Annotated in this window: 51 protein-coding genes and 1 pseudogene (1 of these 52 only partly in view); 15 read left to right on the top strand and 37 right to left on the bottom strand. The window is 62.3% G+C overall.

What is annotated here, in order from left to right; all coding sequences use genetic code 11:
- Positions 1-186: 186 nt before the first annotated feature.
- The 16 genes and pseudogenes from KHO30_RS17745 to KHO30_RS17820 form a co-directional block, all read right to left on the bottom strand.
- The gene (locus tag KHO30_RS17745) at positions 187-2199 is read right to left on the bottom strand and encodes a sigma-54-dependent Fis family transcriptional regulator (protein ID WP_342345966.1); all 2013 of its coding nucleotides are present in this window, start codon (positions 2197-2199) and stop codon (positions 187-189) included.
- Positions 2200-2353: 154 nt separating this feature from the next.
- The gene (locus KHO30_RS17750; RefSeq protein WP_211701697.1) at positions 2354-3673 is read right to left on the bottom strand and encodes an Nramp family divalent metal transporter; all 1320 of its coding nucleotides are present in this window, start codon (positions 3671-3673) and stop codon (positions 2354-2356) included.
- Positions 3674-4034: 361 nt separating this feature from the next.
- Positions 4035-5672, bottom strand: coding sequence for a molecular chaperone GroEL (gene groEL, locus KHO30_RS17755; RefSeq protein WP_211701698.1), 1638 nt, complete (start codon positions 5670-5672; stop codon positions 4035-4037).
- 68 nt (positions 5673-5740) lie between these two features.
- Entirely contained in the window at positions 5741-6580 is an 840-nt protein-coding gene (locus KHO30_RS17760; RefSeq protein ID WP_244864070.1) for a metal-sulfur cluster assembly factor, read from the bottom strand.
- The gene (locus KHO30_RS17765; RefSeq protein WP_093632509.1) at positions 6577-7602 is read right to left on the bottom strand and encodes an amidohydrolase family protein; all 1026 of its coding nucleotides are present in this window, start codon (positions 7600-7602) and stop codon (positions 6577-6579) included. The genes KHO30_RS17760 and KHO30_RS17765 overlap by 4 nt, the downstream gene beginning before the upstream one ends.
- Positions 7603-7683: 81 nt before the next feature.
- Positions 7684-8037 (bottom strand): MmoB/DmpM family protein, encoded by a 354-nt coding sequence (locus KHO30_RS17770; protein ID WP_093632508.1) that lies wholly within the window; start codon positions 8035-8037, stop codon positions 7684-7686.
- 70 nt (positions 8038-8107) lie between these two features.
- Positions 8108-9193 carry an aromatic/alkene monooxygenase hydroxylase subunit beta gene (locus KHO30_RS17775; protein ID WP_093632507.1) on the bottom strand — a complete coding sequence of 362 codons (1086 nt, stop codon included), beginning with the start codon at positions 9191-9193 and terminating at the stop codon, positions 8108-8110.
- Between the two features lie 62 nt (positions 9194-9255).
- Positions 9256-10338, bottom strand: a complete 1083-nt coding sequence (locus KHO30_RS17780) for an NADH:ubiquinone reductase (Na(+)-transporting) subunit F (RefSeq protein ID WP_093632763.1) — start codon at positions 10336-10338, stop codon at positions 9256-9258.
- A 74-nt stretch (positions 10339-10412) separates the two neighbouring features.
- Complete coding sequence (locus tag KHO30_RS17785; RefSeq protein ID WP_211701699.1) at positions 10413-12083, bottom strand: aromatic/alkene/methane monooxygenase hydroxylase/oxygenase subunit alpha; 1671 nt, start codon at positions 12081-12083, stop codon at positions 10413-10415.
- Positions 12084-12550: 467 nt separating this feature from the next.
- Entirely contained in the window at positions 12551-12754 is a 204-nt protein-coding gene (locus KHO30_RS17790) for a hypothetical protein (protein WP_093632505.1), read from the bottom strand.
- Positions 12755-12795: 41 nt separating this feature from the next.
- A complete protein-coding gene (locus tag KHO30_RS17795) occupies positions 12796-13890 on the bottom strand; it encodes a WD40 repeat domain-containing protein (protein WP_211701700.1) in 1095 nt (364 codons plus the stop codon).
- Entirely contained in the window at positions 13887-14921 is a 1035-nt protein-coding gene (locus KHO30_RS17800; protein WP_211701701.1) for a CobW family GTP-binding protein, read from the bottom strand. Before KHO30_RS17800 ends, KHO30_RS17795 begins: the two co-directional genes overlap by 4 nt.
- Positions 14918-15232, bottom strand: a complete 315-nt coding sequence (locus tag KHO30_RS17805) for a hypothetical protein (protein WP_244179206.1) — start codon at positions 15230-15232, stop codon at positions 14918-14920. The genes KHO30_RS17800 and KHO30_RS17805 overlap by 4 nt, the downstream gene beginning before the upstream one ends.
- Positions 15233-15263: 31 nt before the next feature.
- Entirely contained in the window at positions 15264-16307 is a 1044-nt protein-coding gene (locus tag KHO30_RS17810) for an NAD(P)-dependent alcohol dehydrogenase (protein ID WP_093632502.1), read from the bottom strand.
- A 467-nt stretch (positions 16308-16774) separates the two neighbouring features.
- Complete coding sequence (locus KHO30_RS17815) at positions 16775-18106, bottom strand: chloride channel protein (protein ID WP_211701702.1); 1332 nt, start codon at positions 18104-18106, stop codon at positions 16775-16777.
- Positions 18107-18240: 134 nt separating this feature from the next.
- A pseudogene (locus KHO30_RS17820) lies at positions 18241-18525 on the bottom strand (MAPEG family protein); the annotation flags it as partial.
- A 395-nt stretch (positions 18526-18920) separates the two neighbouring features.
- On the opposite strand from KHO30_RS17820, the gene KHO30_RS17825 reads away from it, so the two are divergent.
- From KHO30_RS17825 to KHO30_RS17860, 8 genes are all read left to right on the top strand, one after another.
- Positions 18921-20141 (top strand): MFS transporter, encoded by a 1221-nt coding sequence (locus KHO30_RS17825; RefSeq protein ID WP_093632500.1) that lies wholly within the window; start codon positions 18921-18923, stop codon positions 20139-20141.
- Between the two features lie 438 nt (positions 20142-20579).
- Positions 20580-21446 (top strand): TetR/AcrR family transcriptional regulator, encoded by an 867-nt coding sequence (locus KHO30_RS17830; RefSeq protein ID WP_200652852.1) that lies wholly within the window; start codon positions 20580-20582, stop codon positions 21444-21446.
- 274 nt (positions 21447-21720) lie between these two features.
- Positions 21721-24219 (top strand): acyl-CoA dehydrogenase, encoded by a 2499-nt coding sequence (locus KHO30_RS17835; protein WP_211701703.1) that lies wholly within the window; start codon positions 21721-21723, stop codon positions 24217-24219.
- A 124-nt stretch (positions 24220-24343) separates the two neighbouring features.
- Positions 24344-25756, top strand: coding sequence for a 3-oxoacyl-ACP reductase (locus tag KHO30_RS17840; RefSeq protein WP_211701704.1), 1413 nt, complete (start codon positions 24344-24346; stop codon positions 25754-25756).
- A gap of 2 nt (positions 25757-25758) precedes the next feature.
- Entirely contained in the window at positions 25759-26679 is a 921-nt protein-coding gene (locus KHO30_RS17845; protein WP_211701705.1) for a MaoC family dehydratase, read from the top strand.
- A gap of 101 nt (positions 26680-26780) precedes the next feature.
- Positions 26781-28082 (top strand): acetyl-CoA C-acetyltransferase, encoded by a 1302-nt coding sequence (locus tag KHO30_RS17850; RefSeq protein ID WP_211701706.1) that lies wholly within the window; start codon positions 26781-26783, stop codon positions 28080-28082.
- Positions 28083-28220: 138 nt separating this feature from the next.
- A complete protein-coding gene (locus KHO30_RS17855; protein ID WP_244864071.1) occupies positions 28221-30026 on the top strand; it encodes an AMP-binding protein in 1806 nt (601 codons plus the stop codon).
- Positions 30027-30076: 50 nt separating this feature from the next.
- Positions 30077-31102: a DUF1571 domain-containing protein gene (locus tag KHO30_RS17860; RefSeq protein WP_425312905.1), complete on the top strand. Its 1026-nt coding sequence runs from the start codon at positions 30077-30079 to the stop codon at positions 31100-31102.
- A 4-nt stretch (positions 31103-31106) separates the two neighbouring features.
- On the opposite strand, the gene KHO30_RS17865 is transcribed toward KHO30_RS17860, so the two are convergent.
- The 6 genes from KHO30_RS17865 to KHO30_RS17890 form a co-directional block, all read right to left on the bottom strand.
- Positions 31107-31514 (bottom strand): hypothetical protein, encoded by a 408-nt coding sequence (locus tag KHO30_RS17865; protein WP_093632493.1) that lies wholly within the window; start codon positions 31512-31514, stop codon positions 31107-31109.
- 33 nt (positions 31515-31547) lie between these two features.
- Complete coding sequence (locus KHO30_RS17870) at positions 31548-33125, bottom strand: FAD-binding oxidoreductase (RefSeq protein WP_211701707.1); 1578 nt, start codon at positions 33123-33125, stop codon at positions 31548-31550.
- Positions 33126-33164: 39 nt separating this feature from the next.
- Positions 33165-33659 (bottom strand): hypothetical protein, encoded by a 495-nt coding sequence (locus KHO30_RS17875; RefSeq protein ID WP_200652846.1) that lies wholly within the window; start codon positions 33657-33659, stop codon positions 33165-33167.
- Between the two features lie 249 nt (positions 33660-33908).
- Positions 33909-34763: an anti-sigma factor gene (locus tag KHO30_RS17880; protein WP_093632490.1), complete on the bottom strand. Its 855-nt coding sequence runs from the start codon at positions 34761-34763 to the stop codon at positions 33909-33911.
- The gene (locus KHO30_RS17885) at positions 34763-35305 is read right to left on the bottom strand and encodes an RNA polymerase sigma factor (protein ID WP_054034633.1); all 543 of its coding nucleotides are present in this window, start codon (positions 35303-35305) and stop codon (positions 34763-34765) included. Before KHO30_RS17885 ends, KHO30_RS17880 begins: the two co-directional genes overlap by 1 nt.
- Before the next feature lie 15 nt (positions 35306-35320).
- The gene (locus tag KHO30_RS17890) at positions 35321-35458 is read right to left on the bottom strand and encodes a hypothetical protein (RefSeq protein WP_200621312.1); all 138 of its coding nucleotides are present in this window, start codon (positions 35456-35458) and stop codon (positions 35321-35323) included.
- A 351-nt stretch (positions 35459-35809) separates the two neighbouring features.
- Between KHO30_RS17890 and hfq the strand changes: the two genes are divergently transcribed.
- On the top strand, positions 35810-36319 hold the full coding sequence (gene hfq / locus KHO30_RS17895) for an RNA chaperone Hfq (protein ID WP_093632488.1): 510 nt from the start codon (positions 35810-35812) through the stop codon (positions 36317-36319).
- A 20-nt stretch (positions 36320-36339) separates the two neighbouring features.
- Here hfq and KHO30_RS17900 read toward each other — a convergent pair whose 3' ends face one another.
- Positions 36340-36567: a hypothetical protein gene (locus KHO30_RS17900; RefSeq protein ID WP_093632487.1), complete on the bottom strand. Its 228-nt coding sequence runs from the start codon at positions 36565-36567 to the stop codon at positions 36340-36342.
- A gap of 311 nt (positions 36568-36878) precedes the next feature.
- Here KHO30_RS17900 and KHO30_RS17905 point away from each other — a divergent pair, with 311 nt between their 5' ends.
- Complete coding sequence (locus tag KHO30_RS17905) at positions 36879-37070, top strand: hypothetical protein (RefSeq protein WP_211701708.1); 192 nt, start codon at positions 36879-36881, stop codon at positions 37068-37070.
- Positions 37071-37574: 504 nt separating this feature from the next.
- Here the strand turns inward: KHO30_RS17905 and KHO30_RS17910 are convergent.
- From KHO30_RS17910 to KHO30_RS17975, 14 genes are all read right to left on the bottom strand, one after another.
- Positions 37575-38279: a DUF2968 domain-containing protein gene (locus KHO30_RS17910; protein ID WP_211701709.1), complete on the bottom strand. Its 705-nt coding sequence runs from the start codon at positions 38277-38279 to the stop codon at positions 37575-37577.
- 47 nt (positions 38280-38326) lie between these two features.
- On the bottom strand, positions 38327-39718 hold the full coding sequence (locus tag KHO30_RS17915; RefSeq protein ID WP_093632485.1) for a sigma 54-interacting transcriptional regulator: 1392 nt from the start codon (positions 39716-39718) through the stop codon (positions 38327-38329).
- 15 nt (positions 39719-39733) lie between these two features.
- Complete coding sequence (locus KHO30_RS17920; RefSeq protein ID WP_211701710.1) at positions 39734-41473, bottom strand: TadG family pilus assembly protein; 1740 nt, start codon at positions 41471-41473, stop codon at positions 39734-39736.
- A gap of 82 nt (positions 41474-41555) precedes the next feature.
- Positions 41556-41936: a DUF3613 domain-containing protein gene (locus tag KHO30_RS17925; protein WP_211606091.1), complete on the bottom strand. Its 381-nt coding sequence runs from the start codon at positions 41934-41936 to the stop codon at positions 41556-41558.
- 26 nt (positions 41937-41962) lie between these two features.
- The gene (locus KHO30_RS17930; RefSeq protein WP_211701711.1) at positions 41963-42829 is read right to left on the bottom strand and encodes a tetratricopeptide repeat protein; all 867 of its coding nucleotides are present in this window, start codon (positions 42827-42829) and stop codon (positions 41963-41965) included.
- A 10-nt stretch (positions 42830-42839) separates the two neighbouring features.
- The gene (locus KHO30_RS17935; RefSeq protein ID WP_211701712.1) at positions 42840-43841 is read right to left on the bottom strand and encodes a type II secretion system F family protein; all 1002 of its coding nucleotides are present in this window, start codon (positions 43839-43841) and stop codon (positions 42840-42842) included.
- A gap of 2 nt (positions 43842-43843) precedes the next feature.
- A complete protein-coding gene (locus KHO30_RS17940) occupies positions 43844-44854 on the bottom strand; it encodes a type II secretion system F family protein (RefSeq protein ID WP_211701713.1) in 1011 nt (336 codons plus the stop codon).
- Entirely contained in the window at positions 44847-46232 is a 1386-nt protein-coding gene (locus KHO30_RS17945) for a TadA family conjugal transfer-associated ATPase (RefSeq protein ID WP_200658864.1), read from the bottom strand. Before KHO30_RS17945 ends, KHO30_RS17940 begins: the two co-directional genes overlap by 8 nt.
- 3 nt (positions 46233-46235) lie before the next feature.
- A complete protein-coding gene (locus KHO30_RS17950; RefSeq protein ID WP_211701714.1) occupies positions 46236-47477 on the bottom strand; it encodes a fimbrial protein in 1242 nt (413 codons plus the stop codon).
- A gap of 138 nt (positions 47478-47615) precedes the next feature.
- On the bottom strand, positions 47616-49067 hold the full coding sequence (locus KHO30_RS17955) for a type II and III secretion system protein family protein (protein WP_211701715.1): 1452 nt from the start codon (positions 49065-49067) through the stop codon (positions 47616-47618).
- Between the two features lie 40 nt (positions 49068-49107).
- On the bottom strand, positions 49108-50055 hold the full coding sequence (gene cpaB, locus KHO30_RS17960) for a Flp pilus assembly protein CpaB (RefSeq protein WP_211701716.1): 948 nt from the start codon (positions 50053-50055) through the stop codon (positions 49108-49110).
- Positions 50056-50146: 91 nt separating this feature from the next.
- Positions 50147-50611: a TadE/TadG family type IV pilus assembly protein gene (locus KHO30_RS17965; protein ID WP_211701717.1), complete on the bottom strand. Its 465-nt coding sequence runs from the start codon at positions 50609-50611 to the stop codon at positions 50147-50149.
- 20 nt (positions 50612-50631) lie between these two features.
- Positions 50632-51132 (bottom strand): A24 family peptidase, encoded by a 501-nt coding sequence (locus KHO30_RS17970; RefSeq protein ID WP_211701718.1) that lies wholly within the window; start codon positions 51130-51132, stop codon positions 50632-50634.
- A 153-nt stretch (positions 51133-51285) separates the two neighbouring features.
- Positions 51286-51453: a Flp family type IVb pilin gene (locus KHO30_RS17975; protein ID WP_211701719.1), complete on the bottom strand. Its 168-nt coding sequence runs from the start codon at positions 51451-51453 to the stop codon at positions 51286-51288.
- On the opposite strand from KHO30_RS17975, the gene KHO30_RS17980 reads away from it, so the two are divergent.
- The 5 genes from KHO30_RS17980 to KHO30_RS18000 form a co-directional block, all read left to right on the top strand.
- Positions 51440-51652 carry a hypothetical protein gene (locus KHO30_RS17980; RefSeq protein WP_143131626.1) on the top strand — a complete coding sequence of 71 codons (213 nt, stop codon included), beginning with the start codon at positions 51440-51442 and terminating at the stop codon, positions 51650-51652. The two genes, KHO30_RS17975 and KHO30_RS17980, sit on opposite strands and share 14 nt — an antisense overlap.
- 459 nt (positions 51653-52111) lie before the next feature.
- Positions 52112-53638, top strand: a complete 1527-nt coding sequence (locus KHO30_RS17985) for a collagen-like triple helix repeat-containing protein (protein ID WP_211701720.1) — start codon at positions 52112-52114, stop codon at positions 53636-53638.
- Positions 53639-53805: 167 nt separating this feature from the next.
- Entirely contained in the window at positions 53806-55191 is a 1386-nt protein-coding gene (locus KHO30_RS17990) for a collagen-like triple helix repeat-containing protein (protein WP_093632474.1), read from the top strand.
- 249 nt (positions 55192-55440) lie between these two features.
- Positions 55441-57156, top strand: coding sequence for a ShlB/FhaC/HecB family hemolysin secretion/activation protein (locus KHO30_RS17995; protein WP_093632473.1), 1716 nt, complete (start codon positions 55441-55443; stop codon positions 57154-57156).
- Between the two features lie 251 nt (positions 57157-57407).
- Positions 57408-57671, top strand: the 5' portion of a protein-coding gene (locus tag KHO30_RS18000) for a DUF2147 domain-containing protein (RefSeq protein ID WP_093632472.1). Its footprint extends 222 nt past the window's final position; the window shows 264 of its 486 coding nt (coding positions 1-264); it begins with the start codon at positions 57408-57410; its stop codon lies off the right edge, out of view.

Raw genomic sequence — 57671 nt, forward strand, 5'->3', positions numbered from 1 at the left:
CGGCTCACCGCAGACGATTATTCAGCGTTGCAGGCATCAAATTAATCAAAAGGCCCGATAGATAAAAGTTATGTGTTGCGCACGAGCTGGCGCTGCTGTGCCGCTATCAACTTAAACCAACCCGCCTCCACGATTCCCGCGGCAATTCCGGGGCAATTCAATCGGCAGCAGGTCTGCGGCAAGCGCTCATTCGCCAGCCGGTTTGGCAATGGCTTCCATTTGATAGAGTTCCAGCTTGCGATATAGCGTGCTGCGCGAGACACCCAATGAGCGGGCCGCCTGGGCGAGATTGCCGTGCGCATCCTGCACTGCCCGGACGATGGCCAAACGCTCCGTTTCCTCCAGACTGCCCGATTGCTTGTGCGCAGGCAGTACAACGCCGGCGGTGCCGGTTTCGTCGAGCAGTTCAGCAGGCAGCTCATCGAGCGTCACCGCCTCTTCGTTGGACGTCAGGAGCAGATTTTCGATGACGTTGCGCATCTCCCTGACATTACCGGGCCATGAATAAGCGCGTAGCACCGTCATGATGTCGTCGCTTAGTCGCCGCTCGGGCACCGCGTGGCGTTGCGCGAGTCGCCGGTTGAAAAACGCGACGAGGAGATCGATATCGATGTCCCGTTCGCGCAGCGGCGGAATGCGGATACGCGTCACGCTGATGCGGTAGTAGAGATCACGTCGGAAGTGGCCCGAGTCGACCTCTTCGCGCAGATTGCGATTGGTCATTGCCAGCAGGCGCACGTCGACGCGCCGCGGCTGAGTGTCCCCTAGCCGGTAAATGACGCCCTCCTCCAGGGCACGCAACAGGACCGGTTGAAGTTCGAGCGGCATCTCGCCGATTTCGTCGAGACATAGCGTGCCGCCGTGAGCCAGTTCGAATCGCCCTGGCCGCCCTTCGGCAGTCGCGCCCGTAAAGGCACCACGCACGTGGCCGAACAACTCGCTGGCGATCAGTTCTTTCGACGCGGCTCCGCAGTTGTACGCGACGAAAGGCCCACCTCCTCCTTCTTCGCCATGGATGGCGCGCGCGAAGAGTTCCTTGCCGACCCCGGTTTCGCCCTCGATCAGAACCGGAACACGCCTGCGGGCCAGCTGACGACCGCGGTTGATGGCGGCCAGCATTGCTGCACTTTGCCCCTGGATCTGCGCGAAGCAGCTGCGCTGCGGATCGGCCTCGCCACTGCGCTCGGCGATCCGGGCGTTGATGGGCTGCGACCGCACGGGAACAACGAGCATGGCACCGATCGTGTTGCCATCGACCACAACCGGATTGAGCCAGTCGGCATGCAAACCTTTGGGCAGATGTTGCGCCCAGTCCTCCACCGCGGAAGTCTCATCCATACCGGGGAAGCGTTCTCCGATGCTGACCGGCAATGGCACCCTGCCGGTGGTATGCACAAGCCGCCCGGCCCGATCGATCGCGATCATCCCGGTGGCATCGGATGACGACAGGCGCTGCAGACAGAAGGCCAGCAGGCGCATATGCTCGCGAGCCGCCTGTTCGGCCAGCACCATTTCAATCTGACGCGCGGCCGTTACCGCCAAGGTGAGGTTGTTGATCTGATAGGTGGAAGGCGGCCCGGAAATGTCGAGCACGCCGAGAATCTTGCCGGTGCCAGGTTCGCAAATCGGCGCCGCCGCGCAACTCCACGACTTGATCCCTTCGCAGAAGTGCTCGGAGCCGTGGATATAGCTGGGCTGGCCGGTGGCGAGCGTGGTGCCGATGCCGTTGGTGCCGGCCTGGCCTTCACGCCAGTCGCCACCCATCGTCAAATGAATCTTTTCGCCGGCCGCCAAGGTACGCAAGTCTCCTGCGGCCTTGAGAATCACACCATCCTGATTGGTGAGCAGCAGGATCGAATGCGAATCCGCAAAGAGATCTGCGGTCACCGTGAAAAGACGATCAGACGCCGCCAGCAACTCCCGGTGCCGCCAGCGCAGCGCCTCGACTGCGTCGCCGTGAACCGCGAACGGTGCCGATCCCGCAGTGGGATTGACCCCGGATTGCAGACTGCGTCGCCAGGAGTCGATCAGCGCCGAAGGCGCGGACGTGGACGGCTCGCCCGCGAGAAAACGCTCCCATGCGAGCATCGTGACCCGGTCTGAGTGACGGTCGTTCGCACGCTGCGCGTTAGCCACTACCCGGCGCAGAGCGGCCTGATTGCCAAGACCCGACATGGTGCTGAGCTGCTGTCTCGTCACAACTCTCCTCCTATGCGATGGGTCAGCTCGGAACCTGCTCTGCGGCTGGCTTCGGCGTGACTCGCAAATATGTCGCGGCGTGCTTTTTTGCTCGACTGCCAGTCAAACCCAGCGACGCGATCGCTGATAAGTATATGCCTGCATCGCGATCCATTCAGGCTGGCAAGCCAGGAATCGAAACGCCGAACGTTTGCAGTATCAGCACGACATTGAACAATAAGACCACGAATGCCGCCAGTGTGGCGATCACCGCGATGAACGCGCGATTTCTGTAGATGCCCATCACGTCCTCGCGGCAGGTGAACCATAGCAACGCGGCCATCGGCAGCGGCAACGCGAGGCTTAATACAACCTGACTGAGGACGAGCGCCTGGGTCGCATTGACTCCAAGCGCCACCACGACGAAACTCGGCACCATCGTGACGGCCCGGCGCAACCATAACGGAATGCGAAAACCCACGAAGCCTTGCATGATCATCTGACCCGCCATCGTGCCGACCACGGAACTCGATATGCCCGAAGCGATCAGCGACAACAGAAAAATCCCTGCCGCCCCAATGCCTAATAGCGGCGCCAGTGTGTGATAGGCCGTTTCGATCTCCGCCACCTCGGGATGCCCGTGATGAAATGCACCTGCGGCCATGATCACCATCGCCATATTGATGAGACCGGCGATGGCCAATGCAATGACAACCTCGATATTCGAGAATTTCAGCAACTTTTCCCGCTCGCGCTCCGTTCTCGCGGGTGCTCGCCGTTGCGTTAGTCCGGAGTGCAGGAAAAGCGCGTGCGGCATCACCGTTGCACCCACGATTCCGACCGCAATCGTGAGCGCATTCGCGTCGGGCAATTGAGGGGAAAACGTATGGGCCAGGACACTCGGCCACGCGATCGGCGTGATGAACAATTCGGCAAGGTAGGACAACCCGATGATGCCGACGAGCGCTCCGATCGCCAGTTCAAGAGGACGGAAACCGGCGCTCTCGAACAACAGCAGGCCGTAAGTCACTACCGCCGTGACCGCCATACCGGCGAGCAAGGGCATATGAAACAGTAACGAGAGTCCGATCGCGCCGCCGAGAAATTCGGCCAGATCGGTTGCCATCGCGGCAATTTCGCTTACACCCCACATGATCAGCAAGACGGGTTTCGGAAACCGTTCGCGACATAGCTCCGCGAGGTTTCGCCCCGTGACGATGCCGAGCTTCGCCGAGAGCGCCTGAAACAGCATCGCCACAAGGTTTGCCAACAGCACCACCCAGAGCAACGCGTAACCGTATCTGGCGCCCGCCTGAATATTCGTCGCAAAGTTGCCCGGATCCATATAGGCAACAGAGACCACCACTGCCGGTCCTGCAAACGGCAGAAGCATCAGCGCGCCGCGGCGGCGGCCATCCAATACCTCTCTTACCGCAAGCGTTGTGCGCTCGGTTCTCGTCGCCGGTCTGGCTGCCTTACGAACGCGATCGTCCAAGCTTTGGCTCCTTGCTCATGAAAATGACAGGAGTGCCCGATTTACCGGGCAGGCATGGCATTCACGGCATCGCACTGCCGATTGCACCGACTATGCCTCGCAACAGCGGAGCGACCGCCGTGCCCATATCGGACATAATAATCAATGTACCGCAGAGTGTGATTGTCCACCCCGACGCGAGTTTGAGCAGGCGAATCGGGGACCGTGCACCGAGGTACCGAGCCGTCGTCGCGACGGCATTGAATCGAGGAGCCGCGCCAATACTCATCGTTGTCTCCGTGTCTATTGATGGCCGCCCGAAACACGCCGGCAGCGGCCGTTTTTTTGCCGGTCCTCGACCCGAAGACCGGTTGTAGCGTCACTATTTTCGGCCGAGCAATTCGGCGCCGGCGCCAAGCGCCGGCCCAGCGGTCGGATCGATCGTGTCCGGCTTTTTGGCAATCAGTGTCTGGGTGGTCAGAATCAAGCCGGCGACCGATGCAGCGTTGCGTACCGCGCTATAACTGACCTTGACCGGATCGATAATGCCCGCCTCCATCAGGTTGACAAACTTGCCCGTGCGGGCGTCGAGACCCACGCCCGGTTTCGCACGCACCGCCTCGGACACGATCGCCGCGCCATCAAGGCCGCAATTGGTCGCGATGTGATAGAGCGGTTTCGCCAGCACGCGCTGCAGCAATCTCGCACCCTGTTGCACACTGCCGTGGGTCCGCGCAATCACGCCTTCGAGTTCCGCGGACACGCGCAGCAGCGCCATCCCGCCGCCTGGCACGATGCCCTCGGCAATCGCCGCGCGTGCCGCATTGATTGCATCCTCGATCAGGTGAAGCCGGCGCTTCTGTTCGACCGGCGTGGCGCCGCCGGCGAGGATCATCGCGGTACCGCCGGACAGCTTGGCGAGACGCACCTGAAATTTGTCGCGTTCGACATTCTCCGGGGCCATCTCATACTGCCGCGCGACCTGCTGACGGCGTGCGGCAACAGCAGCCGGATCGCCGCCGCCAGCGGTAATGATGGTCTGGTTAGACGAGATGCGCACCTGCCTTGCGCTGCCAAGATCGCGCAGTTCCGTGGTTTCGAGCTTGCCGCCCAGATCACGGGCGATCACCCGCCCGCCTGTGACGATAGCGATATCCTCGAGCATGGCCTTGCGCCAATGCCCGTACTCCGGCGGATGAATCGCCGCCACCGGCACCCCGCCATTGTCCCGCCACGCCAGCAGGGCCATGACACAGGCGGGGGCGACCTCCTCCGCAATGACCAGCAGCGGGCGTTTGCTGTGTGCGGCAAGCGCCTGTAGCGCCGCCACTTCCTCTGCCGACTGCAGCCGCTGATCGGTCATCAGAATGAGCGGATTGTCGAGCACCACCTGCATTCGTTCGATGTCCGTGACCATATGGTGAGAGAGGTAGCCGCGATCGAACGCCATCCCATCCACCACTTCAAGACGGGTTTCGACCGTCGTGCCGTACTCGACATCGACGATGCCATCCGGACCCACCCGCTCGAGCGCTTCGGCCACCATCGCGCCGGTGACCTCGTCATTGGCGGCGACCACGGCCACGGCGCGCACCTCTTCGCTCCCGCGCAGCGGTGTCGCTGCCCGCCTGAGCGCCGCGATCACCTCGTCTACCGCGATCTCCAGCCCCTGAACCAGTTCAACGGGGTTGGCGCCGTCCGCGAGACTGGCGAGACCCTCCTGGACCAATGCATCGGCCAGCACGGTGGCCGTGGTAGTGCCGTCGCCGGCGACTTCATTGGTCTGCTTCGAGACTTCGCGCACCACCTGCGCGCCGATGTTTTCGAACGGATCTTCCAGCTCGATCTCGTTGGCGATGCTCACACCATCGCGCGAGATGATCGGCGTGCCAATCGGACGGTCGATGATCGCATTCATTCCGCGAGGCCCGAGCGTGCCTCTTACCGCTTTGGCCAGTTTGGCGACACCGCGGCCGAGCGCCATGCGGGCCTCGTCGTCGTGCAGCATGATATTCGGCATGATTCATCTCCTCCTGTTGGAATATTCTGGATTGCTACATTTCAAACCGATTCCGCGGTGTTGCCGAATTACGCGAGCCTGACAGCGCTCTTCCAATCGCCGAGCGGCACGAAATGCACGGGCTTGATCTCGACTTGCGGCACGGCTGCGGCTGCGTCCTCCTCGCCGTACCGCGCCGCCAGCAAGCCGCGACACAACGCACTGTTGAATTCCGCATTGACGCCGACCCGCCGTAAGGCGCGCAAGTAGGCGCCAAGCCCGTCCGCATCGAGCAACGCACCGTGACTGTCGACGAAAGCTGCTTCGTCGGCCTGCGCAGCGTCAATGGCACAGCCTGTGACGACGAAGCGCCGCGCCAGGTAGCGTTCCACGAGTCGCCGGCTTGCGGAATCATCAGGCAAGCCAGCGAGTTCCGCCACGCTCATGCGCACGAGCCGCGCAGGTTCAAGGCCCCGTTCGAGCAGCGACGTCAGGAGCGCTTCCTGCCGCCGCTGAAAAGCCTTGACCATGAAGGTCCGGCGGATGTCCTCGAGTTCACCGCTGGCCTCAGCGCCGAAGGTGTCCTGGAATGACCGCCCGGCCGCCACGCCGCGGTTGATCTCGTCGGCGTACATATGTTCGCCGAGTCCGATCGTCACCTTCGTCACCCACGGTAAGCCCGCGACAGCAATGCGCATGTCGTCGGCCATCAGGAAGGCGAAGTTGGCGGCGCACCAGTACGTCGGCAGCCGGAAGCCAATCTGCACGCCGCCGCCGGCGTCCACCTCCACGCGGGTGACGAAACCCAGCTCGGTCACCGATTCGTCGAGTTCGGGATCGGCGACCGATGCGAGTTGCGCCCACACCTCGGCGGCCCGATCGACGGCGGCCGTTGCAGCTTTCGCGCTCGTGGCGGCCATGGTATTCATGCCCCGACCGCAGCCGGTTGCCGGACATCCTTCAGCAACTTCTTCTGCGCCTCGACATCAATACCGTACAACCGCGCCGCATTGAGCCCGAGAATCTTCTTCTTCGCCGTCAGCGACAGTTGCACGCCGGTTTCCTTGCTGACGGACTCCGGCAATTCGAAAGCCATGAACTTCTCGATCAGCCACTTGGGCGACCAGATACCGTAGTCGCTGCCGTAAAGGATCTTGTCTTCGCCGATCCAGAACAGCAGCTCCGAAATCACATGCGCGAAGTACTCCGGACGCGTGTGAATGAACGGCAACACCACCGCAAGACCGCCGTAGACGTTCGTCTCCTGGGTCGCGATCCAGCAGAAATCGTCCAGACGCGGCAGGCCGCAGTGCTCGACAATGAAGTTCAGGTTCTGGAAACTGGTCGCCACATCGTCGACATCGGCAACGTCGAAAGCGTCGCGATTCAGCGGCAGGATCGTCGGGCCCTTATGGACGTGGATATTCTTGATGCCCAGCTTCTCGCAACGCTCCAGGTACTTCTGCACGCTCGGGTCCGACAGCTTGTAGCCCTTGCTGTCACCGCGCCACTCCGCCGTGTAGAGCTTGACGCCCTTGATCCCATACGTCTCGGACAGCTCGTCCAGATAGTCGAGTCCGGCCTCGCCGTCGCGCGGGTCGAACGCGCCGTTGACGATGAAACGGTGCGGATGCTTTTTCTTCAGCTCATAATTTTTCTCAGTCGTGTTGAATCCGTTCTTGTAAAAGTCCGTCAGGTAAGTCGGCTGGCAGATTGCCATGTCGTCGTAACCTTTGACAAACAGGTCGTCATACATGACTTCCGGGCCGTAGTTGTCGAACTTCTCCTTCGGCCACAAATACTCCTTGGGACTCAGGTTCGAGTGATACGCGTAAAAGCAATCGATGAACTGCTGGCCATGCACGTTCTTCAAGTTGGCCTTGCTGCCGTCCCATAGATGGACGTGTCCGTCGATGATGAAAATGTCTTCACCGTCCGTGGTTCGATACATGGCATGTGTCTCCGTGGTTGTTGCGAGAGGCGGCCACCCGTCAGAGTGGCCGGACGCCTCATCAGATAGCGGGCTGCACGATCACTCGTAGGCCATCGCGTCGTCCATGTTGCCGAACAGCACGACGGTCTCGTCATCGACCATCACCATCCGCCCATAGTGAGTCGAGGTGGATATCTCGAACAGATGCGGGGTCATCTCCCGGCCCAGTGCTTCGCTGATCTCGCCCATTTTGAATTCGATCTTGCCCTGCCCATCGATCCGGATCATGGCGGGCAGATAGGTCACCGTGATGCCGGGCTTATGGGTCATCAGTTCGGCGATAGCACGAGCCTCGACGCTGTCGTTCATCGTGACGCCGCACTGATGGGAAATGGTCTGCTCGAAGCGAACATCTTTCATCGACTTGAAAATGTTGTCGTTGTGCACTGACATTGCGTACTCCTCTTCGCGGTTGGGTTGTGCGGTTGGCTTGCCCGGTTAGATCAACTGGGCAAGCAACCCGTCAGGCCTGGAGTGTCAGCGGAAAGTGGACGCCAATCTCTCTGGCGATCATCTCCGCCCGCTCGATCGAGCTGCTCAGGCAGTCATTGAACTGCGCCGTCTTCACATGCGGAATCGACCAGATCGGCTGCAGGTGCTTCGCGGCCGAAGCAGCAAGCGCACCGTGCTTCTCCAGCCACTCGCCGAACAGCTTCCGATTGGCCTCGCCGTGCCTCGGATCGTTGGCCAGCATGTGAAACAGTTCAACGGCATTGGCCAGATTGCGCTCGTAGTCCCCCTCCGCTGCGGACACGACCGTGGGCGTCAGGAAGTCGTTCTGCGAAGCGGCGACCTGCATGATGAAACCGCTGCGGAACAGGTCCGCCACCATCGGCTCGAACACGACATTCACCGCAAAGTACTTTTCGAGGAAGTCGGTGGCGCCGCCGATAGCCTCGACCGCGCGACGCGTTTCCTGCCAGATAGGATCGTTCAGCCAATGCTCCTTGCCGGCATCAAGATCCATATTCGCCAGGTCTAGTGCGATCTCACCCAGGTAGAGCGTCAGGTCCTGAGCGAAGCGCAGCTTGTAGGAGGCGTTGGTCAGGATCGCGCTATTGATCATCTGCGTGTAGCCGTAGCGCTGAGCGTGCATGGCGGCGGTGCCGAGACCGAACTCCGCATGTTTGTACGCGCCAAGATGCTGCTCCAGCACCTTGACCCAGGTCTTATCGAAGCGCTTCACCGCGCCCGAGCGCCGCGCGTTGTTGACGGCGCCCGTGATCATGCCGACGATCGTCGACTGACGCTGGTAGTGCGTGCGTTCCCACTCCTCGTCGACCGCGCGGAATTTATGCCAGTCCGTGCTTTTCACTGCCGTCCAGGTTTCCGAATAGGTCGGCGTACCATCTGCGAACGCGAGAATCCAGTCCTGAAGCAGATAGCGCTTCGGGTCCGGCTGGACGTCGACGGTCATGTCCTCGTAGTGGGTCGCCTTGCGTCCCTTCGGTTCGAAGTAGTTGTACTTGCGGCTCTCCGAGCCCGCAAACTGGGCCGCGCCGGCTGCGCCTGACTTCGTCGGTGCGACTTCCTGTAGCGACGTGCTCATGTTGCTCCTCCTTCCTCTTTCGGTTATCGGACTTTCGATCTGGCGCGATGCCTTGGCTTCCGTCAGCGAATAGCCTGGGTAAACTTGTCGAAATAGAGCCGCTCGGGCGCAACGCCCGCCATCTGCAGGACCGGCATCACTGCGTCGATCATCGGCGTCGGACCGCATGTATACGCGTCGATCTCACCGTCCAGCGATTCCTCACGCAATGCACGGCCTAGCACTTCGTGAATGAAGCCGGTCGCGCCGGTCCAGTCATCGCCCGGCTCGGCGTCGGAAAGCGCCGGAATAAAGCGGAAATCAGGCAGCCGATCCTCCAGTTCCGCGAAATCGTCGAGATAGAACAGATCGCGACGGCTGCGAGCGCCGTAGAAGAAACGAATCGGTCGTTCTTCGCCGCTTTGCACGTGATCGTTGAGGATCGACCACAGCGGCGACATCCCCGACCCTCCGCCTACCAGCACCAGCGGCCCCGGTTGGTCCTCACGCCGGAAACACGTGCCGTACGGTCCCTTCGCCACCAGCCTGTCGCCCGGCTTCAGACCGCCGTCCAGTTGCGACGAGAAGGCGCCGTTCGGATACTTCTTGATGATGAATTCGAGCTTTCTCTCGCCGTTTGGCGTGCTCGCCATCGAGAACGATCGGGTAATGCCGAGGCCCGGAATCGTCAGGTCCACATACTGACCCGCCCAGAAGCGCAGCGGCCGGGACAACTCCACCTCCAGCAGCCTGATGTCATGCGTCAGCGCGGTGATCTTCGTCAGCGTTGCGTCGTATTCACTCACGGCTATCGAACGGCGCATGAGGTCTTCGTCGTAGTTCAGCAGTTCGACCGTCAGATCGCTGAAGGCGAGTGTCCTGCACAACAGGATGTGATTGGTTTCGCGCTCGTAGTCAGGCAAAGCGAAGGTCGAATACTTCTTCATTTCGACATCGCCCTCGATCAGCAAAGACTTGCAACTGCTGCACTGCCCCTCCTTGCAACCGTGCATCACCGAGATACCCTGGCGAAAAGCGGCATCGAGCACGGTCTCGCCTTCCTCAACCGTCATCTCCACGCCGACCGGTTCGAATCGCACGGTATGAAGTACCTTGTCCTCTTCTGCATCCGGCATGTCGGCCCTCTTCTCTTGCGTGTCACTCATGTCCATGTCGCCCACCTCGCGCTTCTCGTTCGTCCGGGGCAGCCGCGCCGCTGCCGCCGGACGACATGACCTCGTCAGTTCACCGGATTGATCTTGAAACCGGCGCGATATTCGGCGATGTGCTTCTCGCGCTGTTCCGGTGTCATGTTGCGCAGCAGAACGATCGGGCTCTGGATCGTGTGGTCGCGAACATCGTCGAGCGTCCACATGTTCCTGTCGTCGAAACGCAGGTGCGGTTGCGGCACCAGTGTCTTGCCGTCACTGCGCACAAAACCGAGATCCTTGATGCAATCGGCCAGATCCCAGCCGTGGTAGCACTCCTCCCATTCGCGGCGTCCGCTGAAGCGTCCCATTGCCGGAGTCGGCCGCCCCTCGTATTCCGAGGCGAACGCCACCTTGTGAGTCCAGCGGCACAATTCAGAGCAGTACGTGTAGAGCTGACCATCGACCTCGTCGACCACGAAGTCTTCACGGATCAGGCAAGGCACCAGACAGCTCCAGCAGCGGTGCGGATACACATAGCCGTTCTCCTGGTCGAACAGCATGTTGGTCTCGCCGGGCACGCTCTTTTTCGCGTACCACTTCCAGAAGTCGCCGAATTCGGCGTACCAGCCCGGGTACTTGTGCTCGAACCACTCGAAGTCTTTTTCGGTCTGCGCTTCGATGCGCCAGAAGTTGACCGGCCAGCCCACGGCAAAGAACTGCGCGACCTTGTGGACATAGTTCTGTTTGACGATGCGATCCCAGGCGGCGGCAACATCGTCGTGATGGATCTTGATGCCGTACTTTTCAAGCGGCAGCATGTAGGTACGGTAGTAATCCTCATAGATCCACCGGTGCCACAGCTCGGCATACGATTCCTTGTTCTTGTCGCGATCCGCGGTGCCGTATTCGATGAACGTACCGATTGCCGCATCGACGATCGCGTGGTTTTGCCAGAAGGCGTAGCGCAGGTCGCGCTCGAGCAGCAGGTGATTGTCCGGGTCGTTGATGATCGACATCACCAGCGAATGGCCGTTGCCGATGTGCCGGCTTTCATCGGACTGCACCGAAAGAAACACCGTCGGCAGCGCATAGTCGCCGTTGCGTGCCGCTTCCGACGGCATGGCGACGAACAGCGTATTGGTGAATGCCGTTTCAGCGACCACCTGCAGAAACACGTTGGCCGCGGTGACTGCATCGCCGGTGAGGAAGCCTTCCGCAAACTGGCGGCCGATGGTGGTGGCGTAGCATTTGCCGAATGCCGCCTCGGTAATATCGAATCCGGCTGGGTCGATATAGTTCTCCATGTACCACTTCTTCAGATTCATCTGGATCGTCGAGTGCCGGAACTCGTCGACCATCTGCATCGTGAAGCCGGTTCGCAGCTCTTCGCCGGGCGCGAGCCGTCCAAGCATCGCCATCGAACGTGCCGCCGAGATTTCCGGGAACGGGATGATCGCAAGGAACAGCTTCATCCACTCGACCCAGCGCGGCTCGACATTGCGGAACATGTCGCCGCGCAACGCCGCGTCGAGCGCGCCATAGACACGGTTATCCTTTTCCTCCTGCATCGGAAAATAGGAGCGCAGCACCTGCTTCATCGGGTCACGCGGCGCCTTGCTGATCTTGTAGTCGGTCGGGAAGGTCATCGCCTCCTGGACGTAACTGGGTGTCCAGCCGAGATCGGCGACGCGACGGGCCGCCTCGCCGATACTGATCCCTCGCTGCGAGGTGATCTTGTTTAGCGTTAATCCATCAGACATTGGGCTCTCCTTGTTCCATTTCACGATAACCGTCGTACGGCGACGCTTCGGGGCAGGGCTGGCCAGTGCCGCGGCCAGAGTCAACAACGCGGGTGTAGTCGCACACGCTAGCGAAGATTGGCGGGAGCAATGCTGAAGGACGTATGTCCAGATTCGTTCTTCATGAATGTGTCTCCTGCCATTTCTGTTTTGCGCTTTGGGACTGCAACGCTTTCCTTGTGACTTGCCCTAATAGAGCGACAAGCGTGCCAGGCAACGTTGGCTCAGCGTTGATGAGGCTGAGCCGTGCAAACAGGTCTTTGTGAAGCCATCAGCGCAAGTTTTCTGTTGTGTTATGCGACATTCGCGTTTGATGGACCTGTCCGATATTGGGACACACCCCCTGCCGATTAAATAATCTGGTGTACTGATCTAACTTCTTGAATGACGGCATGAGGAACCGCAAAAAACTCAGATGCGAACCGCTACTACAGGCCGATCCCCCCGTGACTCTCGCCCTTATAGATCACGCTGGGAGAGTTATTAGCAGGCGGCTTGCCCTCGGCGACAAAGCGCGCGGCGAGGATCATCGCGCCCATGGCGAAATCTTTGCCATAGGCCGCGATCATCGCGTCTGCGAGCGAGCCTAAGCGCTCGAAGAACTGGTCCTTGGACGGGTATTGCTCATTCATAGCTGCCTCCTTCCTCGCATGTGATGAATCTCGTTACAGGCTCATCCCGGACTTCTGAAGCGGAACAGCAGGTCCGGCAAGAACACGAGCGCAAGCTCGCCAGCCTCCGTGCCCAACGCTAAGCGTGCGCCGTCAGGAGACCATGCAACCGTGCTGACCGGACTGCTGCCGGAATGCTTGACGACCAGGACATCGCCGCTGCCCGGCTGGCACAGCAGCACCGCGCCGCTGTGGTAACCCACCGCGATTAGCGGATGCGTGGGATGGCAGGCGACCTGGCTGACCGGCGTCTTGCCGGCCACGCCGCATTCGTGCGGCTGGTCATCGCCGCCGGGCGGATCGAACCGCCAGCAGACAGGTCGCAGACCACCGCTCGTTGCAAGAAACCGGCTGTCCGCGGAAAAAGATAGCGATCGAGGTTGTGCCGGGTACCCGCCCATTTCGATGTCGCCACCGTCGGAGAGCCGCCAGCCGTGCAGCGCGTTTTCTTCCATACCGCTCACCAGATAGCGGCCGTCAGGGCTCCACGCGACGGTGCGGTGATAACCGGGCCACGCCAGATGGCGTTGGTCAAGGGTGTCAGCGGACCATAGGGCGACTCCGCCTTGATGCGAGATCGCCAATTGCGTGCCGGCAGGGTCGAAAGCGAGGGCAGTCGCCGAACCGGGCAACGTCAGGCTGCCGGGCTTCGTCCCCAGCAAGTGAACCCGGCGGCCGCTTGCATACGCACGGCTGCCTGCAGGACTCGCGGCGACCAGGTCGATCCACTCTCCGGCCAGGTCCGCCAGGACTTCGCTGGCGCCATCGACGTTCAGGTGAACGAGGCGACCGTCGTCACCGCCGCTGAGAAATCCTCCTGCAGGGTCGGCGGCCAGCCCAAGGCAGGTACCCTCGTGGACGCTAAAGCGCGCCAGTGGCGTGGGCGGCGCTTGCGCCTGCACGAACTCGACACCGCCGCTCTCGCGCGGCGTGAGCCGCGGCCCGCCTTCCCATGTGCCGGTTGCGAGCGCCAGCGTGCCGTCACCCAGCGCGAAGCCGGCGTATAGCCCGGTGACGTCCCAGACGGCCGCGACAACGGGCGCCTCCGCCACCCAACGCGCGCCGAGCAATTCGATCAGAGGCGGGGGCGCATTCATGAGTCGATCTCACAGTGTCGGATGCTCTCGCGCAAGCCGCGCCGATCGAGATTGCGCCCGATGAACACCAGCCGGCTATCCCGATGTTCGTCCACTCGCCAGGGTCGGTCGAAGTCCGTGTCCATCGTCATGTGTACGCCCTGGAAGACGAAGCGGCGCTCCGATCCGGCCAGGTCGACGATGCCTTTCGCCCGCAGCAGATCCTGGCCTTGCTCAACCACCAGTTGCTGCAGCCAGGAGAGGAAGCGGGTGCGCTCGAGCGGCTTGTCGACGCGCAACGACACGCTGTCTATGTCGTGACTGTGCCGTCCGCGATGCATGGAAGCGCGAGAATCAGCGCGAGAGTCGAGGGGAACATAGCGATAACTGCGGTCGCCACGCGGCAACGCGCTACCCTCCTCTTGCGACGGGGCGAGACGCATACGCTTGAGATCGAACGCGCCGCGATCGAGCAGCGCAGTGAGTGGCACCGCACATCTGACACTGGGCAGCAGTTCCGCGGTCGGGTTGATGTGCCGGATTTCCTCCTGTATCGCCGCGAGCCCGGCCATGTCGACCAGATCGGTCTTGTTGAGCAGCACGATGTCCGCTTGTGCGAGTTGCTCCGCCGCCTCGCGACTGTCGGAGAGGCGCGCTTGCAGGTGGCAGGCATCGGCGACGCAAATCACGCTGTCGAGGCGCGTGTGCTGCCGGATGAGATCGTCGATAAAGAAAGTCTGTACCACGGGTGCGGGGTCCGCCAAACCGGATGTTTCGATCAGGATTCCATCGAAACCGCCCTTGCGTCTGACGAGTCCAGACACCACGCGAATCAGGTCGCCCCGCACCTTGCAGCAGATACAGCCGTTATTCAGCTCGACGACTTCGTCTTCAGCGCCCACGACGAGATCGCCGTCGATACCGATTGCGCCGAATTCATTGACGATCACCGCATAGCGCCGGCCATGCTGCTCACGCAGAATGCGATTAAGCAGTGTCGTCTTACCCGCGCCGAGAAAACCGGTGAGAACAGTGACCGGGATTCGATTCATTGCCAGCCTCCCCGGTTCGCGCCCGGAAGCATCGCGTCGAGATTGACCAACTCGTCTTCGAGCCGGATGCGCTCGGATTCGATCGCCTGCAACGCGCGTTCGGCGTCACTCAGCCGTTCACGCAATTGCGCGATGTTCCGCGTGCCATCGGGCGAGACGCCGTCGCGCTTCTCACATGCCAGCGCGCACGCCAACTCGATCTCGGCGCCCGCGCGCCGGCTCTCGCCGCGCAAGTGGTGGGAGTTGACCTCAGTCAGTGCGATGACCAGTCGCATGCGCTCAAAGAGCCGCATTGCGTCTTGCTGCGCCACGGTGTTCTCCCTTCAGGCCGAAGCCGATCCGCTACGGAATCAGCACTGCACGGCCCTTGATCTTGCCGTGGTGCAAGTCTTTGAGCGCCTGGTTCGCGTCGCTCAAGCGGTATTCCCGGGTCGCCAGATGAACCAGTCCACGGTCGGCGAGCGCCATCAATTCGACCAGCTCGGGATAGGTGCCGACCAGATTGCCGACAATCGTTTTCTCGCTGGTGATCATGTCGATGGTCGGCAACTCGATCTTCCCGCCATAGCCGACGATGTAATAGAACCCGGCGTTGCGCGTCATGGCGAGTCCCTTGGCGATCGCATCGCCTTCGCCGACAAAATCGATCACTGCCTCCGCGCCGTTGCCGCCAGTCAACTCAAGCACGCTCTCGACTTCGTTTCCATCGCCCTTGACGGTATGGTGCGCGCCGCATTCCTTCGCAAGCTGCAGCGCGGTCTCGGACCGATCGACCACGATGATTTCCGCCGCGCATAGGGCGTTCAATACCTGAATGCCGATGTGACCCAGGCCGCCGGCGCCGATCACGACCGCAAACTGGCCGGGAAGCAGGTGGCGCGACGCCTTTTTCGCAGCGCGATACGCCGTGAGTCCGGCGTCGGTATAAGGTGCGACGTCTTTGGGTGCGAGCGACTTGGGTAGCTGAATCAGCGAGCGTTCACCGGTCAGCAGATACTGGGCATAGCCGCCATTCGCATTGATGCCGGGAAACCGGCTGTCGGTCGCGTGCATATCGTCGCCACGACGGCATGCAAGACAATGACCGCTTGTCACCAGCGGATGACAGATCACCGGATCACCCACCTTCACGCTTTCGACGCCGCGTCCGACCGCTTCGACCCAGCCGGCATTCTCGTGGCCCATGATGTAGGGCAAAGCCACGTCGACCTTGCTGCGCCATATGCCTTCAACAACATGAAGATCGGTGCGGCAGACACCGGCGCCTCCGATACGGACGATCACGTCGGTGGGGCGTTCGATTTTCGGATCCGCGAACTCTTCGTAGCGCACGAATTCGTCGCGGGACAATGACTCGTCGTACTGATGCAGCACTGCGGCTTTCACGTTTCGCCTCCTCCAATCGTTGTGTTTCGAGTTCGAGCAGGTGGCCGGCCACCGCAAGACTCGCCTCGGACGCTTGCGACTTTTTTGTAGTTTTCTGAGCAAGCCCTATGCCAATGATCCTGAATTCACCAGGCGTGGGCGCGGTCTACACGATGGACAAGGCGCGATTGATACGCACGGAACTCAACGCCGGTCCTGGCCGGCCCGTGCTGTCGCAAAATCGGACATATGGTTAGAGACAGACTGCCGGGTCTGTTTCAAAATGGGACATATCGCTTTTGATGAAGTGTGCGATTTTTCGAGGCATAGCGCGGCGAGTATGTTCAGCCACCAGCCGCTCGTCATGAATTCGTCGAAATCCAACTCAGTGTCCGAACATCAGTGAGTAGCGGCGCTCGGTCTGCAGCGACTTGACGTCGGCGTTCGACTTTCGGAGTGCTGATGCTGTCCGGCAAAGGCAAAAAATCCTACCGCGCTTTGCCCGCACTACCCCAATTGAAACCAGAACCGAACTGCAGCGCCGGCGCCCACTTCACGCATGCCTGAAAACTCAACGCAGCGCCACCGACGGCAAACAGAACCGGAATCAGAAAGTCTTGGCTCACACGGGTAAATTCAAAAACGAGCACCACCGCCGTAATCGGCATCTGCATCGAAGCAGCCAGAAACGCCGTCGCGCCAACAACGGCAAACGCGCCTGAAGAAGCGCCCGGCCAGAACAGACTCCAGACACCACCGAGCACGATCGCCAGCAACGCGCCATTCGCAAGCCCGGGCGTCAACAAACCGCCTTCGGCACCCGCACGCAAACTACTCGCGGTGATCACCACCTTCAGCACCAGCAACATCGCCGCGAGCGCCATCGTCAGGTTGCCATCGAACGCCAGTCCCGCAGGCCCTTTGCCATTGCCGAGCAACTGCGGAAAGTGCATCGCCAGCACGCCGATGATGGCGAAGTTCAACAACGACAACACGGGCAAACGCCAATCCTTCGGCGCCTCTGCACGCGCGCGTTTCGTGAGCTCCGTAAAGCCCCACGCCGCAGCACCGAAAATCGGACCGCACACAACAGACCAGACGACGAGCGAGGTACTCACCGTCAACGACGGCACGAGATACTGATGCTCGTTGCCCAGACCGAATTGCGCGACCAGCGCCGCGACGGCCGATGTCACCGCAGCAGGCACCACAGCTTTCCAGCCAAACGTGCCCAACAGCACCTCGAGCACGAACACCGCGCCGCCGAGCGGCACGTTGTACACAGCGGCCAGACCCGCGCCCGCACCGCACGCAACCATGATCCGGCTCTGCTCGACCGATAAGCCCGCGCGGTGCGAAAGCCAGCCGGCCAGCGCCGAACCGATCTCGCGCGGCGCGACTTCGCGTCCGAGCGGCGAGCCGAGCGCCACCGTCACGATCTGCAGCAACGCATGCACGGTGGTGCTCAACACAGGCATACGTGGATCGTCGGATTTGACGGCCTGGCGAATGCTCACGAGCGGCCGCCCGAAGCGATACAGCAACCACCAGCCGAACCCGGCCACCAGTCCGCACATCATCAGGACGAGTACACGCCGCTCAGGCGATGCATCGGTGACACCTTCCAGGAAACTCTCGCTGCTGATTGCGTGCGTCACGCTGTAGCCGTATGCGAGGTGCTGAATACCGTGCAGCAGCAAGGCGAGCAACATGCCGCCGAAACCGGCCCCGATCCCCGTCAGCAACGTGACGACGGCCAGTGCAGCAAGTGGATTGCGCGCGCGGCGCCGTGACTCCGAAGTGATTGATTTGGCTGACATGATGCGTCGACAGAGGCGGAATTAATGGGATAGCGACCATCTTATTCCGCGTCGCAACATGAATCAAATTGCTTTTTCTACTCGACTGATGCGTCATGCGCATAGGTCAAACGCACCCACGTCCTCGTGTGCCCTCAGTTCATCGACACGAAAAACATCGACAGCACGCAAGCGACGCCGACGAACCACACCAGCGAGCGAAGCGGCGCCAGATTCGCCACATACAAAACCCCGTGCAGCACGCGCGCGACGACAAACGTAATCGCCAGCCAGTTGATCCACGGGCTCGAACCCGACCCGCCTGCCTGCCCTGCGACGACGATCGCTGCGGTGAACATCGCCAATGCTTCCCACGCGTTCTGATGCGCAGCGTGAGCACGCGCGCGCCAGCCTTGGAGGCCCGCGAGATAGGTGCGCGGCGCGAATGCCGCGAGCCGCTGTTATACCCGCCAGAATCCGCTGTCGCCAACCTGAATCCCGCGAGCGGCGCCTCTACAGACGCTCGAAACGAGGCAGTCAGATTGACCGGTTTACCCGCCTCGTAAACGCGAAGAAAAGCGCCAAAAAACATTACAAATAACAAACAATTCATCAAACGTGATTAATACAATAATTACATTAAGCCAACATTCGCCATGCGTTGAGATTCGCACCGGAATTCGCTCCAGGGATTAATACGGATAAACGCGGCATCTACCATGCAAGCGTTTAACGCTCGGCGTACACTCGCTCGAAGCCCGCGCTACGGGTCGCACGGGGCTGCAGAGCCGCCCGTCGTCAAACACGGGTTATTGGAGACTCAGGAGAACAATCAATGAGCTGGACACGGGAACAAAGAAACGTCACGATCGCCGCCTATCTGGGCTGGACTCTCGACGCATTCGATTTCTTTCTAATGGTGTTCGTATTGAAAGATATCGCGGCGGAATTCAATACAAAAATCCCGACGGTTGCCTTCGGCATTATGCTGACCCTGATAATGCGTCCAGTCGGCGCATTGATTTTCGGCTGGCTCGCCGACAAGTACGGTCGCCGTCCGACGCTGATGGTCAACATCGCGTGCTTCTCCCTGCTGGAACTGCTGTCCGGCTTTTCGCCTAACCTGACCACCCTGCTCGTGCTGCGCGCGCTGTTCGGTATCGCGATGGGCGGCGAATGGGGCGTGGGTGGCGCGCTGACGATGGAAACCGTGCCGCCCAAGTCGCGCGGCATCGTCTCGGGTCTGCTGCAGGCCGGCTATCCGAGCGGCTACCTGCTCGCCTCGGTCGTGTTCGGCGTCTTCTATCAATACATCGGCTGGCGCGGCATGTTCTTCGTCGGCGTGCTGCCGGCGTTGCTCGTGCTGTACGTGCGAGCACACGTGCCGGAGTCGCCGGCCTTCAAGACGCTCGAGAAGAAAGTGCGCCCGGGTCTCGTCGCCACGTTGAAGCAGAACATCGGCCTGTCGCTCTACGCGATCGTGCTGATGACCGCGTTCAACTTCTTCTCGCACGGTTCACAGGATCTGTATCCGACCTTCCTGCGCGTGCAGCATGGATTCGACGCGCACACAGTGTCGTGGATCACGATCACGCTGAACATCGGCGCGATTTGCGGCGGCCTGTTCTTTGGCTGGTTCTCGGAGAAGATCGGCCGCAAGCGCGCAATCTTCATCGCCGCCCTGATCGCGTTGCCGGTGTTGCCGCTGTGGGCCTTCTCCACCACGCCTGTGCTGCTCGCAGCCGGCGCGTTCCTGATGCAGATCTCCGTACAAGGCGCATGGGGCGTGATTCCGGTGCACCTGAACGAAATCTCGCCCGATGAAATTCGCGCGACGTTCCCGGGTCTCGTGTACCAGCTCGGCAATCTGATCGCATCGGTGAACGGCCCGCTGCAGGCGAGCGCCGCCGAAGCGCATGGCAACAACTACGCGCTGATCATGGCCATTGTGATCGGTATCGTGGCGGTGGTGATCGCCGCGCTGATTCCGTTCAGCCGCGAACGCCGCGGCATCGACATGACACAATCGGCTAAAGAGGTCGCGGCGAGCACCTAGGGAAGCCGCCTCGCGGCACAGCTTTAAGCGTTCGAACTAAACAGCTATTTCGCCGGCGCGTTATCGGGCACAATAGCGACAAAGACGGCTCGAACCGTCATAAAGCAGCATAGGCAGCACTGCAGGCGCCGGGTAAACGCAAAGCAGGATCACGCGAACCCGGCGCCAGAAAACAAACGCAAGGCCAAACACAGGTAGCAAGCAATACGAGGCCGTTCCGATTTCGATCGGAACGGCCTTTTTTATTTCCGCGCGGTTTGACGGGCCCGCGCACATTGGAAAAACGGACCTTCGTCAGGTCTTCTAGAGGAGTTAGTCCACACCGAGCCCTTGATCGCAGTCCCGATCCTTCTTTATCCTGAAAAAAAACGGCTGTTTCAAATAGTCATTTGAATCGCTTGTTTGCGGGCCGGATGCCCGGCAACTGGGAGACGCAAAATGGCAGTTCGCACAACAGGCCGGCATGCCGGCGACACGAAGTCCCGCATCCTCGACGCCGCCGAAACACTTTTCATCGAATGCGGCTATGAGGCCATGTCCCTGCGCCAGATTACTTCGCGGGCCGAAGTGAATCTCGCGGCAGTCAACTACCACTTCGGCAGCAAGGAATCGCTGATTCACTCGATGCTGTCGCGCCGGCTCGACCGGCTCAACCAGGAGCGGCTCAAGCTGCTCGACCGCTTTGACCAGATGCTCGGCGCGCGTCTGACTTGCGAGCACGTGCTTGGCGCCATGTTCATTCCGGCGCTGCGGCTGTCGCGCGATCCGCGCGTCGGCGGCAAGGCGTTTCTGCGTTTGCTGGGGCGCGCCTACACGGATCCATCGTCGTTCATTCGCGACTTTCTGAACGCGCACTACGAATCCGTGGCGATACGCTTTTTCGATGCGTTCCAGCGTGCGCTGCCGCATCTGCCACGTGAAGAACTCGGCTGGCGTCTGCACTTCGCGATCGGCGCGTTGTCCGGGGTGCTGGCCGGCACCGATACCGACAGCCTGATCTCGGAGTTCTCACAGGGCAAGTCGATGAACGACCTGCAACTGATCGCACGTCTTGCTTCGCTCATGGTCGCCGCGTTGAAAGCGCCCTTGCCCGACGGCTCGCAACTGGCCACGTTCGCCGCAGTGCTGGGCGACGCCACGGAAGGCGGCGCCGAAGGTCTGACGGAAGGCGCGAATCCTGCTGCAGGTACGCAGCAGGCGTCGTGCGGGTTTGAATCGTCGGCACCAGCAGTCTCGGACGGTGAGCATCGCGGTGGCAGCGTGGAGGCGAGTTCGTTCCAGCCCGCGTTGCACGGCACGGCTTGAACCGAACGACGCGGGCGGCGCCGCGATGGGCCGTCCGCGTGCAAAAACATGAATGAATACCGCATATCCGAGCAGCACGTCTAAGTCCCGCACCTAAACAACGTCACGCTGTCGAATTGAAAAAACGACACGAAAAACGCAGCAGGGGCGCAATACAAAAGCGTCCTGAGCACGCGACGTAGCAGCAACATCGCCAGTAGAAGATCAATAGAACGCGAGCCGTCCGCGACCCGTGGATGCGTTCGCACGCACCATCGAAACAGGAGGAAACGTCATGCCGTGGTTCATCCTAGTGTTAGTCATTGCCGCTCTCGCGCTCGTCTACGTTCAGGCGCGCGCCTCATGGTGGCTTGCCTTCATGATCGTCTGGGTGGCTGCCGCGCATGTCAGCGGAGCAGCAGGACCAGTGGCGACAACCTTGCTCGCGATCGTTTTCGTCCTCCCCGCCCTCGTCCTTACGATCAAACCGCTGCGCCGTACGTGGCTCACGAAACCCGTGCTCGACATTTTCCGCAAGATCCTGCCGGAAATGTCGCCGACCGAGCGTGACGCCATCGAAGCCGGCACCGTCTGGTGGGACGCCCAACTGTTCTCCGGACGCCCGCATTGGGACACGCTGCTCGGCTACGGGCCAGCCACGCTCTCCGCCGAAGAACAGGCGTTTCTCGATGTCGAATGCGAGCAACTCTGCGATCTCGCGAACGACTGGGAAACCAGCATGGTGTGGCAGGACCTGTCGCCGGAAACCTGGCAGTACATCAAGGAGCGCGGCTTTCTCGGCATGATCATTCCGAAGCAGTACGGCGGCAAGCAGTTCTCCGCTTACGCGCATTCGCAGGTCATCATGAAGCTCTCCACGCGCTGCTCGGCCGCCGCCGTTTCGGTGATGGTGCCGAACTCGCTCGGCCCGGCCGAGTTGCTGATGCACTACGGCACCGAAGAGCAAAAGAACCACTATCTGCCGCGCCTCGCTCGCGGCGACGATATCCCCTGCTTCGCGTTGACGAGCCCTTACGCGGGTTCCGATGCCGCGGCGATTCCCGATGTCGGCATCGTCTGCAAGGGTACGTTCGAAGGTCGCGAAACGCTGGGTTTTCGCGTCACGTGGGACAAGCGCTACATCACGCTCGGACCGATCGCGACCGTGCTCGGCCTCGCGTTCCGCGCGCTCGATCCGGACCATCTGCTCGGCTCGGAAGAAGAGCCCGGCATCACCTGCGCGCTGATTCCGACCGACCATCCGGGCGTCAACATCGGCCGCCGTCACTGGCCGCTGAACGCGGTGTTCCAGAACGGTCCGAACTCGGGCAAAGACGTCTTCATTCCGCTCGACTGGGTGATCGGCGGCCGCGCGCAAGTCGGCAACGGCTGGCGCATGCTGATGGAGTGCCTCGCAGCAGGCCGCGCGATTTCGCTGCCGTCGTCGAATGTGGGCATGGCGAAGATCGCCGTGCGCGGCACCGGTGCCTATGCTGCGATTCGCCGCCAGTTCCGCACGCCCGTCGGCAAGTTCGAGGGCGTGCAGGAAGCGCTCGGCCGTATGGGCGGCAATCTGTACGTGATGGACGCCGCGCGCCGCCTGTCCGCGCACGCGGTGGACCTCGGCGAAAAACCCTCGGTGATTTCGGCGATCGCGAAGTATCACATCACCGAACGCGCCCGTATGGTCATCAACGACGGCATGGACGTCGCCGCCGGCAAGGGCATCTGCATGGGACCGTCGAACTTCCTCGCGCGCGCCTATCAGCAGGTGCCGATCGCGATCACCGTGGAAGGCGCGAACATTCTCACCCGTTGCCTGATCATCTTCGGCCAGGGAGCGATTCGCTGTCATCCGTATGTGCTGAAGGAAATGGAAGCCACGCGTGAAACGGATCGCAGCAAGGCGCTGCGCGATTTCGATGCGGCCTTCTTCGGCCACGTGAGCTTCACGCTCTCTAACGTGGTGCGCAGTTTCGTTTATGGCGTCACGGGCGGCGCCTTCATCACCAAACCGCGCACGGCGTACGCCCCGCTGCTGTCGTACTATCGCGCGGCCACTCGCATCTCCACTGCATTCGCGTTGCTCGCTGATGTCTCCATGTTCGTGCTCGGCGGCGACCTGAAACGGCGCGAACGCATCTCCGGGCGCCTCGGCGACGTGCTCTCACAGCTCTACCTGATCTCCGCAACGCTCAAGCGTTTCGAAGACGAAGGCCGTCAGGAAGAAGATTTGCCGCTGGTGCGCTGGGGCGTCGAAGATTCGCTGTACAAGGCACAGCATGCGCTCGACGGCGTACTCGCGAACTACCCGAACCGCCTCGCCGCGGGTCTCGTGCGCGTGCTGGCGTTTCCGTTCGGACTGCCGCATCGTGAGCCGTCCGATCGCCTCGGCACCGAGATCGCGGAACTGATGCAAACGCCGGGCGCGGCACGCAACCGCCTCGTGTCAGACTCGTACGTGCCGCATCCGGATGTCGACGCGCTCGGCTACGGCGAGCTCGTGTTCGAGCTGAACCCGCGCTTCACGGAGATCGACCAGAAACTGCGCGACGCGGTCAAACAACGCCTGCTCGAACCGATGCCGCAGAGCCTGCCGCAACTGGCCGCGTGGACCGAGACGGCGCAACAGAAAGGCCTGATCGACGCCGACGATCGCCGCGTGCTCGAGGACTATGCGCGGTATGGCGCACAAGTCGTGAAGGTCGATGACTTCCCGGCCGACTTCGACATGCTCGCCAATTTGCAAAAGCGCAAGGACGCGCTCGAAAAAGCGCTGGAGCTCGCGGCCTGAGCACCTTGAAAAAAACATCCAGGCGGGGCACCCCCAGATGCCCCAAACTGGGTGCACACTGACACACGTTTGAAGTCCGCGATGGGACTTCCTTCGGAGCGTGGCCAGCGGAGCAACAAATAATATGAACGACTCTTACCTGAACTTCGTCAATTCGCCATTTGGCGCACGCCTCGCGCGCTCCTTAGGCTTACCGAAGCCCGAGGTGCTGCGCCGCTATCGTGCCGACCGTCCCGAGTTCGACGGACTGATCGCGATCGGCGCGGGCCGCGAACCGCATCTGCTCGACGCGCTCGCGAATCTCGTGGCGAACGTCGGCATGACCAGCGTGGCGCATGAAAGCGCGGGACTATGGGTGCCGCTCGCGAATCGCCATGGTCTGATGACGGGCCGTTTCGAACCGGCGGAGTCCGGTTCGCACGGCAAGCTCACCGCCCTGCTGTTCGATGCGAGCGGCATCGAAGACAGCAGCCAGCTCGAACCGCTGCACGGATTTTTCCACGACACGTTGCGCTCGCTCGGCAAGTGCGGCCGCATCATCGTGCTGGGACGGCCGCCGGAAACCTGCGCGAGCCCACGCCAATGGACCGCGCAACGCGCGCTCGAAGGCCTCACGCGTTCGCTCGGCAAGGAGGCGCGGCGCGGCGTTACCGCAAATCTGGTCTACGTGGAGCAAGGCGCCGAGAACGGCATGGAAGCTACGTTGCGCTTCTTTCTATCGCCACGTTCCGCGTATGTGTCGGGTCAGGTCGTGCGCATCGGCGTGCGCGCGGGCGCCGATGCCTTGCCGGCGTTCGACTGGAATCAGCCGCTCGCGGGCCGGCGTGCTGTCGTGACCGGTGCGGCGCGCGGCATCGGCGCATCGATTGCGAGCGTGCTCGCCGCGGAAGGCGCACACGTGATCGGCATCGACATTCCGTCGGCACGCGAGGCACTCGACTCGACCATGCGCCAGTTGAACGGCACCGCCCTCGCCTTCGACATCGCCGCGCCCGAAGCGCCCGCGCAGATCGCCGCGGCGCTCGACGAACAGGGCGTGGACATCGTCGTGCACAACGCGGGCATCACGAAAGACAAAACCATCGCGAAGATGACCGACGCCGCCTGGCAAAGCGTAATCGACATCAACCTGTCCGCGCAGGAGCGAATCGATGACGCCCTGCTCGCGGCAGGCATTCTGCGCGACGGTGGCCGCATCATCGGCGTGTCGTCAATTAGCGGCATTGCCGGCAATCTCGGCCAGACCAATTACGCCGCGTCGAAAGCCGGCGTGATCGGCCGCGTGCAAAGCATGGCGCCGCATCTGCGCGCACGCGGCATCACGATCAACGCGGTGGCGCCCGGCTTTATCGAAACGCAGATGACCGCGAAGATTCCGTTGACCATCCGCGAAGCCGGCCGCCGGATGAACTCGATGAGCCAGGGCGGTCAGCCAGTGGATGTCGCGCAGACCATCGCCTGGCTCGCGCATCCGGGATCGGCGGGCGTAAGCGGCCAGATCGTGCGCGTGTGCGGACAAAGCCTGATTGGAGCATGAGCATGGGTGAACCGGGTGATCCGTTCCGGGGTGGTCACGCAGCGGGCGCGGCCCGTCCGAAGACCGTCGTCATCGAGCAATTGCCCGCGCCGGCGAAGCTGTATGGCCGTGCGTTGTCCGGCATCGTCAAACGCGGGCGCGACACGCACCTGCCGGCGTTGCGCCTCGTGCGCCCCGCCGTGGCCCTCGACCCCGGACCGATCTGGCGTTATTCGCGGGTTTGCGGCTTCATCCCCGAGCACGGCGTGCCGCTCACGTATCCGCATCTGCTGGCCTTTCCGCTGCATCTGCTGATGCTGACCGATCCGGCGTTTCCCTGGCCGGCGCTCGGCCTCGTGCATCTGGCGAACCATGTGCGGCTGCGCCGTCCGCTCACTTACAAGGACATGTTGCGCGTCGAGGTGGAATTCGGCGCGCTGCTGCGTCATGACAAGGGGCAGGCGTTCGTGCTGCATACCCGCATGTACCGTCGCGGCGAAGCGGTTTGGGATGGCGACAGCGTCTATCTGAAACGCGGCGTGCCCGCGAGCGGCAGTCCGCTCGATCCGCTGGAGCTCGGACCCGATGCGTTGGAACGCATCTCGCGCTGGCAACTGCCGCCGCAACTGGGCCGCGACTATGCACGTGTGTCCGGCGATTACAACCCGATTCACCTCAGCGCGCTATCCGCGAAGGCATTCGGCTTCCCGCGTGCAATTGCACACGGCATGTGGACGTTGGCGCGCGCCGCCGCCGCGCTGCAACCGCCGAAACCGCTCGCCGAGGCTACGTTGAGTGCCGAATTCAAATTGCCGATGCTGCTGCCGGGCGAGGCGTCGTTGTGGAGCGCATCGCCCTCGCTGATCGAGCGCGACATCGAAGTACGCGACATTGCCGGAGAAAAACCGCATTTGCGTGGCCGCATGCAGTGGAAGTTGCTATGACACACGCACAGGTACGCGCAGGTTTTCGTCACAGTACGGGACTCGCCATTCGTCTCATTCGCACCGGTCAATAACCAGGGAACGACCCAAAGGAGCCAAGCATGTCAAACCCGCTGCCCGCCGTGCGCCGCGTCGCCATTATCGGCGGCAACCGGATTCCGTTTGCCCGCTCGAACACCGCTTACGCGACCGCGTCGAACCAGGACATGCTGACCTTCACGCTGCAAGGCCTGATCGACCGCTACAACCTGCACGGCGAACGTCTTGGCGAAGTGGCGGCCGGCGCCGTCATCAAGCATTCGCGCGACTTCAACCTGACGCGTGAATCCGTGCTGTCCACCACGCTCGCCAAGGAAACGCCCGCCTACGACGTGCAGCAAGCCTGCGGCACCGGGCTGGAAGCGGCGATTCTCGTCGCTAACAAGATCGCGCTCGGGCAGATCGAAGTGGGCATCGCGGGCGGCGTCGATACGACCTCCGATGCGCCGATCGGCGTCAACGAGCGCATGCGCAAGATCCTGCTCGAAGCGAATCGCGGCAAGAGCACCGGCCAGCGTGTCGGTGCGCTCGCCAAACTGCGGCCGGGCATGTTCTTCAAACCGCTTTTGCCGCGCAACGGCGAGCCGCGCACAGGGCTTTCGATGGGCGAACATTGCGAGCTGATGGCCAAGCGCTGGAACATCTCGCGCGAAGCGCAGGACGTGCTCGCTTACGAGAGTCATCGCAAGCTCACCGATGCGTACGCGCGCGGCTTCGTCAACGATCTGATGACACCGTATCGTGGCCTTGCGCGCGACAACAATCTGCGTTCCGACCTGACGCTCGAGAAACTCTCCGGTCTGAAGCCGGTATTCGATCGCGACGCGGGCACGCTGACCGCCGGCAATTCGACACCGCTAACAGACGGCGCTTCCGCCGTGCTGCTCGCAAGCGAAGACTGGGCAGCCAAACATGGCCTGCCGGTGCTGGCGTATTTGAGCTGGTCCGAAACCGCCGCCGTCGACTTTTTCGACAAGAAGGAAGGCCTGCTGATGGCGCCCGCCTACGCCGTGCCGCGCATGCTGGCGCGCGCCGGACTCACCTTGCAGGACTTCGATCTATACGAAATTCACGAAGCCTTCGCGGCGCAAGTGTTGTGCACGCTCGCGGCGTGGCAGGATGACGAGTATTGCCGCACGCAACTCGGTCTGCCCGGGCCGCTCGGCGCGATCGATCGGACAAAATTGAATGTGAATGGCAGCTCGCTCGCCACCGGCCATCCGTTTGCCGCCACGGGCGGCCGCATCGTCGCCGGACTCGCAAAGATGCTCGCGCAACTCGACAAGCCGGCCGGCACCGCGCGCGGACTGATTTCGATCTGTGCGGCGGGCGGCCAGGGCGTGGTGGCGATTCTGGAACGCTGAGCGTCGCGCGTGTTTCAACGAATACCTTATTTCGAAGGCTGCAGCAATGACCGCTTTGATTGCCGCCTTGATGACTTCAATGACTGGCGGCAAGACCAGCATACAAACCGATGAAGCGATTGCTTCAGGAGACGACCGATGACCCAGCCCACGCAAGTCCCGCTCTCGCCCGCCGCCGGATCCACACCGCTCGCGAATGCAGCGGACCCGGCGCCCAGTCAGGCAGCGAATCGCGCGCCCAACACCGACGGCATCTGGTACGCGTCCTATCCTGCAGACGTCCCGCATGAGATCGACGTCAACCAGTACGAGTCGATCGTGCAGTTCTTCGACGAATGCATCGCGAAGTTTCGCGAGCGCGTTGCGTATGTGAGCGTCGGCGCGAACATGACGTATGGCGAACTTGGCCGCAAGGCGGCCGCATTTGCAGCGTACCTGCAAAGCATCGGCGTGAAACCCGGCGAGCGCGTTGCGATCATGCTGCCGAATACGTTCCAGTATCCGGTCTCGCTGTTCGGCGTGCTCAAGGCGGGCGGCGTGGTGGTCAACGTAAATCCGCTCTACACGGTGCGTGAACTCGCGCATCAGTTGAAGGACAGCGGCGCGCAAACCATCATCGTGTTCGAGAACTTCGCGAAGACCGTCGAAGACGCGCTGCCCGGCACCAAAATACAGAACGTTATCGTGACGGGTCTCGGCGATCTGCTCGCCGACGGCCTGAATCTGAAGGGACGTCTGCTCAATTTCATGCTGCGCCATGTGAAGAAGATGGTGCCGGAATACAAGCTGCCGAAAGCGGTGCCGCTGCTCGACGCGCTCTCGATCGGTTACACGCGGCCGCTGACGCCCGTGCGTCCCACGCACAACGACATCGCCTTCCTGCAATACACCGGCGGCACCACGGGCGTAGCCAAAGGCGCGATGCTCACGCACAGGAACATCATCGCCAACCTGCTGCAGGCGAAGGTATGGTCCGAGGGGCAGTTGAGCGGCGACATCGAAACGGTGCTCACGCCACTGCCTCTCTATCACATCTATTCGCTGACGGTGAACGCGCTGATCTTCATGGGCCTCGGCGGACGCAACATCCTGATCGCCAATCCGCGCGACATGAAGCGCGTGATGATGATCATCCGTCACGAGAAATTTACCGGTATCACCGCGGTGAACACGCTCTACAACGCGTTCCTCGACAACGAAGAATTCTGCAAGCGCGACTTCTCGAACCTGAAACTCGCGATGGCCGGCGGCATGGCCACGCAGAAGTCGGTCGCCGATCGCTTCAAGGCGGTCACCGGCAAGCCGATCATCGAAGGCTATGGGCTGACCGAGTGCTCGCCGATCGTGTCGATGAATCCGGTCGACCTGACCAATCTGCGCGACTTCGAAGGCTCGATCGGTTTGCCCGCGCCGTCCACGCAAGTACGTTTCAGGAAAGACGACGGGTCGTGGGCAAACATCGGTGAAGCCGGCGAACTGTGCGTGAAGGGTCCGCAGGTAATGAAAGGCTACTGGAACCGTCCGGAAGAAACCGCCAAGGCGATCGACGATGACGGCTGGCTCGCTACCGGCGACATCGGCGTGATGGATTCGCGCGGCTTCATCCGCCTGATCGACCGGAAGAAAGACATGATCCTGGTGTCGGGCTTCAATGTCTACCCGAACGAAATCGAAGACGTGATCGCGATGCTTCCGGACGTGCGCGAAGTCGCCGCAATCGGCGTGCCCGACGAGGCGCAAGGCGAGCGCGTGAAGGTATTCATCGTCAAACGCAACCCGTCGCTGACCGCGGAACAGGTGATCGCCCACTGCCGCAAGAACCTCACGGGGTACAAGGTGCCGAAGCTCGTCGAGTTCCGCGACGAGCTGCCGCAAACCAATGTCGGCAAGATTCTGCGCCGCGCGCTGCGCGACGAGGAACTCGCGAAGCAAAAACCTGCCTGACAGGCAAGGCGCCTGGCACCATGCCTTGCGCCATCCTTTCGGAGAGATTCATGAAGCACAGCATGTCCGCACGCTCACGCCGCTCGCCGGCCTTCATGCGCCTCGCACGTTTTTCGTCGGAGACCGCCATGTTGGGCGCGTCTCTCGCCGCTTCATGGCGTGCGGGTTCGTCACGCGGACTTCTGATCGGCGCGCTGGTGGCCAGCGTCGCCGCTCTGGCAACGCCAGCGGCGTTCGCGCAGAACGACGACACGCCGCCCGCTCTCGACACCGCTAACGCCATCAAGGCGCCCACCACGCCGTCCTCGCAGGTCGGCAAGCTCACGCTCGATCAGCAAGTCAAGTGGCTGCGCGCTGCGCAACAGAGCGGCGCCATGGAAAAACTCGACGACGCGCAACTGGTCGCCCTGTTCCAGTCGCTCGATCCGCTTGCGTTACCGCGCTACATCAAGGAAGGGCCAAACGGTTTTCCGTCATATGAGTTCACCATGTCGCGCTCGGAACGCATTCACGGCCAGTGGCCCGACAAGCCCGATCACATGCTGGTGCGTATCGCCCACGATCCGCTGCGAATCTACGCAAAGTGGCTGCCCGACGGCGCGCACGCCGGCCAGGAAATCATCTACGACGAGTCCAAACGCACCGACGAAATGTATGGTCACCTCGGCGGCATCATGAACGTGATGCCGCTGTGGACCTCGCTGACCGGTGCGCTCGCCCGTGCGCAATCGAACCACCAGGTGCGCGATCTCGGCACCGAGTACATTGCTGGCCAGTATCTCTCCGAAGGCAAGAAATACGTCGAGGCCGGCTTGCCGCGCTCGACTCAGGTGGAAGTGAAAATGATCGACGGCGTGCGCGTGGTCGCCTTCACCTTCGAAACGCCGAACGGCCAGCCGCAGTTCTATGCGAAGAAAGAAACGCTCGGGCTGGATCTGCGGCATCCGTATTTCCGCACCGTCGAGTCTTATGACAACGACGGCAAGATCTTCGAGAAGATCGTCTTCGAAAGCATCACGCCGAAAACGTTCGACGACTCCACCTTCGATCCAAAGAACAAGGCTTATAAGTTCTAGGGTTCTAGCGGATAAGGCGCGGCGTCAGCGCGAAAGCGACATGCGCGACGGGCCCCGCGCCCTGCTCGTAGCTGTGCTCGACCAGTTGGCCCACGCGGGTGGCAAGCTCCCTGAGCACGAAGTAATCGGATACGCGTGTGAGGCCGATCAGCGACGCTGGCGATTGCCCGGACGTCTGCCCGAATCGCAGTGCAAGTGTCGTGTACCAGAGCGCGCCGATGTCGTCACCGGCTTCGAAGACGGGCAGCTTCATGTGTGCCACGTAGGCGGCGAATGCGGGGCCGCCGGCGAGCGTGGAATCGATCACGGCAAACGTATCGTGGCGAGCGGCTGCATCGGCGAGCCACGGCCACACGCCCCCTGCCGCGGTCGAGAGCCATGCACCGGTCATCATGAAAGCGCGTCGGTCCATTTCCTGTTCACCTCACTCACTGACTCACTCGCCTCAGGTATAACCCCGCCGGTCGCGCCATGCCGCCGGCCAGATCCCCTGCTTGCCCGGCGCGAGAATGCCGTTCGGGTCGAGTGCGTCCTTGATCGTTTCCGAGAGCCGCAGCAACGCGCCGTCGTTGAAACTGTACTGCGCCGCCGCGAAATCCATATACGCGAGATGCGCGCGATATTCGCCGTAACCCGCCGCGCGCGCATCGCTCATCAGCGAACGCAATAAAGCACCGGCCTGCTCGACCTGATTCGCGTCGTCGCGGTCGAAGATCGCCGCGAAGATGTGGTGCAGATGACGCACGCCCGCCGTAAAACCGCCGTAGTAATCGAAGCCATATTCCGCCGCGCGCATCTTGACCATCGAATATTGACGCAGCGCGTCGCGCCCGGTCGCTGGGCACACCGGCGCGAAGTCCACATGCGCGCCCGCGCCGCCGCGCCAGTCGAGCATGCGAAACGCGCTCATCGCCGGGATGCCGGCCAGGTTGCGGTCGCCGCCCGCGGTGGGTTGCGCATCGCCCTTATAACGGACCGCTGACAGTTTCGCCTGTGGCACGCGAGCGAACGCGCGCTGCACGATCGCATAACGCGTGTCGATCACTTCAGGCGTGCCGTATAGCGCGAAATGAAGATTCCAGCGGCCCACGTTCAGCTTGTCGAGCATGGCGGCCACCGCGCTTTCGGGCATCGCGCCTTTGCCTTCGTACCACTGCTGACGGGCCGACAGTCCCGCGGCCCTGCGCAAACCGCCTTCGATCACCGCGTTGTTGCGGATCGTTTCATCGAGCCGCAATGGCCGCAAAATATCGACGATCGTTTCGAGGTCCTCTTCGTGCCGGAACTGGATTTCGCCGAGCAGATATGCGGGCGGCGCGGGCATTAGCCAGACACCGAGCTTGGTGACGATGCCGTAGTTCGATTGCATGAACATCGCATCGAAGGAAGGTCCAAAGCCCGGTTGATACAGTTGCCACGCGGTGCCGATTTCGATTCCGCCCATCCCGGTTCGCAACACGTCGCCGTTGGCGAGCACCACTTCCATGCCGCACTGCGTCGCCGCGTGATCGCCGTACGCGGTATAGCCGAAGCCGCGCTCGAGCGTATTGCCGACCACGCTGCCCCAACCCGCAGCAGGCGGATCGACCCAGAGCTTGTAACCCTTTTCGCGCAGATGCGCATAGAGATCGAAGTAGCTGACGCCCGGTTCGACCAACGCGTAGGCGAGCGTCTCGTTCACTTCGATGATGCGATTCATCCGCTGCAGATCGAGCACGACTGAACCCGCCAGTCGCGGTGCGGCGCCACCGTACGCGAAGTTGCGTCCGGTCGAGACTGTCCACAACGGAATGCGAAATTGATTGGCAATCCGCAACACTGCGCGAATCTCGTCGATCGACGCGGGCAGCAGCGCGGCCGACGCGGAAAACGCTTCGCGCTCGCCGGGCGCGAACGGATCGAGGTAGGAGGCGAGCCCGGCGGCCGAGGTCACCACGTACGACTCGCCGACGATCGCGCGCCAGCCGGCGAGCGCGCGATCGAACCCGGCGGCGGAAACTTTCGGCGGCAAGCTACGCGTCAAGGCATCTCCTTTGCGGCGATACGTGTGTGCGGCGGCTAGCTAGCGGTGCATCCCGCCACCGCCGTGCGACATGCCATGCGACATGCCGCCCCACATGTGTGCCGACCCGCCGCCGTGCCAGCCACGCCCACCCATTCCGTACGATCCGTGCACATAATGCACGTGATCCATGTGATGAAAATGATGAAAACGGTCGACGAAGATGACCGATACGCCACCAAACAACACCGGCGGCCCCCAGTACCACGGATCGTAGTAATACGCCGGCGCCGGCGCCATAGCCTGTGCGGCGGCATCGTCTTCGACGATCTGCCAGCTGCCGTCAGGCTGCTGGCACGCGCGGCCGCTGACCTGCTGCATGACGCCGTCGATTTCCGCCTGGCCCACCACAAAACGGCAGGTCGACGTGTCAGTCGACGGCGCATTCGCATTCGCATCCGATTGCGCTTCGACCGGCGCCGCGTAAACGGCGCACAGGCACAGACACGCTACGCCGAAACGCAGCCGCGTGCCGAACTGATGAGAAGTAAGCATGATTTCGCTGCCTCGACGCGCCGGCGTTGCGACTCGCAAAAAGCGTGTCGACACCGTAAAGACCCCGTCGGTTTGCCTCGCACGAGACCCTGCCGTACCAGTGAGCTTGCAAGGAGGAACAGCATGATCCTGCATCGAGTAAACGTTGCGCCGCGCGACGCTATTCCGGCGGCGCGCGCGAACGCACGGCGTTTCTGTTACCGCGTGTTGCAGCGGAATCCAATGGGGGTGCTCGCCGTGCGCTCAGTGCTACTGCCAGGCCTCCGGCTTGCCGCCTAGCGCGCTGCATACTTCGATGGCAATCGAGCGCAGCTTGTCTTCCGAAATCGGCCCGGATAACGCGTAGCCCATGCGGTCGCTGACCCAGTAGAAGGTCCGGCGGTTACCGTCGCGGAACAGGCGGAACGCGGTTTCGTCGCGAGCAATTCCGGTGATGTACAACGTGAGGCGCGCGCCGCTGGTATTTTCGTACATGAACTGCGCGGCCGGTCCTGCTTCGCCGGGCAACAGACGCCCACCCACCAGCGAATAACCGTACTCCTGCAACGACGGCACCGAGAGCGGCCGGTTCAGGCGTTTGGACAGCCAGTTGATCAGATGCTCTTCCTCGTTCGCGGCGACTTCTACGGGATGACGCCGCTCGGGCGTGTACACCGCGTAGGCGATATCGGCGCGTTCGGCAAAGCTCGGCGGCTGGCCGCCCAGACCGTTCCACGCGCCGCCCGTCAGACGCGGGGCGAGCGGCCCCAAGGCGAGCGCAATTCCCGCGCCGGCTGCGAGCCAGCACGCCGCGAGACCGACGCGCTGCCACCACGGCGTCGGCCGCCGCACCACGATGAAGGCCGGCTCGTCGTCCGCGTCGCTCTGTCCGACGCTTGGTCCGACGCTCTCGCTGCGTTCGCTGCGCTGCGGCGCACCACACAGCGCCTGCAGCGCCGCTTTTTGCGCGCGCCACGCCGCGACTCTGGCGGCAGCCTGCGGCTGCTGCGCCAGTTGCGCCTCGATCGCGGCGCGCTCCCCGGCCGGCAATTCTCCGTCGACAAACGCCGACAGCGCCCGCAGATCGGGCTCCTCAGGCAAGCTGGAATCGTGGTCGTTATTCATCACGGATTTCTCACTACTTTCAGCGGCGGGACTTTTCGCGCCAACCCCACAGCGCCCCCTTCAAGCGGCCCCTCCGTCATCAGCACGCGCATGTGTTCCCGCGCGCGCGACAGCCGCGACATCACCGTGCCGATCGGCACGCCGAGCGCTTTCGACGTTTCCTGATAAGACAGTTCCTCCACGCAAACGAGCAGCAGCACTTCTCGCTGCTCGACCGGCAGGCAATACAGCGCCCGCTGCAGATCACGCAACACCAGACCGTCGACCTCGCCATGCGGCGCTTCGAGATTGCGCCACGGCGCGCTTTCGTCGTCAACGGCAATTTCGCGGCGGCCGCGCAACTGATCGATGTAAAGATGCCGCAGAATCGTCAGGAGCCACGCACGCAGGTTGCTGTTCGGACGGAACGCCGACCAGCGCGCGAGCGCGCGCTCCGCCGTATCCTGCACGAGGTCGTCGGCCCAGGCGCGGTCTCCCGTCAGTGCGCGCGCGTAGCGGCGCAACTGCGGGAGCCACGAAATCACTTCCGCTTCGAAACTCACCCGGCGTGGCAATGCTCAGTAGCCGCCGCCACTACTACTGTTACCGCTGGCGCCCGAAGCGCTGCCGTCAGTGGTGCAGCCGCTCGTTGCGAGCGAGCCGAGCGCGAGCGCCAGCAGCACGAAGGTGGCGGAAAGAATGCGGGATACTTTCATGGTCAGTCTCCTGATGAGCGCCCGGCCGGCGCCTGCGAACCGGGGATCCGATCGGCCACGTGCGAAATGCAACGCTGCCATGTCTGACATAACGTGGGCAGGCTGTGTTTTATTCCATGTGTGGCACCGGCACGAGCCATCTTTTTCCGCCGCCCCGTTCGGGCGCGCCGAACGGGGCCGATGAAGGCGCTATTCGTCGGCAGATTCGTAACTCAACGTTACAGCTAATAGTTATCAGATGCTTATGTCCGCGCAAGCCGTTATAGTGGACGCAGTTCGCCCGCCGACGCGTTCTGCCCCCACACAGGGTAGAATCGCGGCGAACAACCGTCTTTCTAACCTGAATTGTCCATGGCTTCCGCAGAATCGCATCCGCAAAACGACTTCATGAACGCTGCGCGCAAAGAACGAAAGCGCGTCGAGATCTATCTTGTCAACGGCATTCGCCTGACGGGGTGCATCGAGTCGTTCGATCAGTATCTGGTGATGCTGCGCACGCCTGTCGGCCTGCAAGGCATCTACAAGCGCGCGATCTCGACGATCCAGCTCGACACCGGCACACGTCCGGCGCCGCGCGCCGGTGGGCGGCCTTCGCACGGCGAGCACACCACGCGTGGCCCGCACGGTTCGCGTGAACCGCGCGATCACCGTGAGCCGCGGGAACCGCGCGAATCATATGGCGCGCCGTCTTCGGATCGCCCTGCGTCCGACCGTAGCAGCAGCACGTCCGACGGTCCGGTGGTCGTAACACGCCGCCGGCGTCTGTTCGGCACGGGCGGCGGCGACGGTGGCAACCATGGTGGCGGCAATCATGGTGGTAATGGTGGCACCGGCGGTGGCACCAGCGGCGGCAACGAATAAAGCGCCGTTTTGGCGGCCGGCTACTCCGACGGATAGCCGAGCCGCTGCAAGATTTTCTCTAGCCGCATCACCTGCAATTCCGTCAGCTCGAATCCGCATTTGACCGCCAGCACGCGGCGGCGCCAGTACACGGCGTCCAGCATGCGTAGCGCCGGTTGCCGTGTTGCCCAATCCAGATGTTCCAGTTCGGCTTCCACCACGTGTGACGCGTTGAAGCGCTGCGCGCGCGCCGGTTTTTTTCGGTCCATGTCGTTCGCTGCCTAGTTGTTCGCTGCTTCTGTTTGCTCCCCTCCCGAGCTTGAACGTTGCCCGTTCACGGTATGCCGTGGTTTTTTTGCCGGGCTGTTTGGCCGGCGGGTGCTTTTGTTGTCAGGCGACATTCGGAGAACGACTTGATGCGGGTTGGTTTTAAGTTTTGTTTTTTGCCTGGTGGTTTCTGGTTTCTGTTTTTTTTGGGGTTTGAAGGAAATGCTTACGGTGAGAGGTTGTTCGGCTGATGCTCGGCCGGGGTTGCTTTGCGCTATGCTGGGTTGTTGAGTCTCTTCTCGTGGAGTACGTCATGACCAAGTCGAAGCAGCATGCAACTCATCCGAAGGAAGCGGTGCGGCCGCCCGCTGAGTCCGCCGATAGTCGGCTCGATGAGGCTCTCGAAGAAAGCTTTCCTGCTAGTGATCCGATTGCAGTTGATATGAGTGAGCCGCGGCACCCGGCTGTGGATGAAGTGCCTTCGGCGGGGAAGAAACGGCATTAGGTTTTGGGTTTTTCCTTCGCGGGGCGCGTGTTTTGGTGGGGCGCCTGGGGTTTTGGCCTTTCCTTGTTTTGTTAGTGGTCTATTAGCGTTGCCCCTGTGCGGGGCGGCACTTACTTTCTTTGCCGCCGCAAAGAAAGATAAGCAAAGAAAGCGGCTCAAACCGCTAATGCTAAGTGGGCGCCGTGGTCTGCCAGGGGTAGTGGCTCCGTGGAATCCGGGCTCGTGCACCTTCTCGCGCTTGTGACAAAGGAGTCATCAGCTCCCACTCCGCACTGCGTGCGTCGCGGACGGGTCTGCATAGGAAACCAGGGGCGTGGGAATGTCTGTTCGTGTGGCGGGGGTGCTTCGGGAATGAGGCTTTTTGCTGCGGGGATAGGTGACTTACGTTACTAGGCGGCTTGTACGTCTAGTTTTTTGTTCGGCTTGTGCGCCGTTTGTTCTCTCGATGGGGGCGGCGGCGCTTTCAAAGCCGCCTTGCCCGCCCATCTTCCGGTATTCCCGCGGTCAATGCGACGGCAGGCCGGTTTCCAGTTGGCGCTGCAGTTCGCGGACCTGGCGTTGTGCGGCGCGCAGTTGGTCTTGCGCGGCAGCCTTCTGCTGTGCCAGTGCCGTTGCTTCGGCGCGGGTCTGTTGCTGCTGGTTCGCGACAATCGTCTGCTGCTGATGCGCAACGTCGAGGTCGGCCTGCAAGCGGTTGGCTCGGTCCTGCGACAACGCGATCATCCGCTCCGTGAACACCTTCTGCGCTTCAAGCTGCGTGCGGCGAATCTCGACGTCCGACAGTTGCAGCGTCTGACGCACAAAATCCTTGTAGATCATGTCCGCACGCGTGGCGTCCTGCGTCTTGATGACGCGCCAGAAGTTCTTCTGCTGGAACAACGCCACGTAGTACGTCATCTCCTTGCCATAAAACAGCAAGCTCGCTCCATAGCTGCCGTTGTATGTCGTGCGCAATTCGCTCAGGTCCGAACCCCGGATCATCTGCTGCAATTCCGCCACATTGCCCGCTGCAGACTGCTTGGCTTCGTCCGGCGTCAAGGCGCTTGTCTGCGCCTGAGTGGACGGCAACGCCGTTGTCGTGCCCGGCTGGGAAACGACGCCAGCGCTCGACCCGCTATCCGGCAAAGCCTGAGCATTCACGCCCTGCACGGCCCCCATCGCGATGAATGCTGCCAGGGCAATCTGCCGTAGTTTCGACTTTCGGTCCATGTAAATCCTGCTTGAACAGTTTTTGTTTTAGTACAACCGTCTCATTATTACTCACTTTCGCGTGTTTCGGGCTCTTCATCAAAAATTTGGTACTTACGCATCTTCTCCCACAAAACCTTACGGCTGATCCCCAAATACAGGGCTGTGTCCTGCCGGCGCCAACCGTTTGCGTCGAGCGCGGCCAGCACGCGATTTCGCTCGGCCATGTCCCATTTGCTGCGATCCACCAGCACCTCAGCGGCGCTCTCCGCCGGCACCGGCTGGCTGGTGCGCGCAAGCGCGAGCAGCCGCTGCAGGCGCGCCGCATCCCACGCGCCGATCTGACGTACCGTCACGCCGATCCGCTCGGCCAGGTTGCGCAGCTCGCGCACGTTGCCGGGGAAGTAGGTGTCGGCCACCGCGTCGGCGAGCCAGTACGGCAGGTCCGGCAACGCGGAAAGACGCTCGCTGCCGACGATCTGCGCAATGAACGCCTTGAAGATCGCAATCTTGTCGACCGCGCCCCGCTCTTCGAGGGACGGAATCTTCAACTCGATCACTGCAAGCCGATAGTAAAGATCGGCGCGGAAGGTGCCGTCCTTGACCAGTTGCGGTAAATGCTTGTTGGTTGCCGCCACCAGCCGGAAATCGAGCTTCACAGGCGTGGCCGAACCGATTCGCGTGACCGCGCTGTCTTCGAGCACGCGCAGGAGCTTGACCTGCTGGTAGAGCGGCAGATCACCGATTTCGTCGAGGAACAGCGTGCCGCCGTCGGACTGCTCGAAGTAGCCCTTGTGCGCGACCACCGCGCCGGTAAACGAACCTTTCGAGTGGCCGAAGAACAGCGATTCGAACAGACCGTCCGGAATCGCGCCGCAGTTCACCGCGACGAACGGCCCCTGGCCGTAGCGGGTATGTTTTTCGTGCAGCAGTTGCGCGATGCGCTCCTTGCCGACGCCGGTTTCGCCGTGCACCAGCACGCTCGTGTCGCAGTCGGCAAACGTGTCGACTTCGTGCAGCAGCGCCTGCATGCACTCCGAGTTGGCGATCATCGCATCCGACTCATGCGTCTTGGCGCTGTGCGCGCGCAATTGCAGCACCAGCTTCATGACCATGCCGCGCAATTCGGCGCAGGTGAAGTCGAGCGGGAGGATGTGCGAGTAGTCGGACGGGTAAGTCGCCGGATCATGGTCACGCGGCGCGGCGCCGACCCACACGACGGGAATGCCGTGCGCGGCCTGCCAGTCGCGCATGAGCAGCGCGCCGCTGTCGATCACCGACACGCTGATGATCGCGAGCGACGGCCGCAGCGCGGTCCGCTCAGGCGAGATCGCGATATCGTCCGCACGGATCACTTCGACGTCGAAGCTCGCCATGCAGCGCGCGACCCGGTCGACGATGTCGGCCTTGCCTTCCCAGACGTAGATATCGAGTTCCTCGATTTTGGGGTTGGTTCTCATCTTGTCTTGGTTACGCTAGTTGACCAGTTGCGAGACGCCGCATGTCAGCGACATATTGTGGACTGTGGCGGTGCCGATCTGAATGCCCAGCAGTGAAAGCGTGGGGACAATAACGGTGTCGAGCAGGCCAAAGACGGGCTGCAACAGAGGTGTCAGGGCGTTCGTCACGGCTGTAGTAATCCCCGAGAGGAGCGAAGTGATGTCGATCAGATTGTTTAAAAGCGACACCTTCAGTATGTTGCCCAGATTCCCGAGCAATTGCGTGGTCAAAACCGAGGCATCGCTGCCGAGCGCGTTGGAGTTCGCGCTCTGGCTGTAGTCAAAGCTACCGGACGATCCATTGAATACCAGCGGCGTAGTCGTGCCGGGAGCAAGCTTCAAGGGCACATTGTTCAATACGACATTTGCGACCTGCGCGGTGAAACCGAGGAGCGTCGCCGTGACCGTCGCCACATTGACCGGTGCACTACACGATGCATCTCCAGCAATACAGGCCGTCAGAATGCCTGGAGTAACTTGAATCGTCGCGGTAGTGGCCGCCTTGGTACTTTCGCAGTCGACCGAACTCAACGTCGCCTTGCCAGGCGCGACGGCCAACGTCACCACGAGCGGCGTACTCAGCGCTGAGATCGAAGCCGATACCAGTGGTGGCGCACCCACCTTTAATGTCGGCAACAGCGCCGGTACCAGACTGATGGTCGCGTTGACCACTGCCGTGCGCGCCTCCGTGCGGGCCAGGGCATTCGCTCCCGTGCCTACCGTCCCGCCCTCACCCACTGCCAGCACCGGCGGATGGATGACCTGCAACGAAATACCCGCCACACCGGGCAAGCCCGCCGACACGTTGATTACCGGCGCGTTGCCGGTCGTTGGGTCCGGACGCTCCGCGATCTGCGCGGCAACCATCAATGCGTCGAACGCATTAATCGTCGCCGTCGCTGCGGCATTCGGATTGGCGAGCCCCAGCGCGAGCAGCCCGGGGGCAGACGTACCGCCATCGCCGACTGTGATGTTCTGACCGCCAGGAATCGAGACGGCCAGCGTTCGCAGAATCGCCGCATTGACGGTATCGCCACCGGCTTGCAACGCAGTGACCATCGCGAGCATCAGGTTCTGATAGGTCACAGTGGTCGCGAGCAGGCCTTGCATCGACGAAGCACCTAGTGCCACCATCAGATCCGAGAGCTTGATATGCGCCGTTGCGAGACTTTGCGTATCGCCGATACTTAGCGATACGCTGGTCTTCAGCAAGCCGCCCAGGATCGCGTTCAGCAGCGCCGATTGTTGCGTGTTGATCGCGGCAATGCCGGTACCGAGCGAGAACGCGTCGATGTTCGACGCCAGCGCGGTGGCAGTCGCGGTCACGTTACGCGACGGTCCGAGGAACAAATAGGGTACTTGCTGCGTGACCTTGACTTGCACCGCGTTGAGTGGATTACCGCTCGTGCCGAAATAAGTGCTGGTACTGGTATCCCAACGTCCGCACGTAGTCGTGAGCGTTTTGGTGGATCCGTCTGCAGTGAATCCATTGGCCGTTGCATTCTGCTGCGCGACTGTCGTTACCGTCGAGCATCCTGCGGGACTGCTGATCACCTGTACACCCGCCATCGCCGCCAGATCCGCCGTGCGCTGCAACTGCCTGCGCGCATAGTACGTATTGCCGACATCGAGTGCACCGAGCGCCGCGACCGCCAGACTCAGGAAGATCGCGGCCATCACCGCGACCGCTCCCCGCTGCCGGCGCGGCGCAAGCATGCCCGCGCCGCCGGCACGACGTGCGTAGTCTGCACGCGTCCTGCGTCTGACTAGGATCGCTGAAATTTGACGTCCGGGCATGTCATCGCTCACCGCTACTGCCGCTCGAACCAGAGCCGAATTGCGAGCCACTGCTGCCGTTGCCGCCAGAACCCAATGCCGATTCGTAAAGATCGGGAATTTTGCTCTTGAACGATTCCAGGTAGCGACGGTACGCAAGGCCCGCTTCCGCTCCCAGCATTGGCAGCGCGGGTGCAGCTTCCGCGTTGCTGCTCTGCAGATTGATCCAGGCGCGCGCCGAATGGCCGATTTCGCTCGCAGCCGGCGCCGTCTCCGTCGATGTGCCGGTCTGGGCAAGTGCCACGTCGGCGAGACCCGCGGTCAAGCCGAACGCGAGGCCCGCACCCATGACAATACGTGCCACTGATCCCATGCAACCCCGTTCCATCTTTTTGCTTTTCATATTCTTTCCCCTGATTGCGCCGTTGCTCACTGCGCGAACCGCTGCAACAAGCGCGGTGCCGGCTCGATTCCCTGCGCGCTAGCCATGGCGCCGGCCGGTCCACCTGACTGCTGCGCCGGCGCTGAAGATTGCGATTGCGCGCGTTCCGCCACGGCCACCTTGGCCGCGTCGCCGCGAATCGCCGCGCGCACTTCCGGCGTCAGCTTCTGTTGATTCATCACCGCCAATGCCTGCGCCTGCTCCCCGTTGGCAAGCAGAAACAGCACGAGATTGCTGACGATCTTCGGATTGTTCTGATCGAGTTGCGCCGCCTGCATCAACGGCACGCGCGCTCCGCTTACATCGCCGTTGCGCATGCGTGCATAGCCGAGATCCGACAAGGTCACCGCGTCGGTCGGCGCGAGTTGCGCCGACTGCTCAAGCTCCTGCGCGGCGCGAGCGAAATCGCCCGCTCCGCCGGCGAGCAAACCAAGACCGCGATAACCCCGCGCCGCCAGCGGCGTCTTCAGCAATTGCGTGTAAGCGGTCGCCGCGGCCGCTGGTTGAGCGGTCATTCGCAGCGCGTCAGCGCGCAGCAGAATCGTGTCCGGCGTCACGCTGTATTGTTTTTCATAGGCGTCGATATGCGCGAGCGACGCGTAGTAAAGTCCCTGCGACTGCATTTGATCGATCAGCCCGAGATACATGCCCGGCGTATCCGGTGCGGGGTCGCGGTTGGCCTGCTGGGCGAGCGCCGCACGCTCGGCTTGCGGGCCCACGCCATACCCGAGATCCTTCGACGCGCACCCGCCAAGCCAGATCGACACCGCCAGCGATACCGACAACAAGACCGCCACGCGCACGCCTCGCGGCTTGATGCGCTTCCGGTACCCCGTCGAAAAACTGTGTGTCATTGCAAAATCCTCAGCGTTGCGTCGAGTGCAGTGACTTCGTGACTGCAAGCACGCCCGGCCCGGCTGTGACGATCATCAGGGCCGGCAATAGCGTGACAATCATCACGCCAGTCATCTTCACAGTGAGGCGGCCAATGCGTTCGCGCAGCATCGCGCGACGCGCTTCGCGCAAGCGATCACCGAACAGTTTCAGCGGTTCCTGCACCGCGCCCCCGTGCCTGTCCACCTGTATCAGCAGTCGCACCACCGCACGCAAATCCTCGTTGTCATAGCTCGCCGCGAGGCGATTGAGCGACTGGTCGCGCGGGCGGCCGGCCGCGAACTGACGCTGCGCAATTTCCAGCTCATGAGACAGCACCGGCAGTACCGTACGAAAATCGCTCACCATGACCTGCAGACTCTGATCGAGCGAGAGACCAACGCCTTGCAGCAGACGCAGCAGATCGACCATCAGCGGCAATTCTTCAATCACGCCGTTGCGACGCCGGCTGGCGCGACGCGCCACGTAAATCTTCGGCAGCATGAAACCGGCCAAGGCGGCCACAATAACAATGACCACACACGTCGACCCTGAAACATGCTCGCGTGCGAGCATGCCGGCCACCAACGGCAGTATGGCCATGCCCAGGATCCGCGCCATCAGAAACAGGCCACGCATGCGCGTGTCGACGAATCCACATTGTTCGAGCAGACGGCGGTCTTCCTCGGCGACGATCTGCCGACCGAGCGGTGTATCGAGCCAACGTACCCCGGCGTGTGCGAAACGCTCGAACAGGCGCTTCCAGCCTGCGGGTTGACCACCTCGGGCAAGGGCGGCGGTGTCCGCCCTCTCACCGCCGCGCGCCGCGGCGTTGAGCGCCGCGCTCTGCAGCGCACGCTCGTCGAGGGCATGCATCAACGTGCGTTCGCTACGCCGCGCCGCCGAGAGACGCACGACCAGCAGCGCTGCGATTAGCAGCAGGCCGAGTGCCGCGAGAGCAAGCGCGATGGCGGCAACGTGTTGAGCTTCCATCTTCAGTTCCTCAGCCTTGCCATTCGATGCAGCAGATAGGAGCCCAGCGCCTGCAACGCAAACGCCAGGTAGACGACATTACGGCCGGTCGGGTCAAACCACATCGACGCGAAATATTTCGGGTTCGATAGAATCAGGAAGCCGCCGATACCCACAGGCAGTAGGCCCAGTACCCACGACGACAGGCGGGTTTCCGCAGACATCGCAGAAAGCTCACGTTCGGCCTGTTCGAGATCTCGCATGAACGATGACATCCGGTCGAGCATCACGTCGGCACGGCCGCCGTATTTCACCGACAGACGCAGCACCGCGCCGACCAGCTCGAGCTCGCGCGCGTTATAGATCAAAGCGACGTGAGAGAGCGCACGATCGATTTCGACGCCAGTGCGCAACATCCGCGAGACGTGGTCGAGACATTCGCGCAGCGGCGCTTCCGTGGTTTGCAAAGATGCTTGAAAAGCAGCCGGCACGCTGTTGCCGAGTGTGATCAGGCGAACGATACCGTCGAGAAACAGCGGCAGTTGCCGCACAATCTGTTGACGGCGTTTGTTAGCGCGCATCGTCACCAGAAAGTAGATAAACGCCCCACACGTAACCAGGACGGCAGCGGCGGCCAACACCCCACCGACACTCGCAGCCCAGATACACAACACCAGCACGAACGTCCCCACCAGGATGGCCGGCACCCGCGCGTGGTTGATGCCCGCACTGGCCATCGCGTGCTGTAACGTGAAGCTGCCACGCGCTTTCAGATAGCGCACGCGGCCGAACCAGCCGGCATCGGCCTGCGGCGTCTGTGGCGCTGCCATGAGGGGCAATCCGGCGCGCGACGGCGCCACGCGGGGGCTGGCCACGGGACCGCCCGCGCCAACCGTGCCCGACGCCATGCGGCTATCGATGAAGCGTTCGGCGCTCATCTGGTCTTTACGTTGTGCGCTGCGTTGCAATAGCAGTAACGCGCCTGCTGCGCACAGCAGCGCGAGCGCCGCGAAGACCAGCACCGAGCTAGACATTGAAGCCTCCGCCGAAGCCGCCTGTGCCACCGCCTCCGAAACCACCGCCGCCGAAGCCCGCGTTACCGAACGCATTGCCTTGCACCGAACCGCCCAGGGCCTGACGGAAACGCGCCAGTTTCGACGAGTGCGGATGGATACCCAGCGACACCCAGTTATCGAGTTCGTCTCCCTCTGCCGTCGCGATCGGCTCGTAGCGATACAGTTCCTGGGTCGCGATGATGTTGTCGGACAGACCCGTCACTTCGGTGATCGACAAAATACGCCGGCGCCCATTCGAGAGGCGTCCGATCTGCACGATGAAGTCAATCGCGTTGGCAATCTGGCGGCGCAGGCTCGATTCGGTGCCCTGGAAGCCAGCAAAGCCCGCCAGCATTTCAAGCCGGTACAGACATTCGCGCGGCGAACTTGCGTGGACCGTGCCCATGGAGCCGTCGTGGCCGGTATTCATCGCCTGCAGCATTTCGAGCACCTCACCGCCGCGCACTTCACCGACGATGATGCGGTCCGGGCGCATCCGCAAGGTATTGCGCAGCAGGTCGCGAATCGTCACGAGGCCCGCGCCGTCGAAACCGCCAGGACGGCTTTCCAGCCGCACCACGTGCGGATGGTTCAGCGACAGTTCGGCGGTGTCCTCGATCGTCACAACCCGCTCCGGCTCCGGAATGTGGAACGCGAGCGCGTTCAGAAGCGAGGTCTTGCCCGAACTCGTGCCGCCCGACACCAGCACGTTGCAGCGAGCCGCCACCGCTGCTTCGAGCAGCGCACCGACTTCGGGACTATAAGTGCCGTTCGCGAGCAGATCATCGGGACGCAGCGGGTCCTTGCGGAATTTGCGGATCGAGACGATCGGCCCGTCGATCGACAACGGTTCGATCACCACATTCACGCGACCGCCGTCCGGCAAACGCGCATCGACCATCGGATTCGATTCGTCGAGGCGTCGTCCGATCGGTGCGAGAATGCGCCGCACGATACGCAACAAGTGGGCGTTGTCGGCGAAACGTACCTGAATCCTCGTGAGGATCCCGTGACGCGACACATACACGTCGTTGTAGCCGTTGATCAGAATATCTTCGACGGCCGGATCGGCGAGCAGATCTTCGATTGGGCCGAATCCCGCCAGTTCTTTGGTCAGCGCCTCGGCGATCAACCGCACTTCGCCTTCGTTGATCGGAATCCGGCGCAGCCGCACAAAGCTGTCCATCTCCAGATCGACGAACTGGTTGATCGCGTTACGCGACCAGCGGCCGAACTCCGAGCCAAGTTCCTCGATACGCGTCAGCAGATGTTCGTGCGCAGCATTCTTGATGTCCTGGAACTGCTGGCTATGCGCGAACGAAGGCGCGTCGTCGGCAAATTCAATCTCTTTTGCCATCGTTTATGACCGCTTTTGAGTGGATGGAATGAAGCGCTTGAGCGCACTAAGCGCGGATTTTCCGCCTGGCTGCGCGGCTGTTCTCGCCGCGCCACCGAGCCGTTCAATCAACGGTTCTAACGCACGCACATAGGGGTCGCGTGCCGTGGTGTCCGCCAGCAGATGCCCTTGATTGACGGCCTGGCCGAGCGCTACACGCCGCTCCGGCAACGTCGTCAGCAACGGAATCTCCAGACGCTGCGCGATCTGCGCGGCGGCTAGCCCGAGGTCGCTGTCGAATTTGTTGACGACCAACTGCACGTTGGCGGTATCGACGCCCTCTTCCCGCAATGCGTCGAGCACACCAACTGCCGATACGATCGAGGCGACACCCTGATCGCACAACAACCACGTTTCGTCCGCAGCCTGCACGACATGCGCGATGAATTCGACATTGCTGAATCCGCCCAGATCGACGATCTGCTGATCAAAGAACGCCCGCAGCCGGTTCAGCAAACCAATCGACGACGAATACGACACCTCGCGCATATCGGCAAGATTAGGCGGTAGCGTCGTGAGCGCGAGGCCACTCGTGTGGTGCGATAGCGCGGTATGCACGAAGGTCTGATCGAAGCGGCGCAGATTACGCACGGCTTCTACGAAATTGAATTCACTGCGGGTATTCAGGAGCAACGAGCCGTCGCCCGCTGGCAAGCCGAGATCGAGCAAGGCAGCTTGCCGCCCTTTCGCGACGTCGCGCCGCTGCAACATTACCGCGAGATTCGCGGCCAGCGTGCTCACACCCATACCGACGCGCGCCCCAAGCAGTGCGGTCACGTGTCCATGACGGCTGACCGGTTCGACCAGGTTGTCGAGCACCTGCCGCGTGATGCGCAGGGCCTCTTCAGCGGGCGCCGACAGATCGATGAAATCACGCACGCTGACACGCAACGCAGCCAGTGCGCTTTCCGGCTCGGCGAGCGAACCGATCGCGACGATCTGCATACCAGGATAGGCACTGCGCACCGCGCTCGCGGCAGCACTCGCCGCTGCGGCGCGGCCGCCCGAAAAGTCGACGAACACCAGCGACGGGTTCAGCACGCCAATGCGTTGCATGAGCATTGCCGGGTCGAGCGTGACCGCTTCGACCACGCCTGCACCCACCAGAGTTTCGGCGAGCCAATGCACGTGTTCGTCGGCTAGCGACGCAAACACGAAATAATCGGTGACCGCGCGTTCAGTCAATGAATGCGTTCTCGCGTTCATGTTGGACATCCTTTTGCGGCATCGGCAGCCAGGCCGCCGCGTCGTACTGCATACTGCCGCGCACAGGCCATGTGCGCGTGCGTCTGTTTGCTTCGCGTAATCCGGTTACCGCGCGCGTCAAGCGAAGCTTCGGCGCCTTCATTTCGAAAACCCCGGCGCTGCATCGCCCGCGACGAATCCGCCGACCAGTGAGCGCCACACCGGACCGTTGCGCTGTTCGGACTGTTCGCCCGGCGTCGACGGCACAGGCGCCCCCTTCGCCAGCGGCGACACCAGATGCGGCGTCACGATGATCACCAGCTCTTTCTCGTTCTGCTGGTAGCTCAGTTGCTTGAAGAACGTGCCGATGATCGGCAGATCACCCAGCAGGGGCACCTTGGATATATTCGACGTCGTCTCGCGGTCAACCAGGCCGCCGATTACAAAGCTCTCGCCGTCTCCGAGTTCGACCGTGGTGTCCGTGCGCCGTGTCGTGAACGCCGGCACCGACACGCCGCTAATCGTCACTGCGTTCGCGAAGTCGAGCTGGCTCGCCTCCGGCGCCACTTTCAGCGCGATGCGTTGCGGGCCTAGTACGGTCGGCGTCAACGTGAGACCAATGCCGTAAGGCTTATATTCGATCGAGGTCGTTCCTAACCCTTGCGGCACCGGCACAGGGATTTCGCCGCCGGCGAGAAAGCTTGCGCTCTGTCCCGACAACGCGACGAGCGTCGGTTCAGCCAGCACACGGGCCATATTGTTGCTTTCCATCAGGCTCAAGTCGGCAAACAAGCCGTGGGTCGCCGAGTTGAACACCAGATTGAACGCCGACGACAGCGGCGTCGTGCTGGTGAACTGGGGCGCCTGCCCCGCCGTCGCCGAAACCGAGGTCAGCGCCGATGGTGCGAACGAGCCGAACGTAAAACCGTTGTTCTGCTTGAAGAAGTTGAAGCCGATCTGCTTGAGCACAGAACGGCTGAATTCGACGACGCGCACATCGACCTGCACTACAGCACGGCTGGCGACCGTCGACGTATCGAACACCGCACCGTCTTTCGCCGCTGCTCCGCCCTTGCCCGCGGCGGCATCCTTTGCAAGCGATCCCTCCGCCGCGACGACGGCGCGCTGATGCGCTTCCATCGTCGTCGACGAACCAGACATCAGCGCAGTACCGCCGAGTACCTTGACACTCGGCGTATCGGGGCCGAGCAGCGAAGCCGCTGCTTGTGTAATGACGTTCACCGTATACGTCAATGGCGTATCGCGGCCGCGCTCCCACAGCATCAAACTCGTGGTTCCCGCGGCCTTGCCGACCAGCAGCACGCCTCCACGGCCGCTACCCTTCATGATCAGTACGTCGGCCACCGACGGGTCGCCGAGTGCAATGCGCTGTAGCACATGGCCTGTCGCCACCTGTTGCTGGCCGCCGACCGTCAGTCCGATGGTTTGCCCGGCCGCCAGTTGCGCAGGTTCGGCCGACGAGGCAGGTTGTGCCGGGCGCGCCTTCCGCGCATGCTGGGTAGAATCGGCCGCGTGCGCCGCGCTTGACGCAATCAACAACGCACATCCGACGTACGCCGTCGTTCCTGATGCAAAAATCCGTTTTGTCATGTAGTCATGGACGCGTCCGGCCGCCCGCTCCCTAAAACTGCTACCAGGCGACCGTTTCGGCGCGCCCACCCCGTATCACTTCGATACCGCTTTTTGTACTGTTTGTACTGCCTGCGACGCGGGTCGGCGCAACCGCCATATGCGGCGCCGGTGCGGACCGCGGCGCGACACCCGGCAGGTTGCCAACGCCAGACAAGGTGTCGAGTGCAACGCCGGCCGCAGCCTTCGTCGAGTTCTGCAGCACATCGCCGGAGCCGGGATGCGCGGAAGTTTTCAGCACACCTGGCTGCGCGGGAAAAACGCTTTCGTCAGCCACTTCGACATCTTTCGGATTGCGCAGCGCGAAGACCAGCCGGCCAGCACTCTCCGCCAGCGTCAACCTGTCGACATCTGCAACCGGCACCGCCAGCACCGCCGTGCGCACCATGCCGTTCGGATCGCCCGCGGTGTCGCCGCTCGCAGTCGCATTACCGAACGCGAGTACACGGACTTTCGACATGAGCAGACGCGTCTGGGTACGGTCGACTTCGGAGTTGCCGACGCCGGCGTTATCGCGCTTGAGCGTAAAAAACACGTCTACGAAATTGCCGGGCCGCAGCCGGTTGGCCACCGCATTGCTTTCGTCAACGCGGACCGCAAGGGCGCGCTCACCCGGTTCGATGCGCTCCGCCAGCCCCGACGACAGTTGCGTTTCCAGCACCGGCGAGTCCACGCTGATATCCGCATTCGGCACACGGCCCGTCAACTGGGCCGGATCGGTGAAAGCGCCGTTCGGATTGATCGGCAGCGACTGCACGCGTAAGGCGTCGACGGTAATTGCCTTGCCGGCAGGGAGCGTGCGGGTCGCCACCACCACAGGAAAAGTGGCTTGCGTGGCGGCCGTGACGGCCACCGGCGCAGGGCGACGCGACAGCGTCCAGGCAAACAGACCGAGCAGCAGCGCGACTGCGATCAGCACGCCGGCGATAATTTTGGTCAGATTCGGCATGATGACTCACTGCTTCGATTGAACGATGCTCTATAGCCCGAGCGTTCACACACGTGTCCACGGACAGAAAAGCTGAGGATCAGCGCGTGTGTCACTGAATATTCTCCGGGTTGAGTTGGACCGTCGCACTGCTCGTTAGCGTCTTCGGCAGAGCGATATTCAGAAGTGCAATCGATGGCACGATTGGGTGGCTCTGATAGTCGTAGGCAATTGCAACTTGCACACATTGCATCCCATTGCTGGGACTGCAGGCACTCGCGGTCGACGTACAGGTAGCGGCGCTGACGATCGAAGCCACCACCGCCTGGGCCGCGACGCAGGCTGCCGCGGCGCGATTGGTGAGCGCACTTTGCAAAGACGTGTTGGGCTGGTAATTCAACGCGGCACGCGCACCTTCTTCGGCCGCGAGCGTCAGGTTCTGCTGGGCCACCATCATCAGGCTGAAGGTGATGATCATGTAGACGATGGTGAAGAACAACGGAAACACCAGCGCGAATTCAACGGCCGTAGCGCCACGTTGGCGGCGCGCAAGCGCGAGCCCTTTCTGTGGATTCATGGACCGGATCGTTGGGGGTCTCATCGCAGCACACCTGTGGACATTTGCAGCACCAGCCATGCACAGGCAGCCACTGTCAGACACGCCGCGTAGGGGGTCGATGCTTTACCGCCCACCTCGAAAGTCGGACCAGCATGCCGCACGATCGTAGCGAGTCGCGTGCGAGTTGTGACGAGTAGCCAAAACGCATGCACCCCGGCTGCAAGGCTCGCAGCGATCCAGATTCCGAGCAGCATATGCATACCGCACCAGGCACCTAGCACGGCGAAAACCTTGACGTCGGCAGCGCCCATTGCACCTAGCACAAAAAACGGCAGCAATGCGACGAGCCCGACGACGGCACCCAACGCTGCCTGTCCGGCCGAAATATTAAAAGGACTGCGCTGGAATAGCGCGCACGCAAATGCCGCCGCTAAACCAACAACGACAAGCGAATTGGAGATGCGTCGGCTGCGGCAATCACACGTAGCAATGGTTGCGGCCCAAGCGACAAATAGAATGTCGGCAACTGGTAAATTCATAATGGACTCGACGGGCGAGACATATCAGTACGGACTGCATAAGCAGTCCGTACTGAAAACTCAACTGGCCTTGTTCCAGAAGGGGCGCGAGACTAACCGGATAGAACCGGCCGCTCCTCAATCTCACCTACAGGAACTGCCGCCGCCAGACCCTTAGCCCTTAATCAAAAGGGCAATGGCTGCAAATGAGCTCTGAAGCGCGCCGGTGATGGAGCCAACCGCGATGACAAGTGATGCCGCCATCAACCCCGCGATCAAACCATACTCGATGGCCGTCACGCCCTTGTTATCTCTCAGGAAGCGTTGTGTGAACTTTTTCATTTTTACCCTCGGACTTTCATTTATTTCGTTTGTTTACGTGCTGCTTCGGATGGCGGAGTCTTCAGCGCTGCGGACCATTGGTCTCTCATTCCTGGTCCTGCGTGTTGCGCTGCGGAAGCACCGCCTTGCAGCCGGCTTCAATAAAACAGATGTCTATGAGCTGTCTGTTCGATTACGCACCTCCCTCGTCAATCCGTGATGCTTTCGGGTTTTATAGCCGAACAATCATATTTAAGCAATTGTCCGCTGCCCTTAGCGCGACACCATATGCGTTTTAGCGTCGTACTCAGGTTAACGGCTGTTCGTGCGTTGCAGCACATAGGAATAACCATGAGTTAGATTCGCTGCACTAATTATTTGTTTGAACAGAACGTTTCAAGCGTCCGGGGACCTCCCGCTGCGCCTGCGTTACGCCGTGTTTCGTAACGGCGCGCGCGCCTCGTTACGTTACGCAGCCATCGCAAACGTTTAGCGAATTCATTTTCTCGCGCTATATCTGGGTTAGCAGACACTCCATCAATTCATCGCAAAGCCATATCACATATGGCTTTAAGCCCCATTGCAAAAAAATCTTCTGCATTACTCAGTCGAAATGGCACGGCTCATGCAGAGGAAGGCACGCAGCAACACCCAAAAACACATGCGATGCGAGGGCGACATGAACATTCAAACGGCCAACACCACACTTCGAACAACCCTGATTGCCACCAGCGTGGCAGCAATGCTTTCTCTCGGCGCTTGCGGGGGCTCCGGAACCCTAAGTGCCGGCACTGGCGGCAGCGGTAGCGGCTCCTCCGGCGGCGCGCTTTCCACCACCACGGGCAGCGGAAGCGGTTCGATGGGCTCAGGCGGTTCCGGCACCGACACCAGCAGCAACGGCTCGGGAAGCGGCTCAGGTACGGGCACCGGAACAGGAACGGGAACCGGCACGACGCCAGTGGCGAACGCGCTCGGCACGGTCGTCGGCAACGGCGGCGGCGTGGTCAACGATCTCGGCCAGACGGTCTCGAGCATCGGTAGCGTGATCGGTTCGCAAAGCCTGCCCGGCGTCAGCGCGCAAACCACCCAGGCCGCCGGCGGCATCGTCCAACAAGTCGGCTCGGCGGTCTCCACGCTCGGCACCGGCGTATCACAAGGGCTCGGCCAGCTCGGCACCGGCGGCGACGCGGTCGGCACGACGGTCTCGAGCCTCGGTGGCGTGGTCGGTCATGTCGGCGGCGCAGTGACAGAAGCGGGCAGCCTCGTGACGAGCCTCGGCAGCGGTCCGCTCGCGCCGCTGGCAGCCATCACCACGCCGCTCGGCGGCGTCGTCAATACGCTTGGCAACGCAGTCACCAACGGCGGCAGCACGCTCACCACCGCGCTCTCGACGGGTCCGGTCCAGCAAATCACGCAAACGCTCAGCACCGCGATCACGCCGATCACGTCGATGGTCGCGGCGACCACGCAGACGATCGGCAACACGACCGGCCTCGGCGCACCGCTGAACGGCCTGCTCGGCACGCTCGGCGGCGGCCTCGGTAAGGCCGGCACGTTGATCAGCGCGACAGGCGGCAATCCGATCACGGCTGCTCTGGGTCACACGGTGACGGACACGGGCACCACGGTCGCATCGGTGGGTGGCCTGCTCACCGGCAGCACGGGCGGTAACCCGCTCGCTCCGCTCACCAGCGTACTCGGCGGCCTGACGGGAGGCACCAGCAGCGGCCCGCTCGCTCCGCTCACCAGCGTGCTCGGCGACTTGACCGGCGGCACCAGCAGCGGCCCGCTTGCTCCGCTCACCAGCGTGCTCGGCGGCTTGACCGGTGGCACCAGCAGTGGCCCGCTCGCTCCGCTCACCGGTGCGCTCAGCAGCGTAACGGGCGGTCTGGGCGGCGCATCTAGCGGCAGCAGCCCGTTGGCACCCGTCACGGGTCTGCTCTCGAGCGTAACGAACGGTCTGAGCAGCGCGACCGGCGGCAGCAGCAGCCCGCTCGCTCCGGTTACCGGCCTGCTGGCGAGCGTCACCGGCGCGCTCGGCGGCGTCACGACAACGGCGGCCGCTACGCCTTCCACCACGACGACCACCACATCGAGCCCTGGCCTCTCGCTGTCGAGCACCAGCGGCAAGGGATCGGGCAGCAACCCGCTCGCTCCGGTGACGTCGCTCGTCGGTGGCCTGCTTGGTGGCCTGACGAAGAAGTAAGTAATGCTATCGAAAGAAGCGCAGTGACCGGCACCCGGAGTGCGGCCCGACAGCCGTGCCCCGGCTCTGCCGGAACCTGGATGAATTGAGCCGCGCCGCTCAGACACCCGTTGCACAGGCGCACGCAAACCACGCATACGACACCTAGAAGACACTGAGGAGCACCTATGTCCAGCCAACGTTTTTTTACTCTCCATGCGGCGTGCGCGACAGTGTCGTCGTTGCGCGCACCGCTGATCGCCGTTGCAGTCGCAGGCTTGCTCGCCGCGTGTGGCGGCAATGGCGTCACTGCGCCGCCGAGCGCATCCTCCGGCGGCGGCACTAGCGGCGGGGGTTCGACCAGCGGCGGCCCGACCACCAGCACGTCGTCGGGCACCACCGGCGTCGCCACCGCCGCCGCGCAGACGACCAAAGACCTCGGCAACACGATCGCCTCGCAGACCATCCCGGGCCTCAGCCCGCAGGTCACGCAAGGTCTCGGCAACGCGGTGTCGAGCACCAGCAGCACACTGAATTCACTCGCTGACGCAGTGAGCGGCGGCGTCGGACAAATCGGCACGACCTCCAATCCGGTCGGCACCACGGTCGCCGGACTCGGCTCGGTGGTCAGTTCGACAAGCGGCGTCGTGCAAGGTCTGAGCACCGCGGTCGGCGGCCTCGGCACCGGCAATCTCGCGCCGCTGTCGCCGCTCACCACGCCGCTGGCAACGGTTCTCTCCACCACCGCTGGCGCACTGAACGCCGGTGGCGTGACGCTCGGCAATTCGCTGGCCTCCGTGCCGGTGCAGCAGGTCACCCAGCCGATCAGCACCGCGATCACACCGATCGTGCAGACCGTCGGACTCGTGACGCAGACGGTCGGCACGCAGACCGGCCTCGGCGCGCCGGTAGGCGGCCTGCTCGCGCAAATCGGCGGCACGTTGAAATCGACCAGCACACAAGTCGGCGCGGCAACCAACAACCCGCTCGGCGCAGACCTCGGCAACCTGGTCGGCTCGCTCGGCAACACGGTGACGAACGCCGGCGGCCTCGTCAATCCGAACGGCCCGAATGGCGCGAATCCGATTCCCGGCTTGATTACGAGCCTCGTCGGCAGCACCAATGTGGCGGTCGTCAATGGGCCGCCTGCCAACGGCAGCCCGTTCGGCCCGCTGCAAAACACGCTCGCGAGTCTCGGGCTCGGCAACAACCCGCTCGGCTCGGTGTCGACGCTGCTCGGCGGCACGCCGCTGGCCGGCCTGACCTCGGCATTGAATGGCACGCCCTTGAGCTCGCTGACTTCGGGCGGCTCGCCGCTGAGTTCGCTGACGTCGGTGCTGGGTGGCTCAGGTAGTGGATCGAATCCTTTGTCGACGCTGACTGGCGCGCTCTCCGGTGTCACCAGCAGCGCCTCAGGTAGCAACGGCAGCAATCCGCTCGCGCCGGTGACCGCCCTCGTCGGCCAATTGACCGGAACACTCAGCTCGGCGGCAGGTTCGACGAGCGGCTCGGGCAGTGCAACGGGCGGCTTGACGACACTGCTCGGCGGCCTGGTGCCGGTGAGCCATAAGTAGTCCGCATAAGTCGCTCGTTGATGCCGCGCATACAAGGCGTTCCGTTGGACGCCTCGTTATGCAAGGCGCATAAGCAGTCCGCGTCATCACGTGCTCCGCGCGTTGTGCAGCCAATGCTCAAGCACAACGGAGCACGTGACGTAATACATGCAAGCATGGCAGTATGCGTCGAGCCACACATAAGCGATCGCGACCAGCCCGGCCAGGCGGCGCGTCCGCAAGACAAGAACGGCATACGAGGAAAATCCGATGAAACTCGGGTACGGTAGTAGTAGTAAATGGACCCTCCTGCTCGCGGCGATCGCGGCAAGCGGGATGCAAGTAGCAGCACACGCGCAGTCACGCCCAGCCGGCCCGACCGTCGGCGGCAATCCTCTCGATTCGCTGCCGCAGATCAAGGCGCCCGACAAGGGCCCGAACGTGACCATGCAGGTCACGCCGCAAGCGCCCCAGCTTCAGGAACTGCTCGCCCGCCATCTGACGCCTTCAAAGATTCAGGTCGAGGGCGTCAAGTCCATTCCGTTCGACGAAGTCGCGCAGCGCTTCACGCCGCTCGTCGGCAAAGACACCACCATCGGCGATCTGATTCAGGTCGCCAACGGCGTGACGAAGCTGTATCAGGACCGCGGCTATGCGCTCTCGTTCGCGTTCATTCCCGCGCAGACGTTCGACGACGGCGTGGTGCGCGTGACGGTGGTCGAAGGCTACGTGTCCGCAGTCAAGGTGACGGGCAAGCCAGGCGCAGTCGAAGACAAGATTCGCGCGATCGCCGACCACATCGTTGCCGACCGGCCGTTGCGGCGCGCCACCTTTGAGCGTTACATCAACGTGCTAGGTCTGTTGCCCGGCGTGAAAGTCGCGGCCAACGTGGCGCCTCCGCAAAATACCGATGGCGCCACCACGCTCGAGTTGAACGTGGACCGCAAACCGTTCGACCTCAGCACAGGTATCGACTTCAATCACCCCGGCGTGCAAGGCCTGCTGACGGCCACCGAAAACGGCCTGACCGCGCTCGGTGAACAGCTGAGCGTGTCTGCGTTGCTGCCGAAGGGCCGCGACAACGTCACCTATCTCGCCGCGCACGCCACAGTGCCGATCGGCAGCAATGGGCTGACCGGGAAGATCGACGCGTCGCACTATCGCGGCAACCCCACCGACAATCCCGGCCTGCCCTCCTTTATCGAGCGCACGGTCATCAACGATAAGGTCGGCGGCTCGCTGGCGTATCCGATCCTGTTGAGCAACAAGCAGAGCGTGATCGGCACGGCCTCGGTCTATGCGTCGCACGACGAAGATCGCTACAACAATCACGACACCGGCGCGCAAATCGGCTTTCGCTCACAGGTGCGGGTGCTGCAATTGCAGGCCGACTACACCAGCGTGGAAACCGGCCAGGTGCGCCGCGCGAGTATCAATGTGGCGAAGGCTTTCGATATCCTTGGTGCGTCGAAATCCGGCGACTCGAACGTTCCCGGCTCGCCGGTCACGAATCCGGCGTCGATCAACTTCGTGCGGACCGGTGCAAGCTTTTCGCAAACTAACGAGTGGCCGCTGAAGATCGGCACCGCGGTTTCGTTGACCGGTCAGTACAGCGGCGTCTCGCTGCCCACGTCGGAACAGATCTCGTTCGGTGCGCAACGTTTTGCGCAAGGTTATGAACCGGGCGAAGCGTCGGGCGATTCGGGCTGGGGCGCAATGTTCGAAGTCAACCGGCCGTTCACGCCGGGTTTCACCTATCTGCGCACCTTCACACCGTACGTCTCGTTTGACATGGCGCGCGTGTATCTGCATGCAGGCACGCCCTCGCCGTCGAAGCTTTCATCGATTGCGTTCGGCTTCCGGATCTCGGACGCGAAGTATTACAGCCTGGATTTGTCGGTGGCCAAACCGATCGGCGATGCGCCGGTGGAGAGCGCGTCGCGCAGCCCACGCATCAACGCAACATTCTCGTATCAGCTGAACTGATGTTCGAAAGTGCCGCGTCCTGATTAGAGGTTCCACTATCAAACGACACGCGCACTTTCACGTATTCTGCGCTGACGGTATGCGGCCCGCGACACCCAGGCCGCAGGCCGCACACGGCGGACACCGATGTGGCCGATTTGAATCTGAGAGGCAATACCAGGCATCACGGCAGCCGGCAACTGAAGACCGCCCGAGACGCCAATAACGCCGCGCGACCATGATCGCGCCGTCTTTAATCAAGGAGGAAGACAATGATGCAATTCACTCAACGCGCGCGCGCAATCGCGCTTCGCACAGCCAAACATGCCGCCCTCGCCGGCGTGCTGCTCGTTAGCGCCGTCACGGCAATGGCGCAGGCCGATTCCCCGGTCGGCATGTGGCAAACCATCGACGATCACACCGGCCAGCCCAAGGCACTCGTGCAAATTGCACAGGACGGCAGCGGCTCGCTGAGCGGCAAGGTGGTCAAGGGACTCAGCGCGAACGATCAACCGGATCGCCGCTGCACTGAATGC

Source organism: Paraburkholderia aspalathi (assembly GCF_905220735.1).
Lineage (GTDB): Bacteria > Pseudomonadota > Gammaproteobacteria > Burkholderiales > Burkholderiaceae > Paraburkholderia > Paraburkholderia aspalathi.

What these genes read in the sequence shown, in the direction of transcription:
- KHO30_RS17955 (WP_211701715.1), bottom strand. Translation starts at nt 49,067, where the DNA reads ATGACAAAACGGATTTTTGCATCAGGAACGACGGCGTACGTCGGATGT.
- KHO30_RS17890 (WP_200621312.1), bottom strand. Translation starts at nt 35,458, where the DNA reads ATGAAAGTATCCCGCATTCTTTCCGCCACCTTCGTGCTGCTGGCGCTC.
- KHO30_RS17970 (WP_211701718.1), bottom strand. Translation starts at nt 51,132, where the DNA reads ATGAATTTACCAGTTGCCGACATTCTATTTGTCGCTTGGGCCGCAACC.
- KHO30_RS17775 (WP_093632507.1), bottom strand. Translation starts at nt 9,193, where the DNA reads ATGAGCACGTCGCTACAGGAAGTCGCACCGACGAAGTCAGGCGCAGCC.
- KHO30_RS17800 (WP_211701701.1), bottom strand. Translation starts at nt 14,921, where the DNA reads ATGAATCGAATCCCGGTCACTGTTCTCACCGGTTTTCTCGGCGCGGGT.
- KHO30_RS17965 (WP_211701717.1), bottom strand. Translation starts at nt 50,611, where the DNA reads ATGAATCCACAGAAAGGGCTCGCGCTTGCGCGCCGCCAACGTGGCGCT.
- KHO30_RS17855 (WP_244864071.1), top strand. Translation starts at nt 28,221, where the DNA reads ATGACCCAGCCCACGCAAGTCCCGCTCTCGCCCGCCGCCGGATCCACA.
- KHO30_RS17860 (WP_425312905.1), top strand. Translation starts at nt 30,077, where the DNA reads ATGAAGCACAGCATGTCCGCACGCTCACGCCGCTCGCCGGCCTTCATG.
- KHO30_RS17950 (WP_211701714.1), bottom strand. Translation starts at nt 47,477, where the DNA reads ATGAACGCGAGAACGCATTCATTGACTGAACGCGCGGTCACCGATTAT.
- KHO30_RS17875 (WP_200652846.1), bottom strand. Translation starts at nt 33,659, where the DNA reads ATGCTTACTTCTCATCAGTTCGGCACGCGGCTGCGTTTCGGCGTAGCG.
- KHO30_RS17830 (WP_200652852.1), top strand. Translation starts at nt 20,580, where the DNA reads ATGGCAGTTCGCACAACAGGCCGGCATGCCGGCGACACGAAGTCCCGC.
- cpaB (WP_211701716.1), bottom strand. Translation starts at nt 50,055, where the DNA reads ATGCCGAATCTGACCAAAATTATCGCCGGCGTGCTGATCGCAGTCGCG.
- KHO30_RS17780 (WP_093632763.1), bottom strand. Translation starts at nt 10,338, where the DNA reads ATGAGTGACACGCAAGAGAAGAGGGCCGACATGCCGGATGCAGAAGAG.
- KHO30_RS17940 (WP_211701713.1), bottom strand. Translation starts at nt 44,854, where the DNA reads ATGTCTAGCTCGGTGCTGGTCTTCGCGGCGCTCGCGCTGCTGTGCGCA.
- KHO30_RS17850 (WP_211701706.1), top strand. Translation starts at nt 26,781, where the DNA reads ATGTCAAACCCGCTGCCCGCCGTGCGCCGCGTCGCCATTATCGGCGGC.
- KHO30_RS17915 (WP_093632485.1), bottom strand. Translation starts at nt 39,718, where the DNA reads ATGAGAACCAACCCCAAAATCGAGGAACTCGATATCTACGTCTGGGAA.
- KHO30_RS17930 (WP_211701711.1), bottom strand. Translation starts at nt 42,829, where the DNA reads ATGACACACAGTTTTTCGACGGGGTACCGGAAGCGCATCAAGCCGCGA.
- KHO30_RS17985 (WP_211701720.1), top strand. Translation starts at nt 52,112, where the DNA reads ATGAACATTCAAACGGCCAACACCACACTTCGAACAACCCTGATTGCC.
- KHO30_RS17900 (WP_093632487.1), bottom strand. Translation starts at nt 36,567, where the DNA reads ATGGACCGAAAAAAACCGGCGCGCGCGCAGCGCTTCAACGCGTCACAC.
- KHO30_RS17905 (WP_211701708.1), top strand. Translation starts at nt 36,879, where the DNA reads ATGACCAAGTCGAAGCAGCATGCAACTCATCCGAAGGAAGCGGTGCGG.
- KHO30_RS17975 (WP_211701719.1), bottom strand. Translation starts at nt 51,453, where the DNA reads ATGAAAAAGTTCACACAACGCTTCCTGAGAGATAACAAGGGCGTGACG.
- KHO30_RS17840 (WP_211701704.1), top strand. Translation starts at nt 24,344, where the DNA reads ATGAACGACTCTTACCTGAACTTCGTCAATTCGCCATTTGGCGCACGC.
- KHO30_RS17795 (WP_211701700.1), bottom strand. Translation starts at nt 13,890, where the DNA reads ATGAATGCGCCCCCGCCTCTGATCGAATTGCTCGGCGCGCGTTGGGTG.
- KHO30_RS17785 (WP_211701699.1), bottom strand. Translation starts at nt 12,083, where the DNA reads ATGTCTGATGGATTAACGCTAAACAAGATCACCTCGCAGCGAGGGATC.
- KHO30_RS17765 (WP_093632509.1), bottom strand. Translation starts at nt 7,602, where the DNA reads ATGTATCGAACCACGGACGGTGAAGACATTTTCATCATCGACGGACAC.
- KHO30_RS17815 (WP_211701702.1), bottom strand. Translation starts at nt 18,106, where the DNA reads ATGTCAGCCAAATCAATCACTTCGGAGTCACGGCGCCGCGCGCGCAAT.
- KHO30_RS17995 (WP_093632473.1), top strand. Translation starts at nt 55,441, where the DNA reads ATGAAACTCGGGTACGGTAGTAGTAGTAAATGGACCCTCCTGCTCGCG.
- KHO30_RS17865 (WP_093632493.1), bottom strand. Translation starts at nt 31,514, where the DNA reads ATGGACCGACGCGCTTTCATGATGACCGGTGCATGGCTCTCGACCGCG.
- KHO30_RS17935 (WP_211701712.1), bottom strand. Translation starts at nt 43,841, where the DNA reads ATGGAAGCTCAACACGTTGCCGCCATCGCGCTTGCTCTCGCGGCACTC.
- KHO30_RS17825 (WP_093632500.1), top strand. Translation starts at nt 18,921, where the DNA reads ATGAGCTGGACACGGGAACAAAGAAACGTCACGATCGCCGCCTATCTG.
- KHO30_RS17845 (WP_211701705.1), top strand. Translation starts at nt 25,759, where the DNA reads ATGGGTGAACCGGGTGATCCGTTCCGGGGTGGTCACGCAGCGGGCGCG.
- KHO30_RS17760 (WP_244864070.1), bottom strand. Translation starts at nt 6,580, where the DNA reads ATGAATACCATGGCCGCCACGAGCGCGAAAGCTGCAACGGCCGCCGTC.
- KHO30_RS17990 (WP_093632474.1), top strand. Translation starts at nt 53,806, where the DNA reads ATGTCCAGCCAACGTTTTTTTACTCTCCATGCGGCGTGCGCGACAGTG.
- KHO30_RS17920 (WP_211701710.1), bottom strand. Translation starts at nt 41,473, where the DNA reads ATGCTTGCGCCGCGCCGGCAGCGGGGAGCGGTCGCGGTGATGGCCGCG.
- KHO30_RS17910 (WP_211701709.1), bottom strand. Translation starts at nt 38,279, where the DNA reads ATGGACCGAAAGTCGAAACTACGGCAGATTGCCCTGGCAGCATTCATC.
- groEL (WP_211701698.1), bottom strand. Translation starts at nt 5,672, where the DNA reads ATGCCGAATATCATGCTGCACGACGACGAGGCCCGCATGGCGCTCGGC.
- KHO30_RS17835 (WP_211701703.1), top strand. Translation starts at nt 21,721, where the DNA reads ATGCCGTGGTTCATCCTAGTGTTAGTCATTGCCGCTCTCGCGCTCGTC.
- KHO30_RS17770 (WP_093632508.1), bottom strand. Translation starts at nt 8,037, where the DNA reads ATGTCAGTGCACAACGACAACATTTTCAAGTCGATGAAAGATGTTCGC.
- KHO30_RS17925 (WP_211606091.1), bottom strand. Translation starts at nt 41,936, where the DNA reads ATGAAAAGCAAAAAGATGGAACGGGGTTGCATGGGATCAGTGGCACGT.
- KHO30_RS17880 (WP_093632490.1), bottom strand. Translation starts at nt 34,763, where the DNA reads ATGAATAACGACCACGATTCCAGCTTGCCTGAGGAGCCCGATCTGCGG.
- KHO30_RS17790 (WP_093632505.1), bottom strand. Translation starts at nt 12,754, where the DNA reads ATGAATGAGCAATACCCGTCCAAGGACCAGTTCTTCGAGCGCTTAGGC.
- KHO30_RS17945 (WP_200658864.1), bottom strand. Translation starts at nt 46,232, where the DNA reads ATGGCAAAAGAGATTGAATTTGCCGACGACGCGCCTTCGTTCGCGCAT.
- hfq (WP_093632488.1), top strand. Translation starts at nt 35,810, where the DNA reads ATGGCTTCCGCAGAATCGCATCCGCAAAACGACTTCATGAACGCTGCG.